Raw genomic sequence first — 57,671 nt, 5'->3', positions numbered from 1 at the left:
TTTGTGACGCCCTCCGCAGGTCTAGCGTTTCCTTATGCAAAGTATTGATTAAAAAATAGCAATGTTTATATGAGCCTACGAAGTATTTCTTCGCGGTTGGCTTCGATAAAACGATGCTCATTTCTATGTTTGAGCACGGATATTTTCTTGTCAACTATGTGGCTGATTTCCCTTATATAGTATGACTATTTGCTCGATGACAAGGGCTGAACGGTTCATTAACCGAATCAAAGATAGTCGAAAAATTCCGACATGTGATCCGTTTTTGAACTCGCTCGATATTCTTATCGCTTCTGAAGTAATCACTTACGGGAATCAAAGGAGAGATATGTTTTGTTACACTTTTGCAGGGGGGGTGATTTGAGGCTCAGTAGATAGAAATGAAGAGACCGGCGATCTCTGGTGACAAACATATTCTGTCTAGTGAAGTGATATTCAAGGGGTAAAGTTAAGATTATTTTATATCAGGGAAGCCAATCACAGATGTCTTGGAGTTTTGTTGGTGGAAGTGCCAGTCGTTTGCTACGTTTAAGTTACAGAGTGATAAGAAAGGTATAATCAATGAAAGTAAATGTTCAGACGCATCATGTATCAATTACCGAAGATTCACGCAAAGAGATTGAAGGGAAATTCGATAAGGTAGCAAGTCATTTTCCGCAACTAATCAGCTGCGATATCATTATCACCAAAGAACATGGGGAACACGAGGTAGAGATCTTCACCAACTATGAAGGTGTAAGAGTTTCAGCGAAGTCAAATAATGACGTAATGTATCCGGCGATTGCTGGGGCACTTAAGAAGCTAGAAACAGGCCTTCGTAACCGTAAAGGACAACTAAAGTCTGATCTTCACGAAAAGCCAACTAGTACTAAACCGGAAATTGCATCCGATATTATTCAAGAAATGAAACTAGTGTGATACCAAAAACGGAATTTGTCTCAAGCCAGCATTTTAGATGCTGGCTTTTTTGATCTTATCTAATTCGGAACCTTTCCCCTCATTTATCTGCTTTCACCAAACCTTGCATGTGATTTTTTTGTGCAAATTCCTCGTAACAAAAACTGTATAAGTCACATCGCAATATTAGTTCTGATTATGGATTTATGAGTCGGTTATTACTTGTCTGACATAAATCACTGCGTCTACTAGCACATATGCTGCATTTTTCATAAAAATCATTTGTTAATAGAAATTTACAATAGAGTTATTGACTGCTGCATGGTAAATTTCGAACAAGTGCGAAGGATCTGCACAATATACATACAAAAGCTAATAAAGAAGTTTAGCGGGAGAAGACATGGATAGTATCTCATTTGCTCAAGAAGTGATTCTTGGAGACGCGTGGTTAGTTATCGACGCGAATGGTAATTTAAAGTTGGCATCGGAAGGGTATACTCCGCAAAATGGAGAGGTTGTCCTTTCTGTTGGTGACAATGCCGTTACGGTTTCCGAGGATCTCGTTAGTCAACTAAAGATATCTCAGGCTAAAGACGGTGCGCTGAACAATATTGATGCCGAAAACGTCATCAATAATGTTAAACAAGGCGATGATCCTTCTCAATTGGAAGGCTCAGAACCAAGCTCAGGTGACCCATCGGGCTCAAGCCTAACAGCAACAGGCGCTGTTGATCGTGATAATGCTGAAACTATTGCGCAAACTACTTTTGATACTGAAGGCTTTTCAAGCTATCTATTCACCGAAGAACAAGAAAGTGCCATCACACAGTTCGTCAGTGATGCTAACACTATCCTACCGCCAAGCAGCGATTCCGAATCTGACTCTCAAAATGATAAAATTGTTATTCCTACCGCGGTTGATGACCTTTTAGAAACACTAGAAGACCAGAACGTCACCCTAGATTTATTAGAAAACGATTTTATTAATCCTGATGATATAGAGATCGTCGATATTTCCGTACCCGCAGACCAAGGTACTGTTCACCAAAATCCAGATGGCAGCTACTACTTCAAGCCAGCCAAAGATTTCAATGGCGAAGCTGAAATCGAATACACCATCAAAGATGGCAGTGGCAACGAAGATAGCGCAACTGCCGTTGTCGTTGTTGTACCGGTCAATGATGCACCGAACGCAGTCGACGACGTCATATCAATCCAAGAAGACACACCTGTTGTTATCGATGTACTTGAGAATGACTCAGACATCGATGGCGATGAAATTACTCTGGAAGACGTCACATTAGCCGACCCATCACAAGGCACGGTTGAGATTGTCGACGGCAAAGTTGAGTTTACGCCTGCGGAAGATTTTAATGGCGAAGTGAAGATTATTTATGTCATCAAAGACGAAGATGGATTGGAGTCTTCTGCAGAAGTAGTGGTGACGGTTGAGCCGCAAAACGATGCGCCAGAAATCACAGTCACTGCTGTTGATGTGACGGAAGAATCGGTATCGAACACTACAGTGATTGCGACGTTCGTGGCAACAGATGCCGATGGCGACGATCTAACTTACTCGCTTCTGAATAACGATAATGGCTACTTCGTACTGGATGGCACCAACGTCGTTCTAACGGATGCGGGTGTTGCGGCCATCAATAATGATGAGCTAGATCTAGAGTCTCTGGACATCACTGTGCAAGCCGATGATGGTACTTATCAATCAGAAAGCACCGATACTTCAGACATCACGCGCATTAACGACAACGCTCCAGAAATCACAGTAACGGCGAAGGATGTAGAGGAAGAGTCAGTATCGAACACCACGGTCATCGCGACGTTCGTGGCAACAGATGCCGACGGTGATGATCTGACTTACTCGTTATTAAACAACGATGACGGTTACTTTGTCCTAGATGGCACCAATGTGGTACTGACCGATGTAGGTGTGGCCGCTATCAACAACGATGAGCTAGATCTAGAGTCATTGGACATCACGGTTCAAGCGGACGATGGCACTTACCAATCAGACCACACTGATACCTCTGATATCACTCGTGTGAACGACAACGCACCGGAAATCACAGTCACTGCTGTTGATGTGACAGAAGAGTCAGTATCTAACACCACCGTCATTGCGACCTTCATGGCAACAGATGCTGATGGCGATGATCTGACTTACACGCTTCTGAATAACGATAATGGCTACTTTGTCCTAGACGGTACTAATGTGGTTCTGACCGATGTAGGTGTCGCAGCCATCAACAACGATCAGCTAGATCTAGAGTCATTGGACATCACCGTTCAAGCAGACGACGGCACTCACCAATCAGACCACACTGATACCTCTGATATCACTCGTGTGAACGATAACGCGCCTGAGATTACGGTAACGGCGAAGGATGTAGAGGAAGAGTCAGTATCGAACACCACCGTCATTGCGACGTTCGTGGCAACAGATGCGGATGGCGATGATCTGACGTACACGCTATTAAATAACGATAATGGCTACTTCGTACTGGACGGTACCAATGTGGTTCTAACGGATGCGGGTGTTGCAGCCATCAACAACGATGAGCTAGATCTAGAGTCGCTGGACATCACGGTTCAGGCGGACGACGGCACTTATCAATCAGACCACACCGATACCTTAGACATTACGCGCATTAACGACAACGTTCCAGAAATCACAGTAACGGCGAAGGATGTAGAGGAAGAGTCAGTATCAAACAGCACCGTCATCGCGACGTTCGTGGCTTCGGATGCGGACGGCGATGAGCTGACGTACACGCTTTTAAACAACGATGCAGGTTACTTCGTACTGGATGGCACCAACGTCGTTCTAACGGATGCGGGTGTCGCAGCCATCAACAACGATCAGCTAGATCTAGAGTCATTGGACATCACCGTTCAAGCGGACGACGGCACTTATCAATCAGACCACACCGATACCTCAAACATTGCGCGCGTGAACGACAACGCACCGGAAATCACGGTAACGGCGAAGGATGTGACCGAAGAATCAGTATCGAACACCACTGTCATTGCAACCTTCGTGGCTTCGGATGCGGACGGTGATGATCTGACGTACACGCTTTTGAACAACGATGCAGGTTACTTCGTACTGGATGGCACCAACGTCGTTCTAACGGATGCAGGTGTTGCCGCCATCAACAACGATGAGCTAGATCTAGAGTCGTTGGACATCACGGTTCAAGCGGACGACGGCACTTATCAATCAGACCACACCGATACCTCAGACATTACGCGTGTAAACGACAACGCTCCAGAAATCACAGTAACGGCGAAGGATGTAGAGGAAGAGTCAGTATCGAACACCACCGTCATTGCGACGTTCGTGGCAACAGATGCGGATGGCGATGATCTGACGTACACGCTATTAAATAACGATAATGGCTACTTCGTACTGGACGGCACCAATGTAGTTCTAACGGATGCGGGTGTTGCGGCCATCAACAACGATGAGCTAGATCTAGAGTCGTTGGACATCACGGTTCAAGCGGACGACGGCACTCACCAATCAGACCACACTGATACCTCAGACATTACGCGTGTAAACGACAATGCTCCAGAAATCACAGTAACGGCGAAGGATGTAGAGGAAGAGTCAGTATCGAACACCACCGTCATTGCGACGTTCGTGGCAACAGATGCGGATGGCGACGATCTGACTTACACGCTATTAAATAACGATAATGGCTACTTTGTCCTAGACGGTACTAATGTGGTTCTGACCGATGCAGGTGTGGCCGCCATCAACAACGATGAGCTAGATCTAGAGTCATTGGACATCACCGTTCAAGCAGACGACGGCACTTACCAATCTGACAGCACCGATACCTCAGACATTACGCGTGTAAACGACAACGCTCCAGAAATCACAGTAACGGCGAAGGACATAGAGGAAGAGTCAGTATCGAACACCACCGTCATTGCGACGTTCGTGGCAACAGATGCCGACGGTGATGAGCTCACTTACACGCTATTAAATAACGATAATGGCTACTTTGTCCTAGACGGTACTAATGTGGTTCTGACCGATGTAGGTGTCGCAGCCATCAACAACGATGAGCTAGATCTAGAGTCATTGGACATCACCGTTCAAGCGGACGACGGCACTTATCAATCAGACCACACCGATACCTCAAACATTGCGCGCGTTAATGACAACGCACCGGAAATCACTGTAACGGCGAAGGACATAGAGGAAGAGTCAGTCACTAACACCACCGTCATCGCGACGTTCGTGGCTTCGGATGCGGATGGCGATGAGCTGACTTACTCGCTACTAAATAACGATAACGGTTACTTTGTCCTAGATGGCACCAACGTCGTACTAACGGACGCCGGTGTGGCCGCTATCAATAATGATGAGCTAGATCTAGAGTCGTTGGACATCACGGTTCAGGCGGATGATGGTACTTACCAATCCGACAGTACTGACACTGCAGACATTACGCGCGTTAATGACAACGCACCGGAAATCACGGTAACAGCGAAGGATGTCACTGAAGAGTCAGTATCTAATACCACCGTCATTGCGACCTTCGTGGCAACAGATGCCGATGGTGATGAGTTAACTTACACGCTTCTGAACAACGATGCAGGTTACTTCGTACTGGATGGCACCAACGTCGTTCTAACGGACGCCGGTGTGGCAGCCATCAACAATGATGAGCTAGATCTAGAGTCGCTGGACATCACGGTTCAGGCGGATGATGGTACTTATCAATCAGACCACACCGATACCTCTGATATCACTCGTGTGAACGATAATGCTCCAGAAATCACAGTAACGGCGAAGGATGTAGAGGAAGAGTCAGTATTGAACACTACAGTGATAGCAACGTTCGAGGCTTCGGACGTCGATGGCGATGATCTGACTTACTCGTTATTAAACAACGATGACGGTTATTTCGTACTGGACGGCACCAATGTGGTTCTGACCGATGCAGGTGTTGCAGCCATCAACAATGATAAGCTAGACCTGAAGTCGTTGGATATCACGGTGCAAGCGGATGACGGCACTTATCAATCAGACCACACTGATACCTCAGACATTACGCGCGTTAATGACAACGCACCGGAAATCACTGTAACAGCGAAGGATGTCACTGAAGAGTCAGTATCTAATACCACCGTCATCGCGACCTTCGAGGCTTCAGATGCCGATGGCGACGAGTTAATTTACACGCTTCTGAACAATGACGAGGGTTACTTCGTACTGGATGGCACTAACGTTGTTCTAACGGATGCGGGTGTCGCAGCCATCAACAATGATCAGCTAGATCTAGAGTCGTTGGACATCACGGTTCAAGCCGATGATGGTACTTATCAATCAGACCACACCGATACCTCAGACATTACTCGTGTGAACGATAATGCACCGGAAATCACAGTCACTGCTGTTGATGTGACAGAAGAGTCAGTATCTAACACCACAGTCATTGCGACCTTTGTGGCAACAGATGCTGATGGCGATGAGCTGACGTACACGCTTCTGAACAATGACGAGGGTTACTTTGTCCTAGACGGTACCACTGTGGTTCTAACGGACGCCGGTGTCGCAGCCATCAACAACGATCAGCTAGATCTAGAGTCGTTGGACATCACCGTTCAAGCCGATGATGGTACTTATCAATCAGACCACACCGATACCTCAGACATTACGCGCATTAGCGACAACGCTCCAGAAATCACGGTAACAGCAAAAGATGTCACTGAAGAGTCAGTATCGAACACCACCGTCATTGCGACCTTCGTGGCTTCGGATGCGGATGGCGATGAGTTGACGTACACGCTTCTGAACAATGACGAGGGTTACTTTGTCCTAGACGGTACCAATGTGGTTCTGACAGACAAAGGCGTAGCAGCCATCAACAACGATGAGCTAGAACTAGAGTCATTGGACATCACCGTTCAAGCGGACGACGGCATTTACCAGTCAGATAGCACCGATACTTCAGGCATCACACGTATTAAAGACAACGCGCCAGAGATAACGGTCACTGCAATTGATGTTACTGAAGATGCTGTTAGTGAGAATATGGTCATTGCGAGTTTCACTGCCTCAGATGCTGACGGGGATACGCTGACCTACGCACTATTGAACAACAGTAACAATTACTTTGTACTAGATGGAAACAACGTAAGGCTTACTGCTGACGGTGTCGTGGCTATTAATAATGATCAGCTCAACCTAACTGAGCTGGATATTACTGTACAAGCCAATGATGGTAAGTACATAACTGATCATACTGATACTTCTATAGTGAATCGCTTCGACGACTCTCCAACTGCCTCTGACAACTCAATCACAGGAACCGAAGACACCGCGATTATTTTCAACTGGGATCAGTTCAACGCAGACGACATTGATACCGCTGATGCAGACCTATCAGTGGTCATCAAAACATTACCTGCTGATGGTACACTGGAAGTGTTCGTTAATGGTGCTTGGCAGGAAGCGAGTGTTAATGACTCTATATCAAAAGCTGACATTGACGCAGGTAGCCTAAGGTTTATTCCTGATGCTAACGAGTCTGGGTACGATGGTTTTTCAGATTCAGGGTTTGGTGATCAAAAACCAAACTATGCCCAGTTTGATTTTGCAGTAAGCGATGGTAACTCTGAGAGCTCTGAGGCTTCAATTACGATTGATATTACCCCTGAAGTTGATAAACCTGACCTGTTGGTTCTTCAAGAAAGAACGGAAGCATCAATCAACTTCCAAGATACTGTATTACCTAATGGCAAGTCTTGGAGTTCGGATATTGATGTGAGTGAAGTGCTGGGTAATAACACCCTAGGCACTTGGTATGCGAACGATGACAATAAGGTTGAGATTGGTAGAGAGTCTACCTACCGATCTGGGGCTAGTGATAGTAACCTTGTTTTGGAAGTTGAAGCTGATAATGGCGACAACTCGATTTATACCGATATTTCGGTAGAAGAGGGTCGTTACTATAGCTTCACTTTTGATGCAGCCGCGCGTCGTTGGGAAAATGGCGATAGTGACCTAAATGTCCTTTGGGTAAGACTGGATGATCAAGGCAATCCAGTTATGGATGAAGCCATAACCTTGTATGAGTTCAGTCCCATGGATAATTCTTGGGAGCGAAACATTCAGGTGACCTTACCGTCTGATCAAGAGGGGGATTACCGATTAATCCTCCAATCGACAGATGCTAATAGTTATGGTGCCATCGTCGATAATCTAATCCTTGAATCTTCAGATGCTAAGGGTGTAGAGGGTGAGTTTGTAGACTTATGGGATTTGAGTGCGGGCCTTACGGATACTGATGGCAGTGAGACGCTAACCCTCACCTTAGAAGGTCTTCCTGAAGGCACAATTATCAAAGACACCAACGGCAATGAAGTCGTTGTTGATGCAAATGGTAAGGTGGATATTACAGGCCTTGATATTGCAACGCTTAAAGCTAACGTAACAGAGGCTGGAGACTACGATGTAGTATTCACAGCAATCGCTACAGAAACGAGCACAGGCGAAACAGCTTCATCTAGCGCAACGCTACCTCTTATTATCGAGAGCTCAGAATATAAAGTTCAAACCGCGTCTTATGGTGCCGACAACATTGAAGGAACAGAGGCTAACGAATTAATCGTTGGCGATGTGCAAGACTTCCAAGTTGTCGCTGGTGAAAACTACAACATAGCCTTTGTTTTAGACACTTCGGGAAGCATGGGAGGTGTTATTGATGAGGCGAAAGCTCAGATAATTGCCGCATTCAATGAGATAGTGGACGTTGCTAAGGAAGACAACTCTGGCAAGGTTAATGTGATGCTGTCTGAGTTTGCAACTGGTGCGGCACAAGTTGTGTCTATCGATCTGTCTGAGACTTCAGCACAAGACGCTAAAGATGAATTTGCGGCGAAAGTTGGAGCACTTAATGCGGAATCATCAACTAACTATGAGGCGGGATTTGAAACTGCGATTGAGTGGTTTGAATCGTTAGCATTGGCGGGTAACGAAGCGACCAATCAAACCTTCTTCATTACCGATGGTGAGCCAACAAGGGCGACGAGCCTTAAGAATGCTTCGCTTACTGAGTTCTTAATAGGTTACGATCAAGATAGTAAGGAAGTGGATTCTCTAGCTGATATCTTGCCCGACAATTTTGTACTTGGTCAGGAAGTGAGTTGGAATGGACGGGTTGTCATCGAGTCTTCTATCGAAAATGACCAAGTCAATGTTGTGTCACCTTATACTGGTGAGACGGTTGGTTATCTTAGCCTACACAGCAATGGTAAGAAGTTTGTATTCCAGGATAACTGGAGCGACAACACCGAGGTAGTGAAACAAGGTCAGCATTACTTTGCTATCTTGGCTGCAATTTCAGCGGTCGAGGCTATTGGTCTTGGTGATGGTGTTGACCAAGCAACATTGCTTAAGTTTGATAGTTTTGGGCAGGTAGATGCCAACGTTGATGTAGATGATCTTAAAGATGCCATCCTAGGAAAGGCAACATCTCTAGATCCTGGCTCCGATACTATTAATTCTGGTGACGGAGTTGATATCTTGTTTGGTGATACAGTGTCTTTTGCTGGCATAGAAGGCCAAGGTGTTTCGGCCATTCAGCAATATGTAGCAGAGCAAACTGGCGCTTTCCAAACTGACGTTGAAGCAAAAGATATGTTCGACTATATCTCTGCAAATATTGAGGAGTTTGACCAATCTCTGGATTCTCACAAAGATGACGCTCTTGATGGAGGTTCAGGCAATGACATTCTATTCGGACAAGGTGGCAATGACATCTTAACCGGCGGTTCTGGCGATGATTTACTGCTCGGTGGTACGGGTGATGACACGTTAATTGGCGGTATGGGTGAAGATATCATGACTGGTGGTCTAGGTGCCGATACATTTGAATGGACGCCATCAGACCTGAGAGTATTCAATGAAACCGACACTATCATCGACTTCTCAATTGCAGAAGGTGATAAGTTGGATCTTAGTGAGTTGTTTACCGATATCTCAGAGCCTTTGGAGTTGGATGCGTTACTAACCCAACTAGAAGGCACTATAACCGGCGACAATACCCAATCATTCATCACAGTGGAAAAGGGCGAAGAGTCTTTCACTATTGAACTGCAAGGGATATCAGCTACCGAGTTGACTGATAACCTAGCGACCATAGTGCAGCTAACCGATAGCTAAATAAATGACCCCAAGCCTAACGCTTGGGGTTTTTGTTTGTGCTCAGATTATTTCCAGCTGAGGGTTGTCCAGTTGTCTCGCTTTGGCAAAGCAGCAAGGCTAGGGCAAGGATTGATTAGATAGGCGTGGTCGGCGTGCTCACACAGAGCGAGGTCATTAATAGAATCTGTATAAAAATGAATAGCTGAGTAGGACTGCTTGTTTTGAGTTAACCACTGCTCAAGGCGCGTCACCTTGCCTTCTCTATAGCTAGGCACACCTTCTATCTTTGCTGTATATCTACCGTTACTTTCCGCAAGATCAATGCCTAAGCTGTGTTTAATGCCAATGCGTTTGGCAACAGCTTCCACTACAAATGCCACAGTGGCTGAGATGATCAGCATATCGATGCCATCGGCCTTTAGTTGCTGGATTAAAGCCTTAGACTCATCAAACTGTCTACTCAAGATATGAGTCTCTACACATTCATCAACCAAAGCATCAACGTCCTTTTTTGACAGGTGTAGCAGCGGTGCCATTGCAAACTCAAGGTACTCGTCCATATCAAGTTTTCCTTGAGAGTAAAGCTCCATCAGTCGCTGATCTTCTGCCAAAAAGCTAGGGTCTTGCACTACGCCTTTCTCTAGGAGAAATTCATTCCAGATCATTGCACAATCGCCATTGATTAGCGTTTCGTCCATATCAAATACATATAAGGGCTTTGCCATTTTTTGTTCTCTTTGACGATTGATATTATGAGGGCATAGTTATGCCTCAGCGTACGCTGATAGTAGTGGCTGTTTATTTCGGTTTTATTGCAAAAGGTCAACAGACCCTAGAGGTTTAGCTCCATCTTATAATCATCCATGACATAACCGCCTCCAATATCCGCAACGATCTCTTCCGTTATTTCAAAGCCGATGCGCTGATAGGCAGCAATGGAGTGGGCGTTGTATTTATTGACGGTGAGAAAGATCTTATTCAAATTGTTCGACTTGGCTAAGTCCTTGATAAAGTTAATCGATAGTGCGCCAATCCCATTGCCTCGCTCACTAGAAAGCACGTAAATCTTGCTTAAAAACAGTTGCTCTGGTTGTAGCTTTACGCCCACATAGCCCGCAGGTTTACCGTCTTTGTGAATGAGGTAATAGTGAATATTGCTATCTTTTACTTCAGTAGTGATTGTCGTAGGAGAGTGGATGTGAGTGAGCATATAGTGCACTTGCTCCGCCCCTATGATGGGGGTGTAATGCTCAGTCCATATGATATTGGCTAGGTCGACAACGATATCTATTTGCTGCGGGTTGGTGACTCTTGTAAAGGTAACGTCCATATATCCTCTTAAACAATAACGGCAACCATAAGGCTGCCGTCGTATTCATTATGCATGGTAACTAGGATAATCGATGTCACCTTTTTCATCACCCCTGTATGGGATTAATCATGCTATGAGTATCGAAATCTGCGAGAAGCTAATCATTTTTGAAACGAGAGACTAGTCTTTATTTGGCTTCTATTTCTCGTAGCCACAACGTAAAAAGCTTCCTTTCGGGTACGCTTTTTCTTCCCAAGTACTGAGTAACTTTTTCTCACCAGGTTCTAGCTCAAACTGGAATCGCTGTACCGCTGAGAGACCACTGTCTGAATCTGGTCGATAGCGCACCTCTACTAGGCCTTTAGCTAGCTTCTCGTTATTTCTGTTTTCAACATAATAGTCAGTAGAGTAATTGTTGGTTTCTTTAACCAGACCAATCGTCTCTGCACACACAGGCTCCTGTGGCTTTGGCGCGTTCTCATTGGCACAGGCAGTTAGAGCGCTGACTACGATGAGAGTGGTAATCATTTTTTTCAATTTGATACTTCCTGTAGGTTGTTTAGCAGGAATATATCAGTAGCTCTAAATTAATTCTTTGAAGTCGTGGGTATTTGAGCTAATTGAATAATTAAACCGATGTGCCCTTCAAGTGCTAGGAATAACATGGTTTGTTGAATAGTTAGGAAGAGTTTAATAAACCAACCCTAGTTGTAATTCTAGGGTTGGTGAGTTTCTTTAATAGAAGCTAGCTTTGTGTGCCAAAGTAAACTGGCAACTCTTTCACATCTTGAGTTTCAGTTAGGGCAAGCATTAGCATGATACGTGCTTTTTGAGGGTTTAGTACTCCCGAACCGATAGCGTGTGATTTAGCCGTAACGAAGCCAGAGCCTGTGCGTGTAGAAAGCACTACTGGGTAACCGTCTTCGTTTAGTTGGCTAATTCTCTCTCGAACCGCAGAAGGAACAGAGCCATTACCACTGCCCGCAACGACAATGCCGTCTGCTCCAGACTCTACGATAGCATCAATGATCTCAGGTCCCATATTTTGGTAGCTGTATACGATATCCACTTTAGGCAAGGTCTCTAATTTAGACACATCAAATGTTGGCTTACCCATGACTTTTGCTGGCTCGTAATAGAACTTAGGCTCACCTCCTGCGAAGGTTCCCAAGAAACCTTGGTCATGTGCTTTGAAGGTATCTAGAGAAATAGAACTTGTTTTAGAGGTGTAGTAAGCCGCGCCAATGTTATCGTTCAAAAGCACCATAGTGCCTCTTCCATAAGCACTCTCATCAGAAGCTAACTTAACCGCATTTAATAGGTTCATTGGACCATCAGCACTAATAGCCGTTGCTGGGCGCATAGCTCCAACCACAACAATAGGCTTGTCAGTTTGATTGACTAGATCCATGAAGAAGGCCGTTTCTTCCGTGGTATCCGTGCCGTGGGTAATGACCACGCCTGAGGTATCGTTTTGCAATAAAGAGTTAGCCGTGTTTGCCATCTCAAGCAATATCTTACTATCGATGTTTGAACTGCTGGTATTAGCAACTTGAATACCGTCTACGTTAGCTACATCGACGATTTGAGGTACCGCTTCAATAAGAGTAGATACCGCTATCTCTCCTGCTTTATAGCCGGTCACATCTGTTGATTTCTCTGCAGAGCCAGCAATGGTGCCGCCCGTTCCTAAGATGGTGATATTAGGCAGTTCTTGGGCAATGGCATTCAAGCTAAATAGAGATGAAATGATTAGAGCGGTGGTAAGTTTTTTCATGGCGTCCTCTGGAACTAAATGGATATAACTAACCCATTGCACAATCGATGCCATTTCTACTAAAAGCCCAACTATTTCATTTATTTAAGTGAAAAGATTGCCAAGTTCTGTGCACTTTTAAAGAGTCAAGATTAGCTTTGTAACTGACTGTGGTTAAAGTGTTTCTAGGTGGTAATTGCGAGTTTTTTGTTTGGTGCAACTGCACCGAAATAGGACGTTAAAGACAACCTGTACGAATGTTCCGAAGACAAAAAGCACGCACTGGGTGTATTCTGATTTGAAAAGAGAATAGCAATAAGGCATCGAGCATGAACATTACCAAGCATTCAGCACTTATCGTCATCGACCTACAAGAAGGTATTGTTGATAAGGTGCCAGCAGAAGTAGCAACGGCAGTCATTGAGAACAGTATCGCTCTATGTGAGGCATTCGAACGAGCTGAGCTACCTGTTTTTATTGTTAACGTGGCAGGCCGAGCAAAAGGACTCACGCAGCTTCAACAACAAGCATCCCAAAGTGATCAAGCGTCACCTGCGCCTGTTTGGGGCTCCGTGATTAAACGCCTTGGCAACAAACCTAGATTCAAGTACCTAACAAAATACTCATGGGGCGCATTTACTAACACGGGTTTAGATGAGCAACTTAAAGAGCAGGGGATTACGCATGTCTATTTCACCGGCATTGCCACCAGCGTTGGGGTTGAATCAACAGCGAGGCAAGCCTTTGAGTTAGATTACAACGTGGTGATTGTCGAAGATGCCATCGCCGATATGGATCCTGTTTGTCATCAGCATAGCTGTGAGAGAGTGTTTCCGAAAATGAGTCTATTGATGAAAACAGAAGAGTTACTGGCAGGCTAATACATCACATATTCAATAGTGTGCGACGGGCACTTTTTCATCGTCGCATACTGGTTACCTGCAGTGTTCCAGATGCAATCCACTTTCAAATGTAACCCACTTCAAATTATTGCCCTTAAAACGTAAAGCTAAGTAAATTCCCATACCAGCCATGAGGCACTACAACGACGTTATGCTAACCTTATATTAGTTAAGTCTAATGTTTATTTTAGTCTGCAAGGGAGTGATCATGGCTAGGTATAGTTGGGTACAAAGAGCGATATTTTTGCCTCCTGTTTTATTGGGCGTGGTCATGTTGGCATTGGCCCCGACGATGAAGGCTGAACCACCACAATCCAATACAACCACTACTAAGAAATCTGTGCGTGTTCTAAAAGTGATACCTCGTAATATTCAACCTTCTGCGGTTGGATATGGTCTTACAGAGTCTTCCCAAGAGTGGGAGGCTCAATCAGAATTAGATGGCGCTGTAGTTTGGGTATCTGAGCGGTTTGAAACTGGCGAGATAATTAACAAGGGGAGTGAAATTCTGCATATTGACCCTTCTTCTTACTTGCTTACAGTCGCTCGATTGGAGGCTGAAATAGAAGTGTCTAAGCTCACAGACAAAACTATTTTAGAGTCGTTAAAGATTGCAGAGAAAGACTTTCTAGTGCAGAAGTCTGAATATGATCGCTCTGTAAAACTTAGCAAGACGGGGCACATTTCCAACGCGGAAAAAGATAAAGCGACGAGAGAGTTACTGGGTAGCCAGCAGCAATTGCAGACATTAAAAAATAGCCTAGCAATTAATCGAGCTCAGAAGAAGGTTTTGGAAACTGAGTTGGCATTGGCCAAGCGGGACCTTGTAAATACTGTAGTAAAAGCGCCTTTTGATATTCGAATTACCGACAAGCAAGTTGGATTGGCTGAATATGTGAATAGAGGTGAGTTGATGCTTAAGGCTGATGGAATTGAAGCTGTAGAGGTCAGCGCTCAATTTCCTCTCGGTAAAATGCGTCCACTGCGAAGAGCTTCGAATCTGGATCCCTTAAGTCATGATGTCCATCAAGATCTACAAGCAACTCTAGAACTAAAAGCAGGTGACAAAGTTATTTCATGGGATGGCAAGGTGAGTCGTTCGGGTGGGCAAATAGATACACAAACTCAAAGCCAAAGTATTGTTGTAGAGGTTGATGCCCCCTACCAACAAGCCGTTCCCGGGAAAAAACCGCCGCTCATTCGCAATACATTCATCAAGGTTACTCTTAAAGCTCCAGTGATGAAGAATCAAATCGTCCTCCCTGTGACTGCAATTCATAATGATTTGGTTTACATAGTTAAAGATGGGAAATTAACACGGCAATCTGTGGATATAGATTTTGTGCAAGGGCAGGTGGCCGTGATTAAGTCGGGTGTGGCCGTTGATGACCTTGTAGTGCTGAGTAAGCTGGTCCCTGCCGTTGAAGGCATGGCTTTGAAACCCATACCAGATGCAAATATGGAAAAGTGGCTTGAAAAAGAAGTTGGGTTTAAAGAGAACAAGATCAGCAAAAGTGAGGGTAAATCATGATTGCTTACTTTGCTCGACATGCGACAGCTGCCAATGTATTGATGATTGCTATTTTGTTGTTAGGTGCATTTGCTCTGCCAAAATTGCAAAAAGACACTTTCCCTATCACTCCTACAAAAGATATAGCGGTTCGGATCAGTTATCCCGGAGCGTCGCCATCAGAGGTCATGGAAGAAGTGTGCTACCCCTTGGAGGAGTCTCTTGATCAACTCAGTGGCATTAAGGAGCTATCGTGTGACGCTAGAGAAAATCTAGCGATTGCCAATGCTGAAATTGAGAGTGGTGAAGATATTGATATATTGACCACAGATATTCAGCAACAAGTGAATGCAATTAATGACTTTCCTGATCGAGTAGAGCAAATCACAGTGGCTAAGCTGGATAGAGTCGCAAGCGTGGCCAGTGTGGCCATCATCGGTAATATGTCTGATCAAGACCTCTACTTGTATGCTCAGAAAGTAAAGCAGAAGTTAAAAGCCAATCCCTTGATTGCACAAGTAACTGTCAGTGGGTTCTCTGATCAAGAGATAGAGGTCAGAGTCTCTCAATGGAAGTTAAAGCAGTATGGATTAAGTATTTCAGATCTCTCAAACCTAGTTCAGCAACAAAGCATTAGTACGCCTGCAGGTGTGTTCAGCAATGAACTGGAAGAGATTAGTGTTCGTTTTGACCAACTGGGTAGCACAGTCGAAGATTTTCAGAATGTTATCGTGAAATCCAGTGAGTTGGGAACGCAAGTACGATTGGGAGATATTGCCAAGATAGAACAGAAATTTGAATCTGACGAAGATGTCATTCAGTTTCAAGGGCAAAGAGCGGCACTTCTTCAAGTATCTAAAACGTACTTTCAAGATACTCTGAACGTGAAAGAGGCCGTGGTAAAGATTATTGAGAATGAGAAAAAACAAGTTCCACAGGGCATTGAACTTCATGTGACTCAAGACTCGAGTATTAACATCACTGAGCGTTTAAGAATTTTAACCAGCAATGGTGTGCAAGGTCTAGCGTTAGCATTTCTTGTGTTATGGGCATTCTTCAATATCAGATTTAGTTTTTGGGTGACCATGGGATTACCCGTTTCGTTTCTTGGTGCCATATTCACTATGCATCTTTTAGGTTACACCCTGAATATGATGACAATGGTTGGGCTAATTGTCGCGATTGGTTTGCTGATGGATGACTCTTTGATCATTGCAGAGAATATTGCGGCGAAAAGACAGAAAGGATTGCCTCCCATTGAAGCTGCGATTGTCGGTACGAAACAAGTCTTACCTGGCGTGCTCGCTTCGTTTGCAACCACTATCATGGTAATAGGGCCATTGATGTTCCTTAGTGGAAAGATGGGTGAAGTGCTTCGCTATATCCCTATTATTTTGCTGATTACATTATTAGTGAGTCTTATTGAAGCCTTTCTTATTCTTCCATCCCACCTCGCTCATAGCCACGTTACATCTAAATCCAGTCCGATGCGGGACAAGATTATTATGGCCTTTGAAAAGATGCGAGATAAGGTATTTGTGCCCCTTTCCGTAAAGGCAATGAAAGCGCCGTATTTCACTCTCGGGATATTGATGATGATCGTTATGGTTTCGACGGCTTCACTCTCTGCAGGGCTCCTGAAATTCAAGGCAATGCCATCGTTGGAAAGCGATGTTTTGCAAGCTCGAATTCTTTTACCGCAGGGAAGTGTGTTGTCTCAGACAGAAACGATTGTAGCAAAGGTGTCTGATGCTTTAGATAAGCTTAGTAAAGCGTATGCCGAGAAATATCCCGATTCAGAGCCTTTAGTACAAAACAAAACGATCATGTACAACACCAATGTTGATGCGAATGAATCCGGCCCTCACATGGCGACGGTCAGTGCCGATCTGCTGCCTGCTCAATTTAGACAGCAGAGCATTAAGTCTCTCGTTCAGGAATGGAAGAAGAAGGTAGGAAGCCTGCCCGATGTGGTTTCAATGAAGTTTACCGACAAAGAAAGAGGCCTTGCTGGAAATGGGATTGATATTCGAGTGCAGGGAGATTCTTTAGAGCAGCTAGACAAAGTGAGCCGTTCGCTGATTAAGTGGTTAAAAGGCTTTGACGGTACCTTTAATTTGTCGAGCGATCTGCGTTCAGGAAGAACAGAAATACAGGTGAGCTTGAAAGATGAAGCGGGTGTCATGGGAGTAAATGCTTCCCAGCTATCACAAAACCTTCGTAGTGCGGTGAAGGGAAGCACAGATCTAACGGTATTTCAAAACGGAGAAACCATCGATATTTCAGTGAGGTTGGATGAGTTTACGCATCAGGCAAGTTTACAGGAATTAAAAGACCTTACGATTACCGCCACTAATGGCACGTTAGTTCCGCTATCCAGTGTGGCGACGTTTAAGGAGGTGCAAACATTTTCCAGAATTAATCGAATCAATGGCGTTAATACAGTGACCGTGCAAGGGGATATCAATACACGCATCGCTAATGCTAGGGATATCATGTTGAAGTTTAATAGTGAGTTTGTCCCTAACGCTAAGAAGAAATACCCAGACGTCAGTTTTGTGTCTCAAGGACAAGATAGAGAGAGCGCAGACACTGGGTCATCACTGATAACATTCTTCATATTGGGGTTGATAGGGATTTATCTCATCCTTACCTTCTTATTCGAAAGTTACGTGCAGCCTATAGCTGTGTTGTTGGCTATTCCTATGGGTTGGATAGGGGTAGTTTGGGGACATATGGGAATGGGACTGGATCTGACCATTCCAAGTTTGGTGGGTTTTGCCACTCTTGCGGGTATTGTGGTGAATGACAATATCTTGCTTGTGAATTTTATCAAACAAAATAGAGAAGATGGGATGAGCTTATTAGACGCATGTCGTGAAGGTGTTCATGATCGATTTAGAGCCATTTTTATTACTTCTCTGACGACATTTGCAGGTTTGCTTCCGTTATTAGTCGAATCTAGCACGCAAGCTCAGTTTTTGGTTCCATTGATAGCGAGTATCGCTTTTGGGCTTGTCTCTGCCACATTGCTCGCTTCTATTATTGTGCCTTGCGTATTGCTGATTCTGGACGACTTGAAGGTAACCAAGTTACCTAAAGCCGCTAAATTGGAAGCAATGTAACTGAGAGGCTAAGGATTCTAAACGTTAGATGGGATTAAACCGTTAGCGAGGGTAGACCTAAGGGCTATCCTCGCTCATCGTTAGATTAAACAGTCTGTGTTGAAGAATAGGATTATTCTTCGACCTCAAGTGTAAATGCTCGGCTTGGGTCAACGTAGACTTTGTTCCCCATACCTTCGCGACCCAGTAGCATTAAGTACGACATGTCTTTGCGGTTAGTTAGCGTTACTTCGATTGGCCAACTGTGCCCTGCGATGCCGAACGTGGTCTTAATTACGCAGCGTTGTTCTGCTTCACCGTTTGAAGATTTGATCTTACGTGAATCGATGACCTTAGCCTGACAGGTTACGATTTTGTCCAGATTGTAGATGTCTGGGTGAAGATCAAATTCCACGTATGGCTTACCATTTTTGCGAAATTTACGGATGTTGTCCGCATGCAAGGATGAGGTTTTTGCACCCGTATCCACTCGCACTTCAAGATCAACAATGCCTAAGTCAGGCAAGCTACACAGTTCAAGATTACCGATTATCAATCTATCCATTATCACTTTCACCTAAAGTGTCTTGCAGAAGCTCTATATGCTCTGCAACACCATCATCATTTTGTCCAAAGTAAGCAATGTGATACATCGCATCGCCTTCTTGAACCAAAGGAATGTTCTGTTTGCCAATAATGATTCCAGAACGTGTAGAAACCACTTTTTGGATTAACTCGCCCAGCGGAGAGTGTATCTCGGCTAACGTTTGGCCTTTAATCACTTGCTCTCCAAGCTCGAACATCTCGTTGACGAAGCCACTGCCGCTAGCTCGTAGCCATTCGCTTTTGTTAGCGATAAATGGCTCAATCTTGCGTTTTACTCGGCGCTTGCGAATCAAGCCTAGCTTCATCAATACGTTTTGCACGCCTTGGTAACCTGCGTTAATTGATAGATCATCAAAGCGCAGGGCCTCTCCCGCTTCATACAGTAAGATTCGAGTGTTGTTACTCGTTGCGGCCTCCCGCAAAGAACCGTCTCGCAATACTGAGTTTAGAAGCACCGGCACACCAAAGGTTTCTGCTAGGTCTTTTGTTTCTGCATCACTAAGGTCAGCACGGATCTGTGGCAAGTTGGAGCGATGAATCGCTCCAGTATGCAGGTCAATGCCGTAGTCACAGTGCTTGACGATATTCTCCATCAAGGTATGCGCTAATCTCGCAGCCATTGAGCCTTTTTCTGAACCCGGAAAGCTACGGTTGAGGTCGCGGCGATCCGGTAGATAACGGCTTTGGTTCAACACCCCATAAACGTTCACCATAGGCACCAAGATTAAGGTGCCTCGAATGACATTTAGGTTAGCCGAGATAAGGCGCCTGATGATTTCAATACCATTAAGCTCATCACCATGAACCGCGGCACTGACAAACACGGTTGGCCCTTGGCGCTTACCACGCTGGATGTGTACAGGTAGTGACAGTTCTGTATCGGTATACAGCTTGGCAACGGGTACATCAATCTGGCATTGCTCACCGGGCAGAATATCTACACCGGCAATAGTAAGTGCCTTGCTCATCAGCCTTTTCCTTTCGTTTTGTTTGCGTTTGGTTTGGCATTCTTTTCAATAAAGTCGAAGATCATGCTCGCAACGTCTTTCTCAGTTGCTTTCTCGATGCCTTCTAGACCAGGGGAGGAGTTAACTTCCATCACCACCGGGCCATTCTTAGATTGTAGAATGTCTACACCACACACATTCAGTCCCATCACTTTAGCGGCATTGATTGCCGTTTGACGCTCTTCTTTGGTCAAGCGTACAAGCTGCGCTGTGCCACCACGGTGCAAGTTCGAGCGGAATTCGCCTTCACCTGCTTGTCGTTTCATTGCTGCTATTACTTTGTTGCCGACTACGAAGCAACGAATGTCAGCGCCTTTAGCTTCTTCAATGAACTCTTGAACCAAGATGTTCGCTTTTAGGCCCATAAACGCTTCTATAACGCTTTCTGCGGCCTTGTTGGTTTCTGCTAATACAACGCCAATGCCTTGAGTTCCTTCCAGAAGCTTGATGACCACTGGAGCACCACCGACGTTCTTAATTACGTCCGGAATATTGTCAGGCTTGCTTGCAAACCCGGTGCGCGGTAAGCCAATGCCTTTACGTGATAACAATTGCAATGAACGCAATTTGTCGCGAGAACGACTGATAGCAACAGACTCGTTAACAGCAAAGGTTCCCATCATCTCAAATTGACGAACCACTGCTGTCCCGTAAAAGGTAATCGAAGAACCAATTCTTGGGATGACCGCATCGTAATGAGGCAGGTCTTCACCTTGGTAGCGAACCTTTGGACTGTTACTAGTAATGTCCATATAACAATGCAAAGTATCAATAATATCTACTTGGTGTCCTCTCGCTTCACCTGCTTCTTTAAGGCGGCGAGTGGAGTACAAAGATTCATTGCGAGATAAGATTGCAATACGCATGGTTTCGATTCCTACAGTTACGGTTAATTTGTGCGCAATGTAGTCGTATCTGCCCGTGAACGTAAGCGAATAATTTTTGTCGACAAGATAAGGGATATTTGTCGTAGAAAATAACTTCAACTTTACGGCATAACCCTATGTACTTAGACTATTTGTTAGCGGTATTGTGTAGGTCAACAGCACCCTAGTAGGTGCTAGCCCCAATCACAAAGGGCCCAATGAGAGAGTAACGTTATGGATGTAAAGGTATTTAAAACCTTTTTAGAAGTGGCTAAAGAGAGGCACTTTGGTCGTGCATCTGAGAATCTTTATATTACTCAGGCTGCCGTGAGCGCTCGGATAAAGCAGCTTGAATCGTATTTTGATACCACGCTGTTTATTCGAGATCGTAATGCCATTAAGTTAACCAGTGCAGGGGAGCGCTTGATCGGGTATGCCGAGGTTATGGTAAACACCCTACAACAAGCGAAGTTTGAGCTCTCTTTGGACAGTGGTAAGGCATTACAGTTAACACTTGCGGGTACGCCCAACATTTGGGACGCCTACTTGCAAAATGGCTTGAGCGTCATAACCGACTCATTTACCGGATATGGCTTTATTGCGGAGTCACTGTCGCGGGAGCAGCTAAACCGAAACTTACTGGAACGTACCCTAGATATTGCCTTCGTCTTTGACCCATTAAAGTCAGATGAACTGTTTAGTACCAAGGTTGCGGATTTAGAGCTAATGCTTGTCTCTACCTCACCAAATTCTGCGGAAGCAGCTTTTTCTCAAGGTTATGTGTATGTGGACTGGGGGACTCGCTTCGCCTCAGAGCACGCGGAGCGTCATCCTAAAACGCCAGCACCTTTTTTGAGAACCTCTACAGGCCGAATCGCGTTGGATTTCATTTTGGAGAAAGGCGGCACGGCTTATTTACCTAAATCAGTGGTAGAACCGTTTGTAACCGCGGGCCAACTGCATTTGGTGAAAGGTATAGAAGAGTGGAAACGCCCTGTTTACCTGAGTTATCGTAAATCGAGTACCTCTATTGATGCCATAAAACAGGTAGAGAAACTGTTCTCTCAGATCGATCCGCAAACAACATTTACCCTGCAACAAGGTAGTGAAGCAAATTAATATCTTGGACTTATAGGCCAGTTTGCATATACCCAGATCACGCAAACTGGCTTGTTTGATGTACCGATCGTGACCGTGCCTTCAGTTTTGACTCAAGCTCATCTCAAATCTCACAAAACCGTTTTTCATCGCTAATCCTTCAACACAAAAACGCTTAAGATCAAACGTGTATTCATTAGCAAATTCAAAGGATTGAGATGCTTATGCGTTATGAAACAGGCTTCACTTTTGTGCTGAAGCAAGGAATAGGGATATTACTCGCTGCCCTGCTTATAATAAGTGCATTCTTCTATTTATCTTACGACCTAAACCAAACCATTCTCGCGTTTGGTGATGTCAACGAATTGATAGACGAAACCCCTATAACGGTATTAGTAGGAGAATACTCCTCCGCCAATTAAATACTCCTCCGCCAATTAAATACTCAACTATGATCGAGACTCTTAGCTTTTGCGTAAAGTTAACGTCTTCAGGAGGGTATTTATGAAATGGATTTTATTGATCAGCGGACTGTGTTTCGCTGCAACCACCTTTGCCGCGAGTGAGCAGTTTGTTCGATATGAATATCAAGGGCAAACGGGCTATGGACAGCTAAAAGAACAAACCATCTACTCCGTCGAGGGTGACCTTTTCGGTCAATTCACCCTCTCGACGCAAGCTATCAAACAAAGTGACGTGAAATTACTTCTGCCGGTCGAGCCTGAGAAAGTGTTCGCGGTGGGGATGAATTTTGCGAGCCATTTATCGTCGCCCTCAAACAAACCACCACCACTGTTTCTCAAGCTCCCTTCTTCTTTAGTGCTGTCTGGCGAACCCGTCATGGTGCCCAAAGGAGCCAGCAATGTGCACTTTGAAGGAGAGCTTGTCTTGGTCATAGGCAAAGAGATTCGCTACGTAACGGAAAGCGAAGCCAGTGATGCCATCTTTGGTGTGACAGTGGGTAACGATATTACCGAGCGAGGTTGGCAAGGCAGAGACTTGCAATGGCTACGGTCAAAAGCGGCAGATGGATTTGGCCCAATAGGAGCCACCATTACCCGTGGAGTGGATTACAACAATGTCATTCTTACTACACGCTTGAATGGCAAGGTGGTACAACAAGAGTCCACCAAAAACATGATTCACAGCCCCGCTAAGGTGGTGAGCTACTTAAGCCAGTACTTTACGCTAAAGCCGGGAGACCTCATTTATATGGGCACCCCAGGCCGTACCAAGGCACTGAAAAACAATGATGTTGTTTCGGTATCAATTGAAGGGGTGGGAGAGCTCAGCAACAAGATCCAGTTTTAAACAAAAAAAGAGTGGAAGCCTATTGGCCTTCCACTCTTTTTTGCTAGAAGCTAGAAGCTAGAAGCTAGAAGCTAGAGGCTAGAGGCTAGCCATTAATATCCAAACGCTGGAGCCAAAACCTTGTACATCAGCGCCGGGAAGTCATCCAAAAGATGCAACGTATTGTTGTGCTTAGCGCCTGTATTTAGGTCGGTGAAATCTGCACGGAAATAGAATCTCTCTGAATCCTTGTAGGTATCCATATCAAAGTCAGTGACCAGATCGTACGGTATACCATTGGATAGGATTTGATGGCCGTCCAATTGGTGTGTCAGTGTGTGCTTGATGTTAATGCATTCATCGTTGGCGCAGTGCGTGGCGATGTTAAAGCTTACACTATCACCTTGAGTGCTAAGGTGTTTATCCGCTAAGCCCACTGCATTGTGATTGACCATAGGCCAGATATAGCCATTGTCGATTTGCTTATCATTGATCACCCAGATAAACGCGTGCTCATAGAGCATTTCAAGTTCGCTGGTATGGCGTGACACAAAATGCACGATAGTCAGTTCTTCATTTTCCCACACGCAGGATACATGAATGGCCATTTGTGGATGCTCGCCGGTGTAGCGACATACCGCATCTAGGTCTTCCACGGCCATTCCGTAACGAGCCGACGCTTCTATGTACCAATCGATTGGCAATCTATCTGGGATTAAATCACCCGGTAAATGTCCAGGCTCACCTGCGCCAGGGTTAGGACGCTCAGGAGCAGTTACATCTGGAAGATGCGATGGCGGTAATTGCTGAGAGGCGTTGTCATTGCTAGAGGAGTTACAACCTATTAAAAAGGTTACCAGAGCAATCGGCAGTAAATGTTTCATTGTGCTTACCTTATGATGCGAGTTCAGAGCAAAGCCTGTAGTAACCTTGCTCGATACTTTTTCTGGCGTATTTATAACAACGGCAAGCAGCAACGACTAATTCATGAAACAACTATCGTTAATAAGCAGTGCTTATCATAAGGCGGTTTGAAGTGCGCAAGGGAAGGGTTAATCGGCGTTTTTATGCATCAATCCAAAAGGCACAGATTCAAATAAGTCTGGGTTGGTAGAGGTATTAGGACCTGGGTTTGGCGAGTGCCAGTCCAGTAGCATTATGGCCAACACATTGCGATGTTCACCGTAGCTAAAATCGAGGTTTCCTGAAACCGAGGGGATGCGACCTGCGGTTTCATCGATAGATTGTCTGATGGCTTCTCGAGCTTTATAGACGACAGGATCATCGTCAAGCCCTGCGAGTAGGAAACTGAGACCCACCTCAGCGATAACATCTTGCTTGGTGTAGGTGATGATGTCTTCAATGTTTTGTCGAAAGTAGTCGTATATCCAAGCATGATCCGCTTCGTTGACTTGGCTTTGATAGTAGCCCGAGTCCGCAATCACAATATGGGTCATACCATAGAGCTTGTTTTCATACTGCTGCAGAGACAATCGATAATCTTCATGATCTGGGTAGGTATCCTTTAGCGCCTGAGTAAATTCAGTGACGTGATCGCCCATCCCCAATTGCTTCAACCAATAGACCTGATTGGCCAGTTGAGCTGCCCATGCTCTTATCATCGCTTTGTCAGTAAACAATTCATCGAAGGGGTATTGCTCAAGATGCCTTCTTAGCTTCTTATCGTCTTTGTGCTTTAGACCATAGTCATCGACTCGAGCCATATATCTCAGTAGATCTAAGCCTAGATAAAAGTATTCTGGCTTGTCCTTTGTGGCGACCAGTCGTCTTTTACTGCGCTCATCTTTACCTTGCTGATATTGCGTTAGGCGCTGCTCGGCGTATTGATTCATGGTTTGCTTGGAGTGAAGGTCGGCAGAGAGTTGGTTCAGTCTGATGGACATGATGCCGATGTCTTCTTCAATCACGACTAGGTACTTAGGATCTAGCGTTTGTCGGAACATGCGTAAGCCAAAATGACCTTGCTTATAGGGCGAGAGGGTGAATAGTTCCTGCTCATAGGTCTGTTTTACGGTGTTGGCTGCGCTACGATAGGTATCAGAAGAGGTGGTTTGTTGAAAATAATAAACCGCCACACCAGAGCAAACGAGTGCGGTAATACCTACATAGGCTAGCGGTCGTTTAATCATTCCCTTGAAATTCCTTATCTCTAAAATAGCCACATTGCTTATTCTAGGCGAAATCTATCTAACAATATGACTTTGAAAGTTATTTTTCCGTTAAAGATACTAGTAATTAACCAGCGGTGAATGAGCCTTCATCCTCAATTCTTTAGTCTTTAAATCCATCTTTTATAGCTCCATTTTTCGCCAATGTTGAGCAAGATCTCGTTTATTTTGTGTCAGTCCGGTGGTGGAATTTAAGTTTACATTTTTAAACCTTGACGCAGTTAATAAAATTAAACTCAAACTACCACTTTAGTGTGATGTGGTTCTCTAATATTTTTTGATCTAAATCTATAAAATCAGTAAATCTGTTTAAAAACAACTAGTTAATGTGTTTTGGTGTGATTTTGTCATCTACCCCTATAGGAGTATTCTGTGCCTACCGAGTTAATAGAAGTAAACCTAAGTGATGAGCGTACAACAAGTTAAGTTTACAAAAGAAGACAAGAAAAGCCTTCAACACTATTTTCGCATTGCAGACACTATTGCGGATTTAATTGGGCCACATTGCGAAGTATTGATTCACTCTTTTGAGAGCCTCGAAAACTCAGTAGTAAAAATCGTCAATGGGCATCATACCGGGCGTGAAATCGGTTCCCCAATAACCGACCTTGGTCTGCGCATGTGGAGCGAGTTTGAGCGAACAGGAGAGGTTTCACCGAAATGTTATTTCACTAAGAGTAGTGATGGCGCAATGATGAAATCAACCACATGCGTGTTGGCCGGTGAGAATGGCAAAGCGATTGGCATGTTGTGTATCAACATGAACTTGTCTCACCCTTTCCCAGAGATCATGAAAACACTGATGCCTGATGTGTCAGTGAGCAACTTCTTGGAGAACGAACATTTCAGCACCTCTGCAGGTGATGTGATTTATCAAGCACTTGAGCAGGCGATTCATGAAGTGGATGGCGACCCGAGTGTGACTCCAAAAGGACGTAATAAAGCGATTACCAAACACCTGTTTGATAATGGGATTTTTGAGCTGAAAGAGACCACAACACAAGTGGCAGAGAAGCTAGGGATCACTCGTCAGGCAATCTATAAGTTCCTCAGAGAATTCAAATCAGAAACAACTGAAATTTTAAATTAAGGAAAAGTCGTGAAACAACTTATCTCAACCCCTAATGCTCCAGCTGCAATCGGACCTTATGCCCAAGGTACTGCTTATTCCGAGTTAGTACTGACTTCGGGTCAATTACCTCTAGACCCAGAAACTATGGCGTTTGTTGAAGGCGGCATCAAAGAGCAAGCAAGACAGTCGTTATTAAATCTAAAAGAAGTATTAGAAGCCGGTGGGGCCAGTCTAGAGACCGTTTTAAAAACCACCTGTTTTCTGTCTGATATGGAGAATTTTGCTGCATTTAATGAAGTGTATACCGAAGTATTTGGCACAGATAACCCACCGGCGCGCTCTTGTGTAGAAGCAGCTCGCTTACCTAAAGATGCACTTGTCGAAGTCGAAGCTATTGCCCATCGCAAATAGCGAAAGCCTAAATAGGATTTAATTATGAGTTTCCAATTTATTGTACTTTCCGTACTGTTTTTAGGTTTTTACGCAGTACTGTCCAATTTTAAAAAGCAAAAGAAAACATTTAACTACCGCGTACTCAGTGCATTGGTGGGAGGTCTTTTATTTGGTGGTGTGATTCAGCTATCTCTTGGTGTTGATCACAGTGCAGTGGCGAGCTTTGGCGAGTTCATCTCTGTGTTTGGTAAAGGCTATATCAAGCTCCTACAAATGATCGTTATCCCATTGGTATTTGTGGCTATGGTTTCATCTGTGATGAACGTAGATGGTGCGGGCGCACTTTCTAAAATAGCACCAAAAATCATTGGGTTATTGATCTTCACCGTAGCGATCTCAGCCATCATTGGTGTTGCAAGTATCTATATCTTTGGTATTGATGCTAATACTATGGTGACCTCTGTTGGCTCCAACGGCGCTATTGAAGCTCGTGGTGACAGCCTGATTTCAACTCAAGAAAGCATGTCTAGTAATGGTCTAGCAGCGCTTGCTCTATCCATCATCCCTGCGAACATATTTGATATGTTGACGGGCTCTGAAAGAACATCAACGCTATCTACTGTTCTATTTGGCATGTTCCTTGGCTACAGCATCCTACAGGTTAAGAAGCGTCGCCCTGAGAAAGTGCAAAACTTCGTAGATTTCATTAACTCTGCTAAAGAAGTTGTACTGTCTATGGTTCGCGAAATCTTGAAGCTAACGCCATACGGTGTGTTCGCTCTGATGACGTCGTTCATGATGACAAATGACCTATTTGCTCTTGCAGAGATGGGCCGCTTCCTAGTTGCAAGCTACGCAGCAATCTTTGCAATGTATCTAGTGCACATCGCGATGGTCTCCATCACTGGTTTGTCTCCAATGAAGTTTGTGAAGAAGTCATGGCCTGTATTGGTGTTTGGTTTCGGTTCTCGTTCAAGCATGGCGGCTATCCCACTTAACGTTGAAACGCAAAATCGCACTTTAGGTGTAGACGAAGAAACTGCCAACATGTCAGCAACGTTCGGTACGAGTATTGGCCAAAATGGTTGTGCAGGTATCTACCCAGCAATGCTAGCTATCATGGCTGCGCAAGTCATGGGTATTCCAGTAGACCTAGGCTTCATTGTTCAGCTAGTTGCTGTTATCGCGATTGCATCATTCGGTATTGCTGGTGTGGGCGGCGGTGCAACCTTCGCTGCAGTAGCGGTACTGACTATCATGGGATTAGATATCACAGTTGTGGCTATCCTAGTCTCAATCGAAGCCTTGATTGATATGGCGCGTACTGCCTTGAATATCTCTGGTTCTATGTTGTCTGGTGTATTGACGGCTAAGAAGAACGGCACACTAGATAAAGAAGTGTACAACTCGGAAGTAACCAAAGGTACTGAGACTCCAGAGGAAGCGATAGCTTAATCGGTCTCTTTAATAAATATAAAGAAATACTCTATTTGGTGGCCATATTGGCCACCCTTTTTAGTTAAGGTTTTAGTATGAAAATAGTGGTGATCGGCGGTAACGCGGCGGGTATGAGTTTTGCGGCAAAATACAAACGCAATCAGCCAAGTGATGAAGTGGTTGTTATCGAAAAGCGTGACTATATCTCTTTTGGCGGTTGTGGCTTGCCTTACTTCGCTGGTGGCATGTTTGATGATACTGAGCGAATGATTTCTCGTACGCCAGAGCAGGCGATTAAGTCAGGCCTGGATCTGCGAATCTCTACTGAAGTTGTCTCTATTGATAGAGACAACAAACAAGTGGAAGTATTAGCTAATGGACAAAAAGAGCGTATTGATTACGACAAAGTGATCATCTGCACCGGCGCAAGACCGATAGTGCCTAGTTTTGGTGAATATAACCCAGAAAATGTCTTTACTCTTACCAGTCAAGAAGACGGATTAGCGGTAAAGGCAGCTTTTGCTGAAGAGAAAAATCAAAATATCTGTGTCATTGGTGCCGGCTTTATTGGTCTTGAGGTATTTGACGCCGCTGACCATTTAAACAAGAAGGTGACTATCATTGAGCGCGCCTCTCGCGTAATGAGCCGCCAGTTTGGCGCAGATATGGTGTCTGCCGTAGAGCAAAGTATTACAGAAGCGGGTGCGGACTTAAGAGTTGATTGCAGCGTAGAAGCCATTCGAGATGCTGAAGCTGGTGGTTACGAAGTGATCACAGATAAAGGCTCTGTATTTGCAGATGTGGTCGTCATGTCTTTGGGCTTTAAGCCGAATACCGAGATGTTTGATTTAGACAAACATCCAACAGGTGCACTGCTGGTGAATGAGTTCGGCCAAACAGCAGACGAGCACATTTACGCTGTAGGCGATTGCGCTGTGGCTCACCACATTGCTTTGAACCAGTCGGTATACCTACCGCTTGCTACAACGGCGAATAAGCAAGCTCGAATGATGGCAGATAACCTATCAGGTAAAGATGTTTATTTGGAAGGCTTCCTAGGTTCTTCGTGCTTGAAAGTCTTAGATTACGAGATGGCTTGTACGGGTGTCACTCAGGCACTAGCCGAAGAGTCTGGCATTGAGCACAAGATCTCTGTGATTTCAGACAAAAATCAAACCGACTATTACCCTGGTCAAGAAGACATTAAGGTGAAGTTAATTTATAACCCAAAAACCAAAGTAATCTTGGGTGGCGAGATCGTTGGTAAGAAGGGCGCAGTAAGCAGAATCAATGCTCTCGCTGTAGCCATCACAGCTAAGATGACCACATCGCAATTGGGTTATCTGGATTTCTGCTACGCTCCTCCATTTGCTCGTACGTGGGATGCCCTGAATGTCGCAGGTAACGTAGCCAAGTAAATCATGCTCTAACTAAAACCCTAGAAGTGGATAGTCCATTTCTAGGGTTTTTTGGTTTAAAGCTTACTGGTTCTTGAAAGAGAAGGTCAGCTCAGTGCTAGTATGTTTCGCACCGCCTGTTTGCACTGCTCTATATTTTCCACATCACTGGGTATAACTAACACAGTATCATCACCGGCAATGGAGCCTAATATGGCTTTGTCTGCGTCAAAATCAATCAATCTAGCGATCAGCTGGGCACTGCCAGGCTTTGCCTTTATTACAATCATAGATTTGTTGTCTGCAACGGAATCGATCTGAGAAGCAATAGATGAATCAAACTGTATGGCGCTGGTTTCTGGTGCTAAGCAGTAAATCTTTTTACCTAGGGCGTTTGGCGCCTTGATAACCCCTAGTTGAGTCAGAAGACGTGAAACCGTTGATTGGCTGATTCCAGCAAAGCCATTTTTGATTAAGCTTTCTCGTAATTCACTCTGATTGTGAAAGCTATTTTCCTGAAGAAGACGTTTACATACGTTTTCCAATGACTTGTCTTGAGATTGAGGGTGGCTCAAGCTGGCACTGCTGTGCATAGATTTACCTTAGTGATGCATTAATAGTATTAGGTGTGAGCGGCGGCATATTATCATCGAATTACTCCTTAATGTATGAAGAAGATCACTGTATTACTATTATATTTATTATTAATAATAAATGGCTTGCATAACATCTACGTATCTATATTTAGTTGGTTTCATATTAATTGTAAATAAAGGTCTTTGCAGGGTATCTCTGATATTCCATCAGTTTCTATTGCTTGGGTTGCACAACAAAGTAGTAATAACTCCTTATATTCCACACCATTTCAGTTTTGAATAGTTACCTTGCAAATTTATAGTGAATAAATAATTAAATTGATATCAATCAAGAGTGCTGTGCACCTGGTTGCAGTTACAAGCGCTATAAATGAACGCATCTAGTGTCAGTTGCTCAATTTTCATAAATAAATGACGCAGTTATCAAAAATGAAATGATTGATGTCGGTATTTGGTATTTTGATCACGGAACTTTAGGCGTAACTTATCCATATCGAAGCGATAGCCAATAAGTTTTATATAGCTAACCTTCGTGGGGAAATATAAAGAGTAGCCAAGAGTCAGTTTCTAGGAACGAGTTCACTTTCGACTGTTTTTTATATTAATGTTACTGCTAAATACGAGGTTAAATTATGAGGCTGGATGGAATCAGCGGGGACATTCTTGTTGCTGCAAAAAGAGTTATTCTTTGCCAAGTAGTATTAGCCATCGGTGTAGTTTTATTTGAAGTGTTTTTTGGTAATAAAATAGATATGGAATCTGCAGTATTAGGTGTCGTTATTGCGATGATACCACCGCTGATCGGTTTTATATATGCAAGCCTTAAAGTGCAAAGAAACCCAAATTATAGCTTGCGCGATCTTATGCAAATGAGTCGTGTAGTGAAACTCATTTATACATTTGTAATGTTTATTCTGGCCTTCCGATTCTTCGGTTTGGACAACCCAGTAATTATAGAAGCATACATTGTGACAATGATTGGGTACTTCTTAACACCATTTATTATCGGCTCTAACAAGTCGGAGTATGCGTAGTATGGAAAATGTTACTACCGCTCACGAGTATATAGAGCATCACTTAACCTTCTTAACTACAGGTGATGGTTTCTGGGCATTCAACGTAGACTCTATGTTGATGTCCTGGATAACTGGTTTACTGTTTATTGGCGCTTTTCGATACGTTGTGACTAAAGGAACAAGTGGCGTTCCGGGTCGTTTTCAATGCCTTATCGAAGTCATCTTTGAATTTGTAAACAATCTAGTAAAAGAAATTTTTCAGGCAGAAGATAAATTAATTGGGCCACTGGCATTAACCACCTTCGTTTGGGTGCTGTTAATGAACGCAGTCGATTTACTACCAATTGATTTGGTGCCATCGCTTACCGGCGCTATGGGACTAACACACTTTAGAGATCTACCGACAGCGGATGTGAACGTCCCGATGTCGATGGCACTGGGTGTATTTATTCTGCTATTAACGTATACGTTTAAAAATAAAGGTCTGAAAGGATTTATTAAAGAGCTAACAACTCAACCATTTGATAATCCACTGTTATACCCAGTTAACCTTGTTTTAGAACTTATTACGTTAATTTCAAAACCAATATCACTAGGTTTACGATTATTCGGAAATATGTACGCAGGTGAAATGATATTTATCCTGATTGCATTAATGCCTTGGTGGATGCAATGGGCACTGAGTGTTCCATGGGCTTTATTCCACATCTTAATCGTTTTCTTACAAGCATTTATTTTTATGGTACTGACTATCGTTTATTTAGGAATGGCAGTCGAAGAACACCATTAATTATTAACACAGATTTAATTAACAAATTTATATATCGGAGATACAAATGGATATCGTAAGCGCAGTTTTATATGTAGCAGGTGCATTACTGATTGGTCTTGGTGCAGCGGGTGCCGCATCTGGTATCGGTAACCTAGCAGGTAAATACCTAGAGGGTGTTGCACGTCAGCCAGATCTAACTCCAATGCTTCGTACTCAATTCTTCATCATGATGGGTCTTGTGGATGCTGTACCGATGATCGGTGTGGGTATCGGTCTATACATCATCTTCGCAGTAGCTTAATTCAACAATTAATAAGCTTTGAAAAGACCGATTTATAAGTAATCAAGATTTAGTGAGGAAGGTATGAACTTAAATGCAAGCATGCTCGGACAAGCAATCTCATTCGTGATTTTTGTTTGGCTATGTATGAAATATGTATGGCCACCTCTCACCGCGATGTTAGACGAGCGCCAAAAAGAAATCGCTGAAGGCTTACGCCACTCAGAAAATGCAGCGAAAGAGCTAGAAATAGCGAAAGCGAATGGTGCTCAACTCATCGAAGATGCAAGACGCAATGTGACTGAAATGGTTGAACAAGGCAATAAACGCCGCAGTGAAATCATCAGCCAAGCTCAGCAAGAAGCTGAACAAGAAAAAGCACGCATCTTGGAGCAAGGTAGAGCCGAACTAGAAGGCGAGCGTCAAAAATTACGTCAGGAACTTCAGGCGAAAATGGCAGACGCAGTAATTGAAAGTGCACAGAAGTTGATTAGTAAGAACCTGGATTCAGCAACGAACCGAGCTCTGGTTGATCAATTGATAAGCGAAATCTAAGCGGAGGCAATATGTCAGAGTACACAACTATTGCTCATCCCTACGCCAAAGCATCGTTCGACTTTGCTTTGAGTGAGAACAAGTTACAAGAGTGGCAACAAATGCTGTCAATTCTTGTAGCTGTGGCAGAAGAAGAAACCATCGCGGGTGAGATTTCTTCAGCAGAAGGTGCAGGCACACAGCAAGCCGAAATTCTGGCCGACATCATTATTGAGGTTTGCCAAGGACTCGTAGACGAACACGTCGTAAACCTAATCAAAGTCCTGGCAGAGAATGGTCGTCTTTCGGTTGTAAGAGAGTTGTTTGAACTGTTTACCGAACTTAAGGATGAACATGAGCGTGTTATTCCTGTCACTGTCACAAGCTCAGAATCGCTTACACAAGAGCAAGTTACGGCACTTACTGCCGCACTTGAGAAGAAATTAGAGCGTCGAGTTGAACTAGAGCAAGTGCTAGACAACACAATGGTGGGTGGGATTGTCGTCCAAGCAGGCGAAACAATCATTGATGGTTCAGTAGACACATCAATCACCCGACTAGCTAGTCAACTTCACGCGAGATAGGTAACAGATATGCAATTAAATTCAAATGAAATTAGCGATCTGATCAGAGAGCGTATCGCGAAATTTAATGTGAGCACTGAAGCTCGCAACGAAGGTACCATCGTCTCTGTTCGTGATGGCATCATCACCATTAACGGACTTGCAGATGTTATGCAGGGCGAGATGATTGAACTACCAGGTGGCAAGTTCGCACTAGCACTTAACCTTGAGCAATACTCTGTAGGTGCCGTAGTAATGGGCCCTTACACCGACCTTTCTGAAGGCATGAAAGTAAAAGGTACAGGCCGTATCTTGGAAGTGCCAGTAGGTAACGGACTGCTTGGTCGTGTGGTAAACACGCTAGGCGAACCAATCGATGGTAAAGGCGCTGTAAGTTATGAGCAGCTTGATCCTGTAGAAGTGATTGCTCCGGGTGTAATCGAGCGTAAGTCAGTAGACCAACCCATTCAAACAGGCTACAAAGCCGTTGATACTATGGTGCCAATCGGTCGTGGTCAGCGTGAGCTTATCATCGGTGACCGTCAGACGGGTAAAACCGCAATGGCAATCGATGCCATCATCAACCAGAAAGACTCTGGTGTTAAATGTGTGTATGTGGCTATCGGCCAGAAAGCATCAACCATCGCCAACGTAGTGCGTAAACTAGAAGAGCACGGTGCTCTAGAAAACACTATCGTCGTTGTGGCTTCAGCATCTGAATCAGCAGCACTTCAATACCTTGCTCCGTATGCAGGTTGTACCATGGGCGAATATTTCCGTGACCGTGGTGAAGATGCACTGATCATCTATGATGACTTGTCTAAACAAGCCGTTGCTTACCGTCAAATCTCACTACTACTTAAACGCCCACCGGGTCGTGAAGCATTCCCTGGTGACGTTTTCTATCTCCACTCACGCCTTCTAGAACGTGCAGCTCGTGTAAACGAAGCGTACGTAGAGAAATTCACTAAAGGTGCAGTGAAAGGTAAAACAGGTTCATTGACCGCTCTACCTATCATCGAAACTCAAGCAGGTGACGTATCGGCGTTCGTACCGACTAACGTAATCTCAATCACTGATGGTCAGATTTTCCTTCAGACTCAACTGTTTAACTCAGGCTTACGCCCAGCGGTTGACCCAGGTATCTCAGTATCACGTGTAGGTGGTGCAGCGCAGAGTAAGATCATCAAGAAACTGTCTGGTGGCATTCGTACCGCACTTGCACAGTACCGCGAATTGGCAGCGTTTGCTCAGTTCTCTTCTGACCTAGATGAGACAACTCGTAAGCAGCTTGACCATGGTGAGCGTGTAACTGAGCTGATGAAACAGAAACAGTACGCACCAATGTCAGTAGCCGCTCAAGCGATAGTTATCTTCGCTGCAGAGAAGGGTTACTTGGGTGATGTCGAGCTTTCTAAGATTGGATATTTCGAGCAAGAGTTGTTGGCTTACGCAAACGGCCAAAACCCTGAGTTGATGGCAAAAATCAACGCAACGGGTGATTACAACGACGAAATTGACGCGGGTTTACACGAGATACTGAAAGGCTTTGTCTCAGTGCAGTCACTGTAAGCTCCGGTTTGTTGACTGGAAATCGAAACAAATAGGAGCAGATAATGGCAAATACCAAAGAGATTCGCACCAAGATAGGCAGTGTTGGTAACACTCAAAAAATCACCAGTGCAATGGAGATGGTTGCGGCAAGTAAGATGCGTAAAGTTCAAGACCATATGGAGCAAACTCGCCCCTATGCCGAGAACATGCGTCACGTTATCTCTCACGTCGCATCGGGTTCGTTGGAATACCAACATCCCTACCTTCAACAACGTGAGCCAAAGCGTGTTGCTTACATCATCATTTCATCTGACCGCGGCTTATGTGGCGGCTTGAACAACAACTTGTTCAAGAGGGTGCTTGAAGAGATGCAACAGTGGCGAGCGAAGGGTGTAGAGGTTGATACCACCTTAATCGGTTCTAAGGCTATTAGCTTCTTCCAACGCGGCGGCAACGTCGTAGCGCAAACTGCAGGTCTAGGTGACTCTCCAAAATTGGAAGACATCTTAGGCACAGTAAACGCCATGTTGGAACACTATGACGAAGGTAAGATCGACAGTTTGTATTTGGTTTACAACAAGTTCGTTAACACCATGGTGCAAGAGCCAACGACAGCACAATTGCTGCCACACCCGTCAGATGTAGAAGCAGACGCAAATGCAAGAGAAGCACGTCGCTGGGACTACATCTACGAGCAAGCACCAAAAGACATTCTCTCTGAATTGTTACACCGCTACATCGAGTCGCAAGTGTACCAAGGCATTGTAGAGAGCATTGCGTGTGAGCAAGCAGCCCGAATGGTAGCCATGAAAGCGGCCACCGACAACGCCGGCCAACTGATTGACAACTTACAGTTGGTTTACAACAAAGCGCGTCAGGCTGCCATAACCCAAGAACTGAGCGAAATCGTCTCAGGCGCCCAAGCGGTATAGGGTTCGGAAAAGAATTTGAGGATTTAGACATGAGTGTTGGAAAAATAGTAAAAGTGATCGGTGCGGTGGTTGATGTCGAATTCAGCCACAATAACGGTCCTCGCGTTTATGACGCATTAACAGTATTAGGCGACGATGTAGGCTCGCTAGTGTTAGAAGTTCAGCAACAAATGGGTGGCGGTATCGTTCGCTGTATCGCGATGGGTACCTCAGACGGTCTTCGTCGTGGCCTTGAAGTTGAGAACACAGGCTCTCCAATCACAGTTCCTGTAGGTGAAGAGACACTAGGCCGTATTATGAACGTGCTAGGTCAACCTATCGATGAATGTGGTGAGATTGGCCAGAAAGAAAACTACGAAATTCACCGTGAAGCGCCTTCTTATGAAGACCAAGCAAACAGCACTGAGTTGCTAGAAACCGGTGTTAAGGTTATCGACCTTATCTGTCCTTTCGCTAAGGGCGGTAAAATCGGTCTGTTTGGTGGTGCGGGTGTAGGTAAAACCGTCAACATGATGGAGCTTATCAACAACATCGCGAAAGCTCACTCAGGTTTATCAGTATTTACCGGTGTAGGTGAGCGTACTCGTGAGGGTAACGACTTCTACTACGAGATGAAGGAAGCGGGCGTTCTCGACAAAGTGGCCATGGTTTACGGTCAAATGAACGAGCCACCGGGAAACCGTCTACGTGTCGCGCTTACAGGTCTAACTATGGCTGAGCGTTTCCGTGATGAAGGCCGTGACGTACTGCTATTCATCGATAACATCTACCGTTACACACTTGCGGGTACAGAAGTATCAGCACTGCTAGGCCGTATGCCTTCAGCGGTAGGTTACCAGCCAACACTGGCTGAAGAGATGGGTGTGCTTCAAGAGCGTATCACGTCAACTCGCCAAGGTTCTATCACTTCAATCCAGGCGGTATACGTACCTGCGGATGACTTGACTGACCCATCGCCAGCAACCACTTTTGCTCACTTGGATGCAACAGTTGTATTGTCTCGTAACATCGCCGCGCTTGGTCTATACCCAGCAATCGATCCACTAGATTCTACTTCTCGTCAGCTTGATCCTCAGATTGTAGGTGAAGAGCACTACAACGTAGCACAGCACGTACAAACAACGCTGCAACGCTACAAAGAGCTGAAAGATATCATCGCTATCCTAGGTATGGATGAGCTTTCTCAAGAAGATAAGCAAACTGTATCTCGTGCTCGTAAGATTGAACGTTTCCTAACTCAGCCTTACCACGTAGCAGAAGTATTTACCGGTCAAAAAGGTGTGTTCGTTCCACTAAGCGAAACTATCTCTGGCTTTAAAGGCTTGCTAGACGGTCAATACGACGATATCCCAGAACAAGCGTTCTTGTACTGTGGTTCTATCGACGAAGTGCTTGAAAAAGCAAAATCTATCTAAGAGGCAGGGTGCATTATGGCTATCGGAGTTACAGAGAATACATTTCAACTTAACATCGTAAGTGCGGAAGGTACGCTGTTTTCAGGGCCTGCACATGCCCTTGCGGTTTCAGGAGCCGACGGTGAACTGGGTATTCGCCCAGGTCACTCACCACTTCTTAGCAAAATTAAGCCAGGGGTAACGGTATTCGTTACTGGCGAGAAACAAAAAGAGCAAGTGCTGTATGTTTCTGGCGGCTTAGTGGAAGTGCAACCTGATGTGGTGACCGTTTTGGCAGATACCGCCTTGCATGGCAAAGATATTGACCGTGCTCGTGCAGAAGAAGCAAAACGTGCAGCACTCGAAAACATCAATAAAGGCAATACGGATATTAATTTCGCTCAAGCACAGCTTGAACTAGCGAAAGCCATTGCTCAGTTACGTGCGGTAGAGCTCACCGGCTCTCGCGTCCGTCACTAAGAGCCTTTGGGCTCATCTACCAACTTAAGCTTGTGCTTGAGTTGGTATCAGTCAATAGGCTGACTTGTTGTCTCTTACCAGCAGGTTGGCCTCCCTAAGTAAGCGGTCAAGCGTAAGACTTACTTGTGGGAACAACGATTTCTTTTAGCAGAGAAACTCAGAACAGTAGTAGTTCTGATCCCCCAGAAGGCCTCAGGTGACTCACCCTCTCTCTGAGGTCCCTTCCTTTCTGTCATTATTCAATTCCGCCATATCACTATTTGCACCAGTATCTATGCTAAAATCGCCCCATCAGCTATATGAATGACCTCTCATTTGTTTACTTGAAGGTAGCAACAGGCCTACCGAATTTTTAATATAGGTATGAAACATGAGCAAATTAAGTTCAGCTGAGCGTAAAGCACGTGATAACGAGCGCTTCTCACAGCGAGTCAATGAACGCCGTGAAAAAGGTGAAGACGTAGTCGCCTATGCACTGACCAACAAGAAAGCTGTGAAGTTTTTGACTAAGTCAGAAAAGAAGGCAATGAATGAACGCAAAGCTGCGCTTCAAGAAGAAGCGAAGCTTAAAGAGCAGGAAGAACTACGAAGAATTGAAGAATCATTTACGGTTGACGGTAACCAAGAGTAAAAGACTCTATTACCAAGATCCGACTTCGTGATCTGCATGCAGATAGCAAACAGGGGCCTCATATGAGGCCCCTGTTTTGTTTTTCTAATCACCGAATTGAGTTCCATCTCGGCACCACCACTACAAAATTCCTCCGTCGTGTCGCATCCGCCATATGCAATTGTTGGGTTTTTCAAATCGCCCATAAAATAGCCTCAACTTAAGACGCAAATCAACTTATTACACAGAGGTCATTATGAACAACTCAACACTTACTACTAAAGCACAGTTTGAAAACGACACCCTATTTGAAATGAGCGAGATTCAAAGGGTTAGGGATCTCCATAGAGATCCCTTTTTTGACTATACAGCGTTAGCGAAGCGTCTTACTTTTGGTCGAGTTCTAGGTGGTAAAAGCTCACCTTGGTATAGTCGCCAGCTTCCATACCATTGTTAGTACAACGCACTACCCCAGTACTGCATTGGTTGTATGCGCCTGCTTTGTAGAAGAAGAGTGACTGTGCATAACCGGCATCATATTTATTGCCTAGATAGTTCCCTTCAGCAATATTCATTGCGAACGTCTTTTTCACCGGATTATCGGAATCTGCATCCTTAATAAACTCAAGGTGCATGATGTCGCCTTCAACATTGACCGTGTAAGAGATCTTCTCATCCAGCTTAACCCCATCTTGCGGGTCTTCTTGGCCAAAACGTAGCTTTGCTTTGCCAAACACATTGTGAGAAATATCGAGACGTTTGTGGTAATCATCTCCCAATGCATTGTTTTCGTAGTTCCAGTAAACCGAGCCGTATTCGTGATCCGGTAGCTTACGATAAAAGATCTTTAGTGGTTCGTTGTGGCGAGCATGTATTTGTCCTATTACCACTGAGAAAGAGTCATTGTGTCTGTGATCGCCACTTAAGCTTACATGATTGACCGCAAGTTCAGCGCTCAGCTTTCCGCCAACCGCCGCATAGTCTTCAGCATTTTTGTTTGAGGCTACAGCAAAGTTATTTGCTGGCTCATAGGTACCAATCTCTGGATTGTCGGCCAGCATAGCGTGCAGCTCAGAGCGAGCGTTACTAGAGTTTGGCGTAGTCATCGCTTTGTTCGGTGCAACAAATACTAGCGCTCCGCTTTGCGGGTCGGTGTAGAACCATTCTGGATGAGTGTAACCCTCGTTAAGCTCAGCAGCAGAAACCTCCATGACCAAGCCTTTACGCTCGGGTTTAACATCTTCAATGGGAACGTTCAGTTTCCAATGGGTCAAATCGAAGTTTTCCGATGGAGCTTTGTTTGGGTCCAATTGGGCGAATGCGTGTGAGGATAGAGTGGTTGCCAAAAAAGTAGCGATTAGAGTTTTTGTTTGTAGTTTCATATTTATGCTTTTTTTAATTAATGAATAGTGTAAGAACCTCATGTCGGTGCGAGTGATTTCAATGAAACCGTCTGCACTAGAAATAAAATAAACAGACTGATGAATGTTTGGAAATAGTATTAATGTATAACAATAATGTGATTAACGAATAGGCGGTGACAGCGCTAATGGGGTTATCTGAGGTACGGCATTGTGGTAACAGGTAGCTTGGAAGAAGGTAGGGAAGTAGAATCGTTGTTATCCATCTAATTTTATCTTTATTTCAATGACTTGCACTCTTTATTACGTAATCAAAAACTCATCTCAATGTGACTGTATTCACATTTAGAAACACAAAAACAAAAAAGCCATTGGATTTTTAGCTTCTGTCCCAATATCTTAATCAGACGCACATTTTGTCTTCACTCAGTCTTTTTACGATACCGTTTTTGAGTCGAAACAAAATAGGAGAGCCAATGAGCTTATTCTTGCGTGCCGCAGTACTATCTCTGTTAGTACTGACTCGTGTTCCTGCGTTCGCCGCAGTCCCAGTAGCACCAAATAACGACAACTCTAGATCGAACAACAATCAAGGCCAAGTGTGCTCAGCTAAATTCAAATATAGCTTGAGTGGGCTTTACGGCATCCCAAATCACGACGTTTCTCCACTTCAACCTTATTCCGATTTTGACGTGCTTTATAGCAAAGCGCACCAAGCTCAATCTGAGCTAGAAACCTTATGTAAAAGCACAGCATTATTGACCTCATCAGAAGCCTACTTCGCAGGTGTTAAATCACAACAACGAGCACAAGAAAAAGTGCAATACGAGCTGGGTGGCAAAGCGGAGCGAATCACTGATTTAGCACGCGCAACCATAGTCGCCAATGATATCTCCAGCCTGATGAATGCCTATGAAGTACTTGAGCGTGAAGCGACGATTGTAAAAGTGAAGAACCGCTTCAAAAAGCCAACCGAGTCTGGTTATCGTGACTTGAATGTCTTAGTGCAACTGCCAAAAACCAACATTATTGCAGAGGTTCAGCTTCACCTTAAAGATATTGCTGATGTGAAAAATGGCTATGAGCATAGTATCTACGAGCAAGTACAAAAAATAGAGCGCTTAGCCGCCATTGAAGATCGTGATTTTACGGATATCGAACGCTCGCAAATCAAGCGTTACCGCTTTCAGTCGAAGGAGCTATACCAAAACGCGTGGCTACCGTATGTGACGACGAATATTGAAGCGGCTTAGGTGGCCTAATTCAATTAAAAACACGTCCTACCTGAGTCTGCTGTATCGTCACCCTCGAGTGCTTCTATCGGGGGTCTAAGTTATCCGGTAGTTGAAGAGGTCTCCGATAAGAGACCTCGGAGACGACGGTTTTTTGTGTTGAAGGGGCTAACTCCCGATACGCGTCACCCTCGAGTGCTTTTATCGAGGGTCTAAGCAATCCGGCAGTAGAAGAGTTCTCCGATAAGAGACCTCGGAGACGATGGTTTTTTGTGTTGAAGGTGCTAACTCCTGATACGCGTCACCCTCGAGTGCTTTTATCGAGGGTCTAACCAGCCGTGAAGTTGAAGAGGTCTCCGATAAGAGACCTCGGAGGCGACGGTTTCTTTGTATTTGAGCCAAACACATCCTCACCATCGACACCTAATTAGCGTCACCCCCGAGCGCTTCTATCGAGGGCCTAAACAATCCAACCAATGAATAGGCTCCCAATAAAACACCCCGCAGACGACGGTATATTTGCACTCTCCCAGCCGTCAACCTCGTAAAAGCAACATATCTAAAGTGAATAGCACATATAAATACAAAGAATTAGTCTCTTCTAACTTCATGCCTTACACTATGCGAGATCAATTCTCGGAATTGTTCCTCTCTAGAGCCTAATCTCCGCTGGCTTCTTCCCTTTATTTTCTATGAGCATGTGAATCTTCACAGGAGCCCACTAATGCGTAAATTATCCACGAGCTTAATTATTCTCTTTGCTGGTTTGAATGCCACAAGTGTGCTCGCAGATACCTCAAACACGACAGAAGAGGGTACTTCTAGTCGTTCAGAGTCTAAAAAGGATATTTACGACAACGAGAATAAGCACGTCGATGACCCAACTCGCGTGGTGACAAAACTAGGGTTAGCGGGCGACTACAACTTTGAATCTGAAAAGTTTGGATACTCGATCTCCGGCTCTATTGGCCTCAGTGACGCACAGAAAATCAACCTCAGATATCACCCAGATAGTGAAGAGTGGACGCTAGGCGGCTCATGGTTGTTTAACTTTGGTATTGTGAACTTCAACTTCGGCAAGAGCGAATATGAAGACGGTTCCAACTTCAACAACTACAGCGTCGGGACATTTGTACCCCTTTCATATTTCGGTATAGAACCTGCGGGTTGGCAGATCTTCCCAATGGCAGGCTTTAACTACACCGATGGTGAAAGACCACTGAATGAGGGTGAGCCAGACTTTGACCCATCGAACCCATACGTATTGCACCCTAGTGACAGTACCGGTGGTTACCTTGGTTACTTCTCTTTAAAGCCAGTCACAGAAGAATTTACCGTGATTACATTCGCAGGCGCTTCAGTAGGCTCTGATGACTACTTTGGTTACTGGCTTGGCGCAGGTATGGGGTACAAGTTCACTAAGAAAGACTCTATCAACTTGCTAGGCATTGTGACTGACAATGATTACGGCGCTGAACAGAAGATCATCCTTGCATACAGTCACACTTTCTCTGATTAGATACAGACTGAACCCATTCACTTTGCTCGCACAAAGGAAAGTGATAGATGGAGATATATTGATAAAGGGGCAATAGAATGCCCCTTTAAACATCTACTGATGTGTCTCGCTTTCACGGTACTGAATACACATTGCTTGTGCTTCAGTGTTCTCTTGGATGTCTTCGTGTTCTCTGAGTTCTAAGTAGAGTGCAATACACTGCTTAGATGCGAAGGTTAACTCTGTTTTGTTTGGGCTTGCTACTGTTAGTTCAATCCATTGTGGGTCTGGTTGAGGGTGTTTAGCTTCCGTGGTTTGGAAGCTATCAGAGAGTATGGTTCCTTGCTCCCAGAGTACCTGTGTATTTAACATCAAGTTAAAACTACGTGTTGGTAGTTAGTGCGGTAAAATCAACGCAGCATTACAGTATCGTTTGAAATGAATTTCGGTGCAATAAAAATTAGTAGAGTAAAGGTTGTAACTCATGTTCGCCCCGCCACGAACTGGCTCACATGGGTAGCTCATATTCTCCTCCGGGTTATTTGCCTATCACGCTTTGAAAATAGCCTGGGAAGTTGATTCACCGCACCACAATATTGACCGATTTGTTCCGTTGAATACGACAGACCCTAAGTGTTTTTGATTTAAAAGAAGACCAAAATAGCTAAAGAAAAGCGCCAAGAAGCTATACAATGCTCCAGTTGCGAGATTCCAACATAGAATACTCATTCACCGAGAGCCTTAAAGTAGCCACATATGTCTAAAGATTTTGATTTCACCACAGAGTACACGCTCGACAAGACCTTTTTTGCTGAGTGTTATGATGAAACTAGCCGTCCTCCTAATGTTCTAAAAGACTATCTAAAAGTGGTTCTTTTTCTAGTTTTTGGTGTGGTTTTATTAGAGTTTGAGCTACTACCTAACGGCTATGTGGGTTGGTTCTTTATTGTGTTGAGTGTTATTGAAGCGTGTAGTGTTTATTTTAAGAGAGGTTGGTGGTTGTGGCGCCAAACGTTCAGTGCGAGCGCTGGCAGTAAAGTGACATTTCAAGTGAACTCTAGCGGTATGAGTTATAAAAATGGCAATAACACCAATAACATCGCCTGGAATGAAATCGACCAACTTCAACAGAGCGATCTAGGGTTTATCCTCCATATGGGTAAGCAGCGCCAATATGTCAGTAAATCTTGCTTAAATGATGAAGCGATCGCATTCATTGTAGAGCAGCACGCATTGTCAAAAACTAACTGACATCAATACGTGTGAAATAGAAGAATTATGACCGATACGGTCAGACAGAAGTGGTCCCCGATTTTCGGACATGACTTTAAGTGATTGATCTGTTTTGATAGTACCCAGAAATACTGGAGCAGATTATGACTAGAAAACGCAGAAACCACTCTCCCGAATTTAAAGCTAAGGTGGCATTGGCTGCCGCTAAAGGTGATAAAACTGTCGCTGAGTTAGCACAGAAGTACAACCTGCACCCCAACCAGATCTCAACATGGAAGAAAGAGCTGCTTGAAAATGCAGCCATGATCTTTGCCTCTGAAAGTCAGTTGGGCAAAGACAATTCTGAAGAAGTGGACAAACTTCACGCTAAGATCGGTCAATTGACCATGGAAAATGATTTTTTGGCGAAAGTGCTCGGTCGTTAGATCGAGCACAGCGAAAGAGTTCGCTGGATAAATCCACCCAACTACCGATAAAGCGCCAGTGCGAGCTTCTTAATATTGCTCGCTCTACGGCTTATTACCAACCCATCGGACTTTCTACTGAGGAGATTGAATTGCGTCGAATGATTGACGAAATTCACCTTCAGTATCCGTTCATGGGCAGTAGGCGTGTTCGAACTGAGCTGGCTAAAAAAGGCCATAAGGTTAATCGCAAGCGTATCGTTCGGATCATGCGTGAAATGGGCATTGGAGCGATTTATCCCAAGCCAAAAACGACACTGGCGAACAAAGCACACAAGGTTTATCCCTACCTATTGCGTGACATCGAAGTTACTTACCCCAACCAAGCTTGGGCTATTGATATCACGTACATTCCGATGGCTAAAGGGTTCCTGTACTTGGTTGCCATTATCGATTGGTACAGCCGTAAGGTGTTGTCTTGGCGCCTCTCGAACACCATGGATACAGGCTTTTGTATTGATGCTCTTGAAGATGCGCTTCAACACTACGGACCACCCGATATCTTCAACTCAGATCAGGGCAGCCAGTTTACCAGTACTGAGTTCACACAGAAGTTGCTCGACCATAGCGTACGGATCAGCATGGATGGGAAAGGCCGTTGGATCGACAACGTTTTTATCGAGCGATTATGGCGAAGTCTGAAATATGAGGAGGTTTACTTAAAAGCTTACACCACGCCCCGTGAAGCCGAACTTGAAATCGGCCACTACATGGTGTTTTATAATGAGGAGCGTAACCATCAAGGCCTCAATGACCTAACCCCTGATGAAGTCTACTTCGGTAGGCAGAGATACGCTGCATGAGCTGGATCAACCACTTAAGGAATTAGCTTATGTGTCCAACCATTGGGGTCCACTTCTGGTGCTCCAGAATGTGTCCCCTCCGTCTCAACTAATTTAATTAGATGCTCCCCGATAGTAGCTCATAGATGAGCTATAATTTGGTCAGAATACATGCGTTCATAAGGGACAGAATCATGAAAATCACGATGGCAGTTTGCGGGCTCCTAAGTACATTCTTTCTTGCCGGTTGTGGCGGTTCTGACGGGGACTCTAGCGGGACATCAGGAAGTACCACCTCTTATACCGCACGTGGTATGGTCGAATCTGTTTCTCTGGAAAACAATCAGTTTGAGGTGAACGGTCGACAAATAGAGTTAGGGGCTGAGCAACTTCAATATTTAGATGACTCATTGTCAATATCACTACTAACCACAGGGCAAATGGTAGAGGTCGTGGTACTAGAAGATAATTTAGAAGCGATTTATCTACTACCTATTAATGTTGGAAGCGTAACGTCTAATACAAATGGCAAGCTAATCGTAAATGGCATTGAGGTTGAATATGATGATTCTTCCATTTTGAGTGATGATTGGGTCATGATATTTGGGTATGCGTTACCCGATTTGTCGTGGGATATTACCAATGTCACCTCGGTATCAAACGCGAGCCTTGCCGAAATTGAAGGGAAGATTACCAGCTTAGATAACAACAGCCAGAGCTTTGTTCTTGGTGGAATTAACGTCGATTATAGCAATGCATTTGTTGATGGAACCGCTCCTGCCTTGGGGATGTGGGTTGAGGTGTACGGTGAATTCTCCAATGGAATATTTGTTGCGTCAAAAGTGGACCCTAAAGATGATGAAGAATTAAAAGGACTGGAGATTGAAGGCGTTGTGACGTGGGTTAGCAGCTCAAATACGCAGTTCGAACTGTCCGGTGGAGCACTTATCAATATTAGCAGTGCGACTCAATTTGATGACGGCTCGATAGCTAACTTAGTGGTTGGCGCGCTGGTTGAAGTCACTCTATCAGAGACCTCTGACACCCTCGACGCTTTGGAAGTGGATTTTGAAAGTGAACTCGATTTTGATTCTAGTGAATTGGAATTTTCTATTGAGGGCGAAGCGAGCTACGCCGATGGTGTCGCGACGATCAATGGTTTTGATTTTATCATTGATGCAACCACAGAGTTTGAAGATGGTATCTCAGTGGATACATTAAACGGCTCTTGGGTTGAGCTAGATGGCTATTCGACTCAAAATCAATATTGGGTTAAGGAAGTTAAAGTAGAAGACAAAGACAATGAAATAGACCTAGAAGGTAGAGTCACCGCAGATATGATCTGGGGTTATACCGCGAGTGATACATCACTGGCTCAATTTGAAGATCAGTGGGTAGACATTTCTTGTGACCGTTCTGCATTGAATGTACTTACTCAATGTCAATTGGATTTAGATTAGTTCCATTGTAAAGGGGTCACATGACACAAATTTACCTAACTTATTGGTAGTCGGTTTTTCTTTATTAAATTTAATATAACCCCGAATCAAGGAATTAGTGTGCCGGCTATAGCTTAAAACGGATTTGGACTATGTCCATGCATAGCCTCACCAGTGGTGGGGTGAGTGAAGTAAATGTCGCTGGCGTGCAGCATTAAGCGTTGAGAGAACTCTTCTGCTTTAGGCTTGCTTTGTTGGTCATGGCTACTGTTTAGATCTGCGCTGTTGTAAAGGTCACAGCCCATTATAGGGTGGCCGAACTCAAGGCTATGAATACGCAGTTGGTGGGTGCGGCCCGTAACAGGGGTGTATTGCACCAGCGTTCTAGGAGGGTTAGCCAAGCGACCCATGACCTGATAGTCACTAATGGCGCTTTTGCCCGTATCGTGGCAAATCTTTACACGGGGAAACAGTGTCTTATCTTTAGCAATAGGGGCTGATATTTGGCCGCTATCGGCTTCAACCCATCCATTTAACATGGCTAGGTATCGTTTTTGCACTGTACGTGCCTGAAACTGCTGATTAAGGCTCTTTGATGCCGCAGGATTAAGCCCTACCACCATAACACCAGAAGTCCCCAGATCTAGTCGATGAGGCAGTTTTGCATTCACAAATGCAGGTGTTGCTTTTTCTACTTCAGTAGCGTCTTGACCGTTAACTAAACGGTAGTGCACCGAATCCCAATTGAGCGGATTTTTGCCTGATAAACTTAACAAACCACTCGGCTTGTTAATCAATAAAATGTCATCATCTTGATACAGTATCTCTAGCCTAGCCAGACACTTTGGCGCTACAAAGTTATCAATAATTGCATTGGTTGTAGAAGAGTCTGATTTAGACATTTAAGAGACCTGATGTGATAGATGTAGGACGGTTTAAGTCTCAATAGATGAGATCAACTGGCCACTACTTTGTCGGTAAACCAATGGCATTGCAATAGAAGATATTCTGTTAAACCTTGCAGTCTCTATAAATAGACCAACCTGATACAAATAGGCATGTTTAGAGACTATAGGAAGGCCATCAAGAAGAGAATAACGTCATTATATCAAACTGGGTAAGTGGTTATTGAGCTTCTTCATTGAATAGACAGTACTGATGGGGACCACATCGCACATAAAAAAACACCCCGTATAGTGCGAGGTGTTGGTCATTTCTTCTGTCGACTTACAACGTTGAGATGTAGTGAAGAATGATCTCTTTAACAAACTTCTGGCAATCAGCCGCTGTTGAAGGATCGTATTTACCATTGTTGGTTAAGTTGTTTGATAGAACGCGAACGCCAAGGAATGGAATGCCGTAGGCATCAGCAATCATTGCTGCAGATGACGTTTCCATTTCTTCAACGCTTGTGCCGAAGTTGGTGTGTAGCCATGTCATGCGGTCAATTTCATTGTTCCAGAAGTTACCGCTACCAATTGTGCCTTCGACGACTTTTCCGCGAGTGTAAGTGCTTTTAACGGCATGTGCAGAAGCAAGTAGCTCGCTGTTACCCATGTAGTAGCGAATCTTCTCAGCGTCTACCGCTGCATCACCTTCACCGGCGCTTTCTTCTGAAGCCATGATATCCATAGGGATCCAGTTCATAGAGTCAGAACCTTCGCCAGCCGCAAGCTTAGGTGTTTTGAAGTTATTAGAGTTTACTGAGCGCTTACCAAGTACGATATCACCCACTTGTAAAGAAGGATCGTGACCGCCTGATGTTCCTTGGCTGATAATAGCGCGTGGTCTGTAGCGTTCGATACCGACAGCTGTTGCTGCTGCCGTGTTTTCTAGACCTTTACTCGTTTGAGCAACAACAATGGGATAGCCATTCAAATTGCCTATGTAAAACTTAGCATTACCTGCTTGCTCCATTCTCACATCAGTCAGTAGTGATGCAAAGTACTCAGCTTCAATAGGCATTGGGCCTTGAATCATGATCGGTTGCATTGGCGCTGCGTGAGATTCAACGCTGACGCTTTTCATTTCGCTTGCGTTTGCCACAGGAATAATCGTTAACGTTGCCATTACAATCAATGCTTGTTTTATCAATTTAAACATACTGCCTCTAAGTGATATCAATATCAGGTGATTAATGGCGCGGAATCTATCATGACGCAAACGTTTGCGCAACTCGTAACTATGCAATTTTACACGCATGGTTTTTGGTTACTGCCGACCCGACTTTAGTAGCAAATAGTGAAAGAAATGTATCGAATTCATTTCATTAATGTATTTTCGCTTTAGAGTTCTGGCGAATCTTCCAGATTGGCGAATAGTTAACCCGATAAATAAATACATTAAAGCAGGCTTCTATGTTTTAATGGCGCCCTTCCAATAGATGGTATTATCTATAAATGCCATCTATAGTGTTCAACCAAGCTAGCTTGTGTTGGCAATACGCTTGGGAAGAGCTTTTTAACCCAAGTAATGAAAAGATTTTTAGAGAATTACATATGTCTGATAGTAAAAAATTCACGGTACGCACTATTGAAAAGCGTAATGGCTGGTGTGCCGAGATTGTTCGCCAAGTGACATCTCGCAGAACAACTGTTTCTAAGAGAGAAATGGGCTTCGAAACTGAAGCACAAGCACAAGCTTGGGGCGAGAAAGAGCTAGAGGGTTTCGTTAAAACCCAAGTAGAGCGTAACAAACGTAAAGCCGCTGATCGTAAATCAGAAGATTAAGCATCGCTCTAACATAACAAGCTTCAGCTATCGAGTCAGCGAAACCTTCGCTGACTTTTCTTATCTAAGACATCAAATTTGATCGTCGCAAACACTTATTAGCCTCTTCTTACCTACTTATCCAACAAGCTCAAACATTGCTTATTATGCTCGGAAGTATGTACAAAATAGAGCATACTGCACGCATCATACCAAGATTATCTAATTGTTAGAGCAAGCATGAATTCAATCGATCTCAGTAAACCTTTCACCCTTACCAATGGCCAAGTCATTAAGAATCGTCTGTTTAAATCAGCGATGAGTGAGCAGCTTGGAGATAAGCAGCATAACCCGACCTCGGGTATAGCAACCCTATACCTACGCTGGGCTAAAGGCGGGATTGGTCTATCCATTACGGGCAATGTCATGGTGGATCGAAGTGCCCTTGGTGAACCTAAGAATGTGGTTCTTGATGAGCAAAGCGACTTGTCGCTATTTACTGAGTGGGCGAGTGCTGGAAAGCAAAATGGCTCGCAGATATGGATGCAACTCAACCACCCAGGCAAGCAAATTCCCAAGTTTCTTTGTGATAAGCCGGTAGCGCCTTCTGCTATTTCATTGGGTAGTGGTTTGGAGAAAGGCTTTAATACTCCGCGCGCATTAACTGAAGCGGAAATCTTTGAGATTATTAATAAGTTTGTCACTAGTGCCAAGCTTGCAAAGCGTGCGGGTTTTACTGGAGTGCAAATCCATGGCGCTCATGGTTATCTAGTAAGTCAGTTTCTATCATCACGCCACAATCAGCGAGATGATCAATGGGGTGGTTCATTAGAAAATCGACTTCGATTTGTACTAGAAGTGTATCGCGCCATACGTAAAGAGGTTGGCGATGATTTCCCTGTAGGGATCAAGCTCAATAGCGCTGACTTTATGAAAGGCGGCTTTACAGAAGAAGAGTCGATGCAGGTGGTGCAGGCTTTAAGTGAAAATGGTATCGACCTTATCGAGATCTCCGGTGGTACTTATGAAAGCCCGTCTATGATGGGTTCTAAGAAGAAAAGTGAGCCCGTGAAAGCCAGCACCATAAAACGTGAAGCCTATTTTATGGATTATATGGTTAAGGTGAGAGACTTGGTGAGCACGCCGCTGGTTGTGACGGGGGGCTTTAGAACGGCGCCAGCAATGAATGAAGCATTGAATACATCGGCCACTGACTTTATTGGTATTGCTCGAACCATGGCTGTAGACCCTGATTTTCCCAACAAGCTAATCGAAGACCCTCACTATGGAATGCCTTTGACCGTTCCTACTACGGGTAAGCCTGCGCTCGATAAAATGGCGATGGTTGGATTGGTATGGTACGAGCACCAAATGTGGCGTATTGCTGATGGCAAAAATACCGACCCTAAATTAAGTGCGCTTGGAGTGGTGATCAAAACCATTTTAAGTGCTGGATGGCATACGTTCAAAAAGCGTAGGGCGTAGATAAAGTCGAGATCCTGGGCCCTGGGTTCTAGGATCTTGTTACCATCTCGGTATGCGTAAAATATATATCAAGAATGCCATGATATGCATTTCATTTATTATTGATATTGTAAATGGGAATTTGTGATTCCCCTCAGTACACCATAAACTCTTTCGTACTTGCTGAGACAATGATTGTAATTCATTGATAAGCATAAAATTTGAATCAACCGTTTTTATACAGTGGTTGCATTTTACTTAGAAAGAATTGAGGTATTGAATAGATGAAAAAATTTCTACTAGCACCAATCGCGATAAGTATCCTAGGCATGTCAAATATGGCCTCTGCTGAAGTGAATGTTAATCGAGACAACTATATTCAAGCTGAAACTTCTAAGTACTTTGCAGTAACTGAAGCAAAAGCAACAGATGGCGTAAATAGCTGGAGACACTTCCGTACGCCACCATTGACTGAAGAACAGCCAATCGTGCGCATGAACCGTGACACTATCTACTCTACTGCAGTAGTTGATACGGAAAAAGGCGCGACAGTGACGCTACCTGACTTTGGTGACCGTTTTGTAATGGTGCAGTTTACTGATGAAAACCACCAAACTTATGACATGGTTTACACCAAGGGTAATGAAACGCTAGAAGTGCCAAACTCGACAAAATTCATGTTCGTGATTGTTCGTACTTACCTTCCAAACCTTCATGATAAACAAGAAATTGCAGAGCTTAATAAGCTGCAAGATCAGTTAGTGATCAAAGCGGGCTCAAAAGATGACTACCCAATCTTTGGTGGCTACGACTTGCCAACGCTTGCAGCAAAACTTGAGCCAGTGAAGAAAGAAATTTTGACTGAAATTGCTGTAGAAGGTGTTGCTGACTCTGAGAAGATGTTCGGTACAGGAGAGTACACAACTGCAGAAAAGCGCATCCAAGGTGCAGCTTACGGATGGGGTGGGGCGACGTTTAAAGATAACATCTATCAATACTCGCCTAACTTTGAGTCAACGCAGTGTCACTCAGTGACATTTGAAGACCCAAAAAACAAAGGCTTCTGGTCATTCACCGTCTACAACGAAGATGGCTTCATGTTCAATGATGATGCAAGCACCAACAGTGGTGTAGCTCAGCCAAATGCAGATGGTACATACACTGTATACTTTGGGTGTGATGAAGAGAAATACGGAGCTAACAATATTCCGTTAGATGGCTTACAAGAGGGTCAAGAATGGAACGTGCTAGTGCGTCACTATGCACCAACGAGAGAGTTCCTGTACAAGGACATTGACCCGAGCAAGGGCATCACTCTAGTAAAGTAGTAATGACTCAAAACTCTTAGTGTAAAGACCTGATTATTCAGGTCTTTTTTATGTCATTAGTTATGTGATTATGAAATACGTTTTTGTACATAAACGATTTACGACTACTGAGCTAAACCGTTTCTATCAGATTAGAAACAGTATCTTAAATCCTTAAGCGCTTATAGTTCAGCGATATGAGACAGAGTTTCAGGATGACGCTGAACCAATTTTAGAAGGGTTACCGCTTGTCCATTTGGTGCGCTACGCCCTTGTTCCCAGTTTTCTAGTGTACGAGATGATGTATGCAGCAAACGCGCAAACACACCACGCGACATATTAAACTGCTCACGAATACTCACGATTTCATCAGGTGAAATATCTAGCTCACTGATATTGTTAACATGATGAGTTTTAAGGGTTAGTTTACCCTCGGAATGCTCTTGAGCCTCAACAAGAGCTGAACTTAACTCTGCAAATAGATCACGATTGCTCATTACGCCACGCCTCCATAAAAGCCTTTAGTTGTTTCTTTTGGTCTGCGGTTAAATCGGACATTTCATTCTTGCCATAAATTGTCAGTAAGTAGAAACGACGTCTTTCATCGAGGAAGTAATAGATAACCCGAGACCCGCCACGCTTGCCCTTACCTTTACTTGCAACTCGAATCTTTCGCAAACCACCTGTACCCTGAATCACGTCCCCTTGTTTTGGGTTAGACATTAACTCAGCTTGAAAAAGCCTAAACTCATCATCACTTAGATATTCATTGCGATACTTTTCAAATATGGTTGATTCGACAAATATACTTTTCATACGCAAAGTATACGTAAGTAACGTACAGATGGCAAAACTATACGTGATTAACGTAGTCGTAACTTTAAGATGGTGGATCTGACCTGAGCTATATCGGCTTTAGACAGAACTTTCCCGTATTCTTATTCTACCTATTTTGCTGTTATCCATTATTAAACCCATTGGGTATCAAAACGTTATGTGAAAATAAAGAAAAAATCAGGAAAAACCACGTGAAGTATCTGCGCAGAATGGAGTTCGAATGAGTAACATCCTCCACACTAGTTCAATGCTTTGTTGCTAACGAAACGTTTATGAAGTCGTTATTCAATTGAATCACCAACTACAAACAAGCTTCCGACTCAACAGGTGGCGTTACACCTCATACGGCACATAACATAAACTACTGCTCTAACTCACTTTTTACCCACTGAATAAAGGCCGCTATTTTCGGTCTATCTTGCATGCCTTCTACACAGAGTAATGCGTAGTGCTGTTTGGTCTCCATAGCAGAGAAGGGGGCTAACAGTTCTCCGGATTCAATGGCATCTGTTATAAACCGCAGTCTGCCAATCGCAACCCCAACGGAGTGCTTAGCGGCGTCCACGGCCAAACCCTGCTGAGAAAATTGGTAACTGTGCTTCAGGCAATCAATATCGCATCCGACCGAATCTAACCATCGCTGCCAAGCGGTTGAAGGGGTTGAGTGCAAAAAATTCACCTCTTTTAATCCTTCATGGCCCCGCTCTAATAGGCGATGTTGTTTCGCATATTGGGGGGAACAAACAGGCAAATACTTCTCTTCAAATAGTGGCATAGCGTATATGTTTGGCTGATGATAATCGCCATAGTAAAACGCGACATCAAACTCTTGCGTCGCCAGATCCAACGCTTCCTCATTGAGTTTCATCACCAAGTTCAGCTGTGGGAACGCTTTCTGAAACTGTCCCAGTCTTGGTACTAACCACTCTTTGGCAAAGCCAGGGGCGGTTAAGATCCTTAACTCTCCGGTTAAATCAGAAGACTGAATGCTGTCAATTTCATTAAAAATGCTAGAAAGCGAGCGCGATAAGGTGGAATACAAGCGCTCACCTTCAGGTGTCAACGAAAGCTGTCTTGTGCCTCGAACAAACAGATTAAAACCGAGTTCTTTCTCTAGGCCTTTAATGCGATGACTAACCGCACTTTGCGTTAAATGCAGCTCGTCAGCGGTGCGCTTAAAGCTCATGTTTTTCACCGCAATATTGAAAGTGTGCATGTTCCTTAGCAATAACTGTTTGGTATCCATATCGCCTCATAGGTGAAATATTTTCATCTATAGTAACTTTTTTTTCGTTTGTCTGGATAGCTGAAATTAGGTCAAATGTAGCCAAATTAAAGAGTAAATTGCGCCTAAAGAAGTTAATTTCAATCAGAAAATAAGATTCAAGCGGCGATATAGATACCACTATAACTAAATTTTTTTAATCTATAACGTAAGGTCTACAAAATGAATATTCTCGGTTACATGCAGAAAGTAGGTAAAGCATTGATGGTGCCTGTCGCCACCTTGCCTGCGGCTGCTATCTTAATGGGTATTGGATATTGGCTTGATCCAACCGGTTGGGGAGCAGACAGCGTTCTGGCTGCATTCTTGATTAAGTCGGGTGCTGCCATCATCGACAATATGGCAGTGCTTTTCGCAATGGGCGTTGCCTTCGGTCTCAGTAAAGACAAGAACGGGTCAGCTGCACTTTCCGGTTTCATCTGTTTTCTTGTTTTAACGACCTTGCTAGAGCCTGGTAGTGTTGCCCAGTTGCTCAGCGTGCCAATTGAGGAAGTGCCTGCTGCCTTTGGTAAGATCAACAACCAATTTGTGGGTATCTTGCTCGGTATCATTTCAGCGGAAATTTATAACCGCTACTCAACGGTTGAACTGCCAAAAGCGTTAGCCTTCTTTAGCGGAAAGCGCCTTGTGCCTATCCTGACTTCTATTGCTGGCATGGTAATGGCGTTTGTTTTGATGTATCTATGGCCGGTAGTTTACGATTCACTGATCATCTTTGGTACTAAGCTACAGTCGCTAGGTGCGGTTGGGGCAGGCTTGTTTGGCTTCTTTAACCGATTAATGCTAACTGTGGGTATGCACCACGCATTGTATCCTGTGTTCTGGTTTGATGTGGTGGGTATCAACGATATTCCAAACTTCCTGGGTGGTGCTCAGTCGATTGCCAATGGCACAGGTATCCCTGGCACAACGGGCATGTATCAAGCCGGCTTCTTCCCTATCATGATGTTTGGTCTTCCAGCTGCAGCGTTGGCAATGTATCACTGCGCTGATGCTAAAAATAAGAACAAGACGTTCTCGATCATGCTGGCTGCGGCAATGGCATCATTCTTTACCGGCATCACAGAACCTCTAGAGTTCAGCTTTATGTTCTTAGCGCCAGTGCTTTACCTGATTCATGCGGTTCTAACGGGTCTATCACTGTTCATTGCTGCAAGTATGCAATGGATGGCTGGGTTTGGTTTCTCGGCAGGCTTTGTAGACTTTGTACTTTCAAGTCAGAACCCACTTGCGACGCAGTGGTACATGTTAATACTGCAAGGCATCGTGTTCTTTGTGCTTTATTACTCTATTTTTAGATTCGCTATCATCAAGTTCAACCTAAAAACACCGGGTCGTGGTGAAGATGATGAAGAAGAAGTAAAAGAACAAAGTATCGAAGGTTTAACGGTGAGCTACATAGAAGCGATTGGTGGCAGAGACAATATTGTTGAAGTCGATAACTGTATTACTCGCTTACGCCTGACAGTAAAAGATTCATCACTTGCAGATAAGAAAGCGTTACTTGCCTTAGGTGCGGCTGGCGTCGTACCAATGGGTAAGAGTGGTCTTCAAGTTATTGTTGGGCTTGGCAAAGTCGACAAAGTTGCTAGCCAAATGAAAATAGCCTTGGCGAACGCATAACAGAGTAAACGTCCAGTAAGTGAGCTTTATCCAAGACTCGCTTACTGGATTCCCCTGAAGTGCAGATATTTAGTCAGCGCAAGTTATTGCGTTTCTGCACTTCACTTTTTCTTCTACACCACCCCACAAAATCATCAACCACATTACAAGCATCTACTCATAGTGAATCCGTTCTTATCGTGCAGTGTATTGTCAGCAACTTAGATAAGTCACCAATAAGATTATCGTAAAGAAAGCTTAGCTTACTTCTATACCAATCTTACCTCGTGTACGACCTGATTGGCTTTGAAGGTGAGCATCAGCAATGTTCTCTAGTGGGAAGCGGTGCTCTACGAACGGGCGAAGCTGATCAGATTCAACCAACTTATTAAGCTCAGTAAGAATGCGTGCGCTTGGTTGTATGAAGACAAATGCGGCTTGTACATTGTGCTCTTTTGCTGTCTCTTCACTTGGTGGCTCAACAACAGAAACCATCATGCCATTAGGCTTAAGTAACGACCAAGATAGTTGCTGCACTTCTCCGCCCATTGTATCGAGAACCACATCAACCGGTGAAATCTGTTCACTTAACGGTGCTTTAGAGTAATCAATCGCTTCATCTGCACCAAACTGAGTTAATAGTTCAAGGTTTGCTGATGATGCGGTAGCAACAACTGTTGCGCCTTTGGCTTTGGCTATTTGAATCGCGAGGTGACCAACACCACCCGCACCAGAATGAATTAGGACTCGTTGACCCGTCTGGATATTGGCGACATCGACCAAGCACTGCCATGCAGTAATACCCGCGAGTGGAAGGGCAGCAGCTTGTACAAAATCGAGTTTAGTCGATTTTAATACCGCTTCATCTGCTTTAACTGCAATGTAATCAGCGTAACTGCCATCACGCGCAATATCGGGGCGGCTAAAGACTTCGTCACCTACAGAAAACTGACTGACATTGCTGCCTACTTGAGTAACGATACCGGATACATCCCAACCTAGCGTAATAGGCAATGCGTAAGGGATGAAGTCTTTCAAATAGCCTTCACGAATCTTCCAATCAACAGGGTTGATAGAGGCGGTTTTTACTTGAATTAGGATGTCATCGTCATTAATTGTTGGTTTATCAATCTGCTCTAACTTCAATGTTTCAGTGCCACCATATTGGTGAATTCGTACTGCGCGCATAGGGTGTCCCTTTTATTAAATATTCTTTTGAACAGGCAATTCGCCTAGTTTTCTATCGGTTTATTGTGGGATTAAACGGCTTGACCATTCACCGACAGTTTTACATCGATGTTGCCACGAACTGCGTTTGAGTACGGACAAACTTGGTGGGCTGTTCTTACTAATGTGAAGGCTTGCTCTTGGTCTAGATCTAATTCAACAGATAACGCTACCGTCAATGCAAAACCGCCGCTTGCATTTGGACCAATACCTACAGTTGCGGTAGTCGGAGCAGAACTGATTTTAATCTTCATTTCTTTAGCAACGTGTAATAGAGCATTTGAGAAACACGCAGAATAGCCAGCGGCAAAAAGTTGCTCTGGGTTGGTTGCACTGCCAGTACCACCCATTTCTTTAGGGTAACTTAGTGCAACGGAAAGTAGGTTGTCGTCAGTAGATACTTGACCGTTACGGCCTGCTGTTGCGGTAGCTGAAGTAGTGTATAGCGTAGTCATTGTTGAGATCCTTGAATTTAAATTGATGG

General features: G+C 44.2%; 50 protein-coding genes. 31 read left to right on the top strand and 19 right to left on the bottom strand.

The window, feature by feature from the left end; translation table 11 throughout:
• The first annotated feature begins 561 nt into the window (after positions 1 to 561).
• Both hpf and A6E01_RS18500 read left to right on the top strand, forming a co-directional pair.
• A complete protein-coding gene (gene hpf / locus A6E01_RS18505) occupies positions 562 to 918 on the top strand; it encodes a ribosome hibernation-promoting factor, HPF/YfiA family (protein WP_017026996.1) in 357 nt (118 codons plus the stop codon).
• Between the two features lie 379 nt (positions 919 to 1,297).
• Entirely contained in the window at positions 1,298 to 10,096 is an 8,799-nt protein-coding gene (locus A6E01_RS18500) for a tandem-95 repeat protein (protein WP_065210960.1), read from the top strand.
• A gap of 47 nt (positions 10,097 to 10,143) precedes the next feature.
• On the opposite strand, the gene A6E01_RS18495 is transcribed toward A6E01_RS18500, so the two are convergent.
• The 4 genes from A6E01_RS18495 to A6E01_RS18480 form a co-directional block, all read right to left on the bottom strand.
• Positions 10,144 to 10,803, bottom strand: coding sequence for an HAD family hydrolase (locus A6E01_RS18495; RefSeq protein ID WP_065210959.1), 660 nt, complete (start codon positions 10,801 to 10,803; stop codon positions 10,144 to 10,146).
• A gap of 107 nt (positions 10,804 to 10,910) precedes the next feature.
• Positions 10,911 to 11,408, bottom strand: a complete 498-nt coding sequence (locus A6E01_RS18490; protein WP_017030165.1) for a GNAT family N-acetyltransferase — start codon at positions 11,406 to 11,408, stop codon at positions 10,911 to 10,913.
• Between the two features lie 180 nt (positions 11,409 to 11,588).
• Positions 11,589 to 11,918: a hypothetical protein gene (locus A6E01_RS18485; RefSeq protein WP_237334559.1), complete on the bottom strand. Its 330-nt coding sequence runs from the start codon at positions 11,916 to 11,918 to the stop codon at positions 11,589 to 11,591.
• A 217-nt stretch (positions 11,919 to 12,135) separates the two neighbouring features.
• A complete protein-coding gene (locus tag A6E01_RS18480; protein ID WP_237334534.1) occupies positions 12,136 to 13,167 on the bottom strand; it encodes a type II asparaginase in 1,032 nt (343 codons plus the stop codon).
• 308 nt (positions 13,168 to 13,475) lie between these two features.
• On the opposite strand from A6E01_RS18480, the gene A6E01_RS18475 reads away from it, so the two are divergent.
• From A6E01_RS18475 to A6E01_RS18465, 3 genes are all read left to right on the top strand, one after another.
• Entirely contained in the window at positions 13,476 to 14,027 is a 552-nt protein-coding gene (locus A6E01_RS18475; RefSeq protein WP_065210957.1) for a cysteine hydrolase family protein, read from the top strand.
• Positions 14,028 to 14,256: 229 nt separating this feature from the next.
• Positions 14,257 to 15,579 (top strand): efflux RND transporter periplasmic adaptor subunit, encoded by a 1,323-nt coding sequence (locus A6E01_RS18470; protein ID WP_065210956.1) that lies wholly within the window; start codon positions 14,257 to 14,259, stop codon positions 15,577 to 15,579.
• Entirely contained in the window at positions 15,576 to 18,683 is a 3,108-nt protein-coding gene (locus tag A6E01_RS18465) for an efflux RND transporter permease subunit (protein ID WP_017030170.1), read from the top strand. The genes A6E01_RS18470 and A6E01_RS18465 overlap by 4 nt, the downstream gene beginning before the upstream one ends.
• A 112-nt stretch (positions 18,684 to 18,795) precedes the next feature.
• Here the strand turns inward: A6E01_RS18465 and A6E01_RS18460 are convergent, their stop codons facing one another.
• Genes A6E01_RS18460 through rimK form a run of 3 tightly spaced genes read right to left on the bottom strand, consistent with a single transcriptional unit; the run spans position 18,796 to position 21,141 of the window.
• Positions 18,796 to 19,227: an ATP-dependent zinc protease family protein gene (locus A6E01_RS18460; RefSeq protein WP_017030171.1), complete on the bottom strand. Its 432-nt coding sequence runs from the start codon at positions 19,225 to 19,227 to the stop codon at positions 18,796 to 18,798.
• Positions 19,220 to 20,236 carry a succinylglutamate desuccinylase/aspartoacylase family protein gene (locus tag A6E01_RS18455; protein ID WP_017030172.1) on the bottom strand — a complete coding sequence of 339 codons (1,017 nt, stop codon included), beginning with the start codon at positions 20,234 to 20,236 and terminating at the stop codon, positions 19,220 to 19,222. The genes A6E01_RS18460 and A6E01_RS18455 overlap by 8 nt, the downstream gene beginning before the upstream one ends.
• Positions 20,236 to 21,141, bottom strand: coding sequence for a 30S ribosomal protein S6--L-glutamate ligase (rimK, locus tag A6E01_RS18450; RefSeq protein WP_017030173.1), 906 nt, complete (start codon positions 21,139 to 21,141; stop codon positions 20,236 to 20,238). Before rimK ends, A6E01_RS18455 begins: the two co-directional genes overlap by 1 nt.
• Positions 21,142 to 21,375: 234 nt before the next feature.
• Here rimK and A6E01_RS18445 point away from each other — a divergent pair, with 234 nt between their 5' ends.
• From A6E01_RS18445 to A6E01_RS18435, 3 genes are all read left to right on the top strand, one after another.
• Complete coding sequence (locus A6E01_RS18445; protein WP_065210955.1) at positions 21,376 to 22,260, top strand: LysR family transcriptional regulator; 885 nt, start codon at positions 21,376 to 21,378, stop codon at positions 22,258 to 22,260.
• A 203-nt stretch (positions 22,261 to 22,463) separates the two neighbouring features.
• A complete protein-coding gene (locus A6E01_RS18440; protein WP_237334533.1) occupies positions 22,464 to 22,661 on the top strand; it encodes a hypothetical protein in 198 nt (65 codons plus the stop codon).
• Positions 22,662 to 22,743: 82 nt separating this feature from the next.
• On the top strand, positions 22,744 to 23,550 hold the full coding sequence (locus A6E01_RS18435; RefSeq protein ID WP_017031666.1) for a fumarylacetoacetate hydrolase family protein: 807 nt from the start codon (positions 22,744 to 22,746) through the stop codon (positions 23,548 to 23,550).
• Positions 23,551 to 23,642: 92 nt separating this feature from the next.
• Here A6E01_RS18435 and A6E01_RS18430 read toward each other — a convergent pair whose 3' ends face one another.
• Both A6E01_RS18430 and A6E01_RS18425 read right to left on the bottom strand, forming a co-directional pair.
• Complete coding sequence (locus tag A6E01_RS18430; RefSeq protein ID WP_065210954.1) at positions 23,643 to 24,413, bottom strand: hypothetical protein; 771 nt, start codon at positions 24,411 to 24,413, stop codon at positions 23,643 to 23,645.
• 168 nt (positions 24,414 to 24,581) lie between these two features.
• Complete coding sequence (locus tag A6E01_RS18425) at positions 24,582 to 25,679, bottom strand: DUF3541 domain-containing protein (RefSeq protein WP_065210953.1); 1,098 nt, start codon at positions 25,677 to 25,679, stop codon at positions 24,582 to 24,584.
• A gap of 445 nt (positions 25,680 to 26,124) precedes the next feature.
• On the opposite strand from A6E01_RS18425, the gene A6E01_RS18420 reads away from it, so the two are divergent.
• The 4 genes from A6E01_RS18420 (at position 26,125) to A6E01_RS18405 (ending at position 30,038) form a co-directional block, all read left to right on the top strand.
• On the top strand, positions 26,125 to 26,808 hold the full coding sequence (locus A6E01_RS18420) for a helix-turn-helix transcriptional regulator (protein WP_017030179.1): 684 nt from the start codon (positions 26,125 to 26,127) through the stop codon (positions 26,806 to 26,808).
• A gap of 9 nt (positions 26,809 to 26,817) precedes the next feature.
• Entirely contained in the window at positions 26,818 to 27,201 is a 384-nt protein-coding gene (locus A6E01_RS18415; protein WP_017030180.1) for a RidA family protein, read from the top strand.
• A gap of 24 nt (positions 27,202 to 27,225) precedes the next feature.
• On the top strand, positions 27,226 to 28,638 hold the full coding sequence (locus A6E01_RS18410; RefSeq protein ID WP_017030181.1) for a cation:dicarboxylate symporter family transporter: 1,413 nt from the start codon (positions 27,226 to 27,228) through the stop codon (positions 28,636 to 28,638).
• A gap of 77 nt (positions 28,639 to 28,715) precedes the next feature.
• Positions 28,716 to 30,038, top strand: coding sequence for a CoA-disulfide reductase (locus A6E01_RS18405; protein WP_065210952.1), 1,323 nt, complete (start codon positions 28,716 to 28,718; stop codon positions 30,036 to 30,038).
• 86 nt (positions 30,039 to 30,124) lie between these two features.
• Here the strand turns inward: A6E01_RS18405 and A6E01_RS18400 are convergent, their stop codons facing one another.
• A complete protein-coding gene (locus A6E01_RS18400) occupies positions 30,125 to 30,610 on the bottom strand; it encodes an arginine repressor (RefSeq protein WP_065210951.1) in 486 nt (161 codons plus the stop codon).
• Between the two features lie 635 nt (positions 30,611 to 31,245).
• Here A6E01_RS18400 and A6E01_RS18395 point away from each other — a divergent pair.
• The 10 genes from A6E01_RS18395 (at position 31,246) to A6E01_RS18350 (ending at position 38,769) form a co-directional block, all read left to right on the top strand.
• Positions 31,246 to 31,647, top strand: a complete 402-nt coding sequence (locus A6E01_RS18395) for a hypothetical protein (protein WP_017028206.1) — start codon at positions 31,246 to 31,248, stop codon at positions 31,645 to 31,647.
• Position 31,648: 1 nt separating this feature from the next.
• Positions 31,649 to 32,419, top strand: coding sequence for a F0F1 ATP synthase subunit A (gene atpB, locus A6E01_RS18390; RefSeq protein ID WP_017028205.1), 771 nt, complete (start codon positions 31,649 to 31,651; stop codon positions 32,417 to 32,419).
• Between the two features lie 46 nt (positions 32,420 to 32,465).
• Positions 32,466 to 32,702: a F0F1 ATP synthase subunit C gene (atpE, locus tag A6E01_RS18385; protein ID WP_004730405.1), complete on the top strand. Its 237-nt coding sequence runs from the start codon at positions 32,466 to 32,468 to the stop codon at positions 32,700 to 32,702.
• 63 nt (positions 32,703 to 32,765) lie between these two features.
• Entirely contained in the window at positions 32,766 to 33,236 is a 471-nt protein-coding gene (locus A6E01_RS18380) for a F0F1 ATP synthase subunit B (protein WP_017028204.1), read from the top strand.
• Between the two features lie 11 nt (positions 33,237 to 33,247).
• Positions 33,248 to 33,799, top strand: a complete 552-nt coding sequence (locus A6E01_RS18375; RefSeq protein ID WP_017028203.1) for a F0F1 ATP synthase subunit delta — start codon at positions 33,248 to 33,250, stop codon at positions 33,797 to 33,799.
• A gap of 9 nt (positions 33,800 to 33,808) precedes the next feature.
• Positions 33,809 to 35,350, top strand: a complete 1,542-nt coding sequence (gene atpA, locus A6E01_RS18370) for a F0F1 ATP synthase subunit alpha (RefSeq protein WP_017028202.1) — start codon at positions 33,809 to 33,811, stop codon at positions 35,348 to 35,350.
• Between the two features lie 44 nt (positions 35,351 to 35,394).
• Positions 35,395 to 36,264, top strand: a complete 870-nt coding sequence (gene atpG / locus A6E01_RS18365) for a F0F1 ATP synthase subunit gamma (RefSeq protein WP_017028201.1) — start codon at positions 35,395 to 35,397, stop codon at positions 36,262 to 36,264.
• Positions 36,265 to 36,293: 29 nt separating this feature from the next.
• Positions 36,294 to 37,679 (top strand): F0F1 ATP synthase subunit beta, encoded by a 1,386-nt coding sequence (gene atpD / locus A6E01_RS18360; RefSeq protein WP_017028200.1) that lies wholly within the window; start codon positions 36,294 to 36,296, stop codon positions 37,677 to 37,679.
• A gap of 15 nt (positions 37,680 to 37,694) precedes the next feature.
• Complete coding sequence (locus A6E01_RS18355) at positions 37,695 to 38,138, top strand: F0F1 ATP synthase subunit epsilon (RefSeq protein ID WP_017028199.1); 444 nt, start codon at positions 37,695 to 37,697, stop codon at positions 38,136 to 38,138.
• 370 nt (positions 38,139 to 38,508) lie between these two features.
• Positions 38,509 to 38,769: a hypothetical protein gene (locus tag A6E01_RS18350; RefSeq protein ID WP_017031646.1), complete on the top strand. Its 261-nt coding sequence runs from the start codon at positions 38,509 to 38,511 to the stop codon at positions 38,767 to 38,769.
• A gap of 365 nt (positions 38,770 to 39,134) precedes the next feature.
• On the opposite strand, the gene A6E01_RS18345 is transcribed toward A6E01_RS18350, so the two are convergent.
• A complete protein-coding gene (locus A6E01_RS18345; protein WP_065210950.1) occupies positions 39,135 to 40,130 on the bottom strand; it encodes a polysaccharide lyase family 7 protein in 996 nt (331 codons plus the stop codon).
• 455 nt (positions 40,131 to 40,585) lie between these two features.
• Here A6E01_RS18345 and A6E01_RS18340 point away from each other — a divergent pair, with 455 nt between their 5' ends.
• Together A6E01_RS18340 and A6E01_RS18335 are read left to right on the top strand one after the other, a co-directional pair.
• Positions 40,586 to 41,362, top strand: a complete 777-nt coding sequence (locus A6E01_RS18340; RefSeq protein WP_017028251.1) for a RelA/SpoT domain-containing protein — start codon at positions 40,586 to 40,588, stop codon at positions 41,360 to 41,362.
• A gap of 703 nt (positions 41,363 to 42,065) precedes the next feature.
• Positions 42,066 to 42,860 carry a hypothetical protein gene (locus tag A6E01_RS18335; protein ID WP_017028250.1) on the top strand — a complete coding sequence of 265 codons (795 nt, stop codon included), beginning with the start codon at positions 42,066 to 42,068 and terminating at the stop codon, positions 42,858 to 42,860.
• A gap of 93 nt (positions 42,861 to 42,953) precedes the next feature.
• Here A6E01_RS18335 and A6E01_RS18330 read toward each other — a convergent pair whose 3' ends face one another.
• On the bottom strand, positions 42,954 to 43,211 hold the full coding sequence (locus tag A6E01_RS18330; RefSeq protein ID WP_065210949.1) for a hypothetical protein: 258 nt from the start codon (positions 43,209 to 43,211) through the stop codon (positions 42,954 to 42,956).
• 384 nt (positions 43,212 to 43,595) lie between these two features.
• Here A6E01_RS18330 and A6E01_RS18325 point away from each other — a divergent pair, with 384 nt between their 5' ends.
• The 3 genes from A6E01_RS18325 (at position 43,596) to A6E01_RS18310 (ending at position 46,778) form a co-directional block, all read left to right on the top strand.
• Positions 43,596 to 44,090, top strand: coding sequence for a YcxB family protein (locus A6E01_RS18325; RefSeq protein ID WP_017028242.1), 495 nt, complete (start codon positions 43,596 to 43,598; stop codon positions 44,088 to 44,090).
• A gap of 125 nt (positions 44,091 to 44,215) precedes the next feature.
• Positions 44,216 to 45,339 (top strand): IS3 family transposase gene (locus A6E01_RS18315; protein WP_102477418.1). Its coding sequence is split into 2 segments (ribosomal slippage): positions 44,216 to 44,468 and positions 44,468 to 45,339, totalling 1,125 coding nucleotides; the frame shifts between segments, so codons are not numbered across the junction.
• Positions 45,340 to 45,512: 173 nt separating this feature from the next.
• Complete coding sequence (locus A6E01_RS18310) at positions 45,513 to 46,778, top strand: DUF5666 domain-containing protein (protein ID WP_017028241.1); 1,266 nt, start codon at positions 45,513 to 45,515, stop codon at positions 46,776 to 46,778.
• Between the two features lie 113 nt (positions 46,779 to 46,891).
• Here the strand turns inward: A6E01_RS18310 and A6E01_RS18305 are convergent, their stop codons facing one another.
• Together A6E01_RS18305 and A6E01_RS18300 are read right to left on the bottom strand one after the other, a co-directional pair.
• Positions 46,892 to 47,659 carry an RluA family pseudouridine synthase gene (locus tag A6E01_RS18305; RefSeq protein ID WP_017028240.1) on the bottom strand — a complete coding sequence of 256 codons (768 nt, stop codon included), beginning with the start codon at positions 47,657 to 47,659 and terminating at the stop codon, positions 46,892 to 46,894.
• A 325-nt stretch (positions 47,660 to 47,984) separates the two neighbouring features.
• On the bottom strand, positions 47,985 to 48,860 hold the full coding sequence (locus A6E01_RS18300; RefSeq protein ID WP_017031637.1) for a 5'-methylthioadenosine/S-adenosylhomocysteine nucleosidase: 876 nt from the start codon (positions 48,858 to 48,860) through the stop codon (positions 47,985 to 47,987).
• A 395-nt stretch (positions 48,861 to 49,255) separates the two neighbouring features.
• Here A6E01_RS18300 and A6E01_RS18295 point away from each other — a divergent pair, with 395 nt between their 5' ends.
• The 3 genes from A6E01_RS18295 to A6E01_RS18285 all read left to right on the top strand — a co-directional run bounded on the left by A6E01_RS18295 (position 49,256) and on the right by A6E01_RS18285 (position 52,257).
• On the top strand, positions 49,256 to 49,486 hold the full coding sequence (locus A6E01_RS18295) for a DUF3622 domain-containing protein (protein ID WP_026012860.1): 231 nt from the start codon (positions 49,256 to 49,258) through the stop codon (positions 49,484 to 49,486).
• 219 nt (positions 49,487 to 49,705) lie between these two features.
• Complete coding sequence (locus tag A6E01_RS18290; RefSeq protein ID WP_017028237.1) at positions 49,706 to 50,950, top strand: NADH:flavin oxidoreductase/NADH oxidase family protein; 1,245 nt, start codon at positions 49,706 to 49,708, stop codon at positions 50,948 to 50,950.
• 263 nt (positions 50,951 to 51,213) lie between these two features.
• On the top strand, positions 51,214 to 52,257 hold the full coding sequence (locus A6E01_RS18285; RefSeq protein WP_065210948.1) for a DUF1254 domain-containing protein: 1,044 nt from the start codon (positions 51,214 to 51,216) through the stop codon (positions 52,255 to 52,257).
• 161 nt (positions 52,258 to 52,418) lie between these two features.
• On the opposite strand, the gene A6E01_RS18280 is transcribed toward A6E01_RS18285, so the two are convergent.
• The 3 genes from A6E01_RS18280 to A6E01_RS18270 form a co-directional block, all read right to left on the bottom strand.
• On the bottom strand, positions 52,419 to 52,733 hold the full coding sequence (locus A6E01_RS18280; RefSeq protein WP_017028235.1) for a helix-turn-helix domain-containing protein: 315 nt from the start codon (positions 52,731 to 52,733) through the stop codon (positions 52,419 to 52,421).
• Positions 52,720 to 53,052, bottom strand: coding sequence for a type II toxin-antitoxin system RelE/ParE family toxin (locus tag A6E01_RS18275; RefSeq protein WP_017028234.1), 333 nt, complete (start codon positions 53,050 to 53,052; stop codon positions 52,720 to 52,722). Before A6E01_RS18275 ends, A6E01_RS18280 begins: the two co-directional genes overlap by 14 nt.
• 382 nt (positions 53,053 to 53,434) lie before the next feature.
• The gene (locus A6E01_RS18270; protein WP_017028233.1) at positions 53,435 to 54,319 is read right to left on the bottom strand and encodes a LysR substrate-binding domain-containing protein; all 885 of its coding nucleotides are present in this window, start codon (positions 54,317 to 54,319) and stop codon (positions 53,435 to 53,437) included.
• Positions 54,320 to 54,520: 201 nt separating this feature from the next.
• Between A6E01_RS18270 and nagE the strand changes: the two genes are divergently transcribed.
• A complete protein-coding gene (nagE, locus tag A6E01_RS18265; RefSeq protein ID WP_017028232.1) occupies positions 54,521 to 55,981 on the top strand; it encodes an N-acetylglucosamine-specific PTS transporter subunit IIBC in 1,461 nt (486 codons plus the stop codon).
• Positions 55,982 to 56,218: 237 nt separating this feature from the next.
• Here nagE and A6E01_RS18260 read toward each other — a convergent pair whose 3' ends face one another.
• On the bottom strand, positions 56,219 to 57,148 hold the full coding sequence (locus A6E01_RS18260; RefSeq protein WP_065210947.1) for an NADP-dependent oxidoreductase: 930 nt from the start codon (positions 57,146 to 57,148) through the stop codon (positions 56,219 to 56,221).
• Between the two features lie 71 nt (positions 57,149 to 57,219).
• Positions 57,220 to 57,642 (bottom strand): organic hydroperoxide reductase Ohr, encoded by a 423-nt coding sequence (gene ohr / locus A6E01_RS18255; protein WP_017028230.1) that lies wholly within the window; start codon positions 57,640 to 57,642, stop codon positions 57,220 to 57,222.
• Positions 57,643 to 57,671 lie beyond the last annotated feature (29 nt).

The sequence above is a fragment of the Vibrio breoganii genome, assembly GCF_001677275.1.
GTDB classification, from domain to species: Bacteria; Pseudomonadota; Gammaproteobacteria; order Enterobacterales; family Vibrionaceae; genus Vibrio; species Vibrio breoganii.
The sequence above is the reverse complement of the archived record's forward strand: the minus strand, read 5'-3'. Positions and strand labels throughout refer to the sequence as shown.

Excerpts from the sequence above, each read along its gene's own strand:
- A6E01_RS18455 (WP_017030172.1), bottom strand. The coding sequence starts at position 20,236 with ATGAGCAAGGCACTTACTATTGCCGGTGTAGATATTCTGCCCGGTGAG.
- nagE (WP_017028232.1), top strand. The coding sequence starts at position 54,521 with ATGAATATTCTCGGTTACATGCAGAAAGTAGGTAAAGCATTGATGGTG.
- atpG (WP_017028201.1), top strand. The coding sequence starts at position 35,395 with ATGGCAAATACCAAAGAGATTCGCACCAAGATAGGCAGTGTTGGTAAC.
- A6E01_RS18340 (WP_017028251.1), top strand. The coding sequence starts at position 40,586 with ATGAGCTTATTCTTGCGTGCCGCAGTACTATCTCTGTTAGTACTGACT.
- A6E01_RS18475 (WP_065210957.1), top strand. The coding sequence starts at position 13,476 with ATGAACATTACCAAGCATTCAGCACTTATCGTCATCGACCTACAAGAA.
- atpD (WP_017028200.1), top strand. The coding sequence starts at position 36,294 with ATGAGTGTTGGAAAAATAGTAAAAGTGATCGGTGCGGTGGTTGATGTC.
- A6E01_RS18395 (WP_017028206.1), top strand. The coding sequence starts at position 31,246 with ATGAGGCTGGATGGAATCAGCGGGGACATTCTTGTTGCTGCAAAAAGA.
- A6E01_RS18325 (WP_017028242.1), top strand. The coding sequence starts at position 43,596 with ATGTCTAAAGATTTTGATTTCACCACAGAGTACACGCTCGACAAGACC.
- atpA (WP_017028202.1), top strand. The coding sequence starts at position 33,809 with ATGCAATTAAATTCAAATGAAATTAGCGATCTGATCAGAGAGCGTATC.
- A6E01_RS18270 (WP_017028233.1), bottom strand. The coding sequence starts at position 54,319 with ATGGATACCAAACAGTTATTGCTAAGGAACATGCACACTTTCAATATT.
- A6E01_RS18330 (WP_065210949.1), bottom strand. The coding sequence starts at position 43,211 with ATGTTAAATACACAGGTACTCTGGGAGCAAGGAACCATACTCTCTGAT.
- A6E01_RS18290 (WP_017028237.1), top strand. The coding sequence starts at position 49,706 with ATGAATTCAATCGATCTCAGTAAACCTTTCACCCTTACCAATGGCCAA.
- A6E01_RS18480 (WP_237334534.1), bottom strand. The coding sequence starts at position 13,167 with ATGAAAAAACTTACCACCGCTCTAATCATTTCATCTCTATTTAGCTTG.
- A6E01_RS18280 (WP_017028235.1), bottom strand. The coding sequence starts at position 52,733 with ATGAGCAATCGTGATCTATTTGCAGAGTTAAGTTCAGCTCTTGTTGAG.
- A6E01_RS18425 (WP_065210953.1), bottom strand. The coding sequence starts at position 25,679 with ATGATTAAACGACCGCTAGCCTATGTAGGTATTACCGCACTCGTTTGC.
- A6E01_RS18420 (WP_017030179.1), top strand. The coding sequence starts at position 26,125 with ATGAGCGTACAACAAGTTAAGTTTACAAAAGAAGACAAGAAAAGCCTT.
- A6E01_RS18355 (WP_017028199.1), top strand. The coding sequence starts at position 37,695 with ATGGCTATCGGAGTTACAGAGAATACATTTCAACTTAACATCGTAAGT.
- A6E01_RS18500 (WP_065210960.1), top strand. The coding sequence starts at position 1,298 with ATGGATAGTATCTCATTTGCTCAAGAAGTGATTCTTGGAGACGCGTGG.
- A6E01_RS18310 (WP_017028241.1), top strand. The coding sequence starts at position 45,513 with ATGAAAATCACGATGGCAGTTTGCGGGCTCCTAAGTACATTCTTTCTT.
- A6E01_RS18375 (WP_017028203.1), top strand. The coding sequence starts at position 33,248 with ATGTCAGAGTACACAACTATTGCTCATCCCTACGCCAAAGCATCGTTC.
- A6E01_RS18335 (WP_017028250.1), top strand. The coding sequence starts at position 42,066 with ATGCGTAAATTATCCACGAGCTTAATTATTCTCTTTGCTGGTTTGAAT.
- A6E01_RS18410 (WP_017030181.1), top strand. The coding sequence starts at position 27,226 with ATGAGTTTCCAATTTATTGTACTTTCCGTACTGTTTTTAGGTTTTTAC.
- A6E01_RS18465 (WP_017030170.1), top strand. The coding sequence starts at position 15,576 with ATGATTGCTTACTTTGCTCGACATGCGACAGCTGCCAATGTATTGATG.
- atpB (WP_017028205.1), top strand. The coding sequence starts at position 31,649 with ATGGAAAATGTTACTACCGCTCACGAGTATATAGAGCATCACTTAACC.
- A6E01_RS18405 (WP_065210952.1), top strand. The coding sequence starts at position 28,716 with ATGAAAATAGTGGTGATCGGCGGTAACGCGGCGGGTATGAGTTTTGCG.
- A6E01_RS18380 (WP_017028204.1), top strand. The coding sequence starts at position 32,766 with ATGAACTTAAATGCAAGCATGCTCGGACAAGCAATCTCATTCGTGATT.
- ohr (WP_017028230.1), bottom strand. The coding sequence starts at position 57,642 with ATGACTACGCTATACACTACTTCAGCTACCGCAACAGCAGGCCGTAAC.
- A6E01_RS18285 (WP_065210948.1), top strand. The coding sequence starts at position 51,214 with ATGAAAAAATTTCTACTAGCACCAATCGCGATAAGTATCCTAGGCATG.
- A6E01_RS18345 (WP_065210950.1), bottom strand. The coding sequence starts at position 40,130 with ATGAAACTACAAACAAAAACTCTAATCGCTACTTTTTTGGCAACCACT.
- A6E01_RS18430 (WP_065210954.1), bottom strand. The coding sequence starts at position 24,413 with ATGAAACATTTACTGCCGATTGCTCTGGTAACCTTTTTAATAGGTTGT.
- A6E01_RS18275 (WP_017028234.1), bottom strand. The coding sequence starts at position 53,052 with ATGAAAAGTATATTTGTCGAATCAACCATATTTGAAAAGTATCGCAAT.
- A6E01_RS18300 (WP_017031637.1), bottom strand. The coding sequence starts at position 48,860 with ATGTTTAAATTGATAAAACAAGCATTGATTGTAATGGCAACGTTAACG.
- A6E01_RS18400 (WP_065210951.1), bottom strand. The coding sequence starts at position 30,610 with ATGCACAGCAGTGCCAGCTTGAGCCACCCTCAATCTCAAGACAAGTCA.
- A6E01_RS18485 (WP_237334559.1), bottom strand. The coding sequence starts at position 11,918 with ATGATTACCACTCTCATCGTAGTCAGCGCTCTAACTGCCTGTGCCAAT.
- A6E01_RS18460 (WP_017030171.1), bottom strand. The coding sequence starts at position 19,227 with ATGGATAGATTGATAATCGGTAATCTTGAACTGTGTAGCTTGCCTGAC.
- A6E01_RS18490 (WP_017030165.1), bottom strand. The coding sequence starts at position 11,408 with ATGGACGTTACCTTTACAAGAGTCACCAACCCGCAGCAAATAGATATC.
- hpf (WP_017026996.1), top strand. The coding sequence starts at position 562 with ATGAAAGTAAATGTTCAGACGCATCATGTATCAATTACCGAAGATTCA.
- A6E01_RS18435 (WP_017031666.1), top strand. The coding sequence starts at position 22,744 with ATGAAATGGATTTTATTGATCAGCGGACTGTGTTTCGCTGCAACCACC.
- A6E01_RS18260 (WP_065210947.1), bottom strand. The coding sequence starts at position 57,148 with ATGCGCGCAGTACGAATTCACCAATATGGTGGCACTGAAACATTGAAG.
- atpE (WP_004730405.1), top strand. The coding sequence starts at position 32,466 with ATGGATATCGTAAGCGCAGTTTTATATGTAGCAGGTGCATTACTGATT.
- A6E01_RS18445 (WP_065210955.1), top strand. The coding sequence starts at position 21,376 with ATGGATGTAAAGGTATTTAAAACCTTTTTAGAAGTGGCTAAAGAGAGG.
- A6E01_RS18350 (WP_017031646.1), top strand. The coding sequence starts at position 38,509 with ATGAGCAAATTAAGTTCAGCTGAGCGTAAAGCACGTGATAACGAGCGC.
- A6E01_RS18440 (WP_237334533.1), top strand. The coding sequence starts at position 22,464 with ATGCGTTATGAAACAGGCTTCACTTTTGTGCTGAAGCAAGGAATAGGG.
- A6E01_RS18295 (WP_026012860.1), top strand. The coding sequence starts at position 49,256 with ATGTCTGATAGTAAAAAATTCACGGTACGCACTATTGAAAAGCGTAAT.
- A6E01_RS18495 (WP_065210959.1), bottom strand. The coding sequence starts at position 10,803 with ATGGCAAAGCCCTTATATGTATTTGATATGGACGAAACGCTAATCAAT.
- A6E01_RS18305 (WP_017028240.1), bottom strand. The coding sequence starts at position 47,659 with ATGTCTAAATCAGACTCTTCTACAACCAATGCAATTATTGATAACTTT.
- A6E01_RS18470 (WP_065210956.1), top strand. The coding sequence starts at position 14,257 with ATGGCTAGGTATAGTTGGGTACAAAGAGCGATATTTTTGCCTCCTGTT.
- rimK (WP_017030173.1), bottom strand. The coding sequence starts at position 21,141 with ATGCGTATTGCAATCTTATCTCGCAATGAATCTTTGTACTCCACTCGC.